The following is a 53,763-nucleotide window of genomic DNA, read 5'->3' as shown; positions in this document are numbered from 1 at the left end:
TTAGACAGTGTTTTATGCCAGCCAACATCATTATCAATCTTGGCGCGCAAGCCGAGGGCGCGGGCGGTTGCAAAGGCGGTAGCCTCGGCATTGGTTACGGTATCCCAGCTAAGGAAATCCGGCCAAATCACCATGGCCTCTCGCTGGTTGAAGTTATCGCGGTAGATAATGGCTTCTTCTTTGGTTTTACAACCATAAGCGCTGATGTAGGCAAAAGCGCGTAAATCTTGAGCGATAGAAAGCAGTTCAGTGGCTACCGCCTTAGTGTCATGCCCCGGCACACCCAAGATGCGCGGCTTAACGTCAAACTTACCTTGCGCGGCCAACAGTGCTTTCATGCCGGTATAACGGCCATCCGGTGTGGATCCACCAATGATGTTTGACGTGGTTTCGGCTTCGGTTTCACCCTGAGCGACACGGACAACGATAGTAACGGGTTTGGTTTGGTCACCGATGGCATCCAGTGAGTGGGCTAATGTGCCGGTTTCACCGGCCTTGCCACTGGCGGCCAGCACATCGGTGAGCAATACCGGGGTATTGAGTGGAAATAGGGTGGCGTCGGCATCATCGGAGGTACAGACCATCCCTACCACCGCCGTACTGACAGTGCGGATCGGGCGAGTGCCTTCGCTAATTTCAATGACGCGCACACCATGGTGGTAATCGGTTGCAGACATGCGGTTTTCTCCGGTTAAGCGTTCATTCGCTATGATGCCGGATTGCTACGCGCGGGGCAGGTTATGGGGATTGTGTGAGGGATGGCACAACGAAAAAGCCCCGTAATCGGGGCTAATAAGCTGGCTTATACCGTAGGCGGCCAGGTGGGAACAATATAACCTTGATTTACCGCTTCAATCAGCAACCATTGCGGGATCTCCGGCAATTCAATTAACGGCCAGTTTTCTTGTGTCGGCCATGCGCGACAGCTGGATCGGATGGCAAGCAACTCTGTCTGTTGTGCTGCGGTCAGCAAGGTATCACCAATGCAATAATCACTGAGCATCAGTGAGTCTGTCGCCATGATTAAGGCGTCACGGTATTTTCTGGCTATAGAGGCTACAGCATCAGCATCTGTGCCCCACCGCTTGCCATCCCATTTATCAAATGGGGTCGCGGGTGCTTTGTCAGTCGAATCGTCTGGATAATTGCCAATTTGGCTTACGGCAAATGCCCCCCCCGTTACTGTGCTATAGCGAATCTCTCCCCGGTGATCTGCCACATATTCCCACGCTGATTGGTCGGACATGCGGCAAATAACAAAGCCCTTTTTGGGGTTAGGTGGCGAGTCTAAATAAGCGTGGGCTGGCAAGCCTTGCCCTGTGTTTATAAGCTCATCACTTGAACCCATATATTCACGGGTATCCGGCATGGCATTATGCACAATGACGGTTCCGGTGCTTGTCGCATAGCCATCTTTATCAAATTGAATCGTCATTATGCTGCTCTCACAATGAAATTAAAGGCGATATTACGCGGACGAACATACCAACGGCTACGTGGGCCATTACTGGCATTGCCCGACATATTGGCCACCCCGCCGAAAACTCCCGAATTAAACTCACTTTCACCATTGCCTAATACAATGCCGGTAGACACTGTATTATTTTCAATATTGGGCTGTACCCACGTCGCGGTCTGCGTCGTCAATAATCCGCGGGCGCTATCAACCCCCCGCCCATCATCCCACCCCCTCATAAACTCACCGCGCAAATCTGGCAATACCCCTGTGGGATATTTAAGGGCCAGTTTTGGATAGGTCGTGGTACTGAAAGTGCCCCCGTTGAGTTTAAAGAATACAACCCCCATTGCTGTTTCAGGAATTGCGGCAAGAGGATATGGTATCGGCACACCAATAGGGAAAGCAGTGTCAATCAACTTGCGAACATCCGTCATATTCGCAAAGTCACTTAAACCAAGATTGGCAAGAGTGGCAGCAACAGCTGTTGCGCCAGCGGCGGCAATTTCAGAAAGGTTGCTAGCTATTTTTAGAGCATTATCACTTACAGTCTTGACCGCTTTCGGCGTAGCGGCTAACGCTTCGCTATCGCTGGTTGTGGCGCTACTTAATTTCACAAAGCCTTTTTCGGTCTTGCTGGCATCCGGGTGATTGCGCGATTTTTCATGCTCGGTTAGCAGATTGTCAGCATATTGCTTAACCTCAATTACCTTATCATCCACTTTTTTATCAACGTATTGGCGCGTTGCCAGCACCACCGAGGGATCAATTTTCAGCGTGACTGCATCGGTACTGCTGACAATCAATACCATGCGCACGGTTTGCGTACGGCCGCTACCTTCCTGCAATTGGGGTTTGTAGGTTTCGGGGCAGTTGGCAATGGCAATGAGTACGCCATCTTTATCAAATAGACCAACTTCACGTATCCACCAACCGCCGTCCGTTTCCGGAATAACCTGTTCCGCGATAATCTGGCTATTATTAGCCGCATCAATACTTAATGAATTCAATGCAGCGCGGCGTTTTTCACCGATAAGCTGTGTTTGTGCGGGGCTAGGTGTTGGCAACGCGCCGCCGCCGTCACCCACCGCCATATGCGTAATTTGTAATTGGGTACCGAGAGCAGCCGCATTTGCCAGCTTGGCCGCCCCCAAATTGGTCAGTAGCGCAAAATATTTCACTGTCATGGGTTCACTCTCATATCATCAATCAGATGCACCACGCCACCGCAATAGCCTTGGCCGGTGACGGTAATGGTTTCGGGTAAATAGGGATAAATAGTCATTTCGTCGCCGTCATAACTGGCGGCGCTAACAGGAAGGGTTCCGGTGACATCCAGATTGATAGACAGACCGATCAGATGGCGACTGCATGGTTTGGCATCCTCAATCAGTCGCTCTAATTCCTGATACATTTCCTCGGTAATACCGGTTTCCAGCACACCAACATCCAGGCGAAACGTGCCGGGAGCCTCGTTGGTTTTCCACCACTCAATTACGCGGATAAGGTAGCCGAGCGGCTCCACTACGCGGCGGATCGCGCCAATGGTGCCTTTGCGTTTATGCACGGCGTAAGAGGCTTTGACGACGGCGCGCTTTGTCGCTTCCGACCAATTCTCATCCCAGCGATCCACCGACCAGGCCCACGCCAGATAGGGCAGTAATTCCAGCGGGCAGGTCTCCGCGTTCCATAGCTGGCGTAATGGCACCTTAATATCCGCCATGCGCGCACAGGCTTGCGCGGCGGCGATTTCCAACGAGGTAGAGCCAACCGGCAGTAAGCGTTTATTCATCTGAGCCACCCGCCGTTAATGTATAGCCGGTGCAATAAGCCGCTTGTGTTTTATCCAACACCACATCAGTTACCGGCGCGGTCAACTCAACTCGCTGCACCCCCTCAACATGCAGCGCGGCATAAATCGCCGATTTACGAATATCGCGCCCTAATCGGCGCTGAGTACTGATATAGCTTTGCAATTGGGCTTCTGATGCCGCACGGATAGGCTCGGCTTCCGGCCCTGGGTAAAAATAGAGCGTGGCGTCAATCTGGTATTCCACGATATCAGCGGCGTTAACCGTCAATCGGTCGGCTACCGGCCGCACATTTTCATCATTCAGGGCGACAAACACTGTATCCAATAAATCCTGCGGTGCCGTGCCGTTCCCCTCACGGGATAGCACGGTGATGGTAACGCAAGCGGGGGACGGGCTAATTGCGGAGGCGTCAGCAATGCGGCCATCCGCACTGCGGGCGTGATACTCATACGCGCCGGTCGGCCCCGCCACACTTAGCCCCTCAAAGGCTTGCGGAATGCGTACCCGGAAATCGTCGTCAGATTCCATCACTGCCATAATCGGTGGGATAGCATCAGGATCAGCCAGTGTGATGGTTAATCGCTCAATACCACTATTCGCGCCGAGGTGATCTAAATCACTACCAATGGCATGAGCCACCATCACCGCCTGTGCGCCTTCATTGACGCGCTGGCGTAACAGCAATTCACGGTAAGCGTTTTCCTGCAACAGCTTCACGATGGGTTCAGACTCAAACGACAGCGTTAAGCGCACGGCGTCTTGCTGGTCTGCGGGGTATAAGGCAATAAACTCTTCTTTGCGCACCGCGAAAAGGGTTTCAAAATCCAGTGATTCAACCACCAGAGGGGCGGGCAACATACTTAGGTCAATGGTTGGCATTATTGGCCCCCTAGTGGCACGGTCAGACTTAACCGGTTATTGCTGTCTGTGCGACTGCCGGTTAAATCCACTATCATCTTGCCGTCAATTTGTGTGGTAATACTGATGGCGTTCAGGATTACGCGCGGCTCCCAGCGCATCACCGCACCATACACAGCGGCCATCATTTTTAGCCGTAAGGCGGGATTCTGAGGCTGGTCGATCAGAGTTGATATCAGCGAACCATAATCACGGCGCATGACCCGCGAGCCTTGCGGTGTGGTCAGGATGTCACTGATAGACTGGCGAATATGGTCAATATCCCCGATGGCTAAACCGCTATGGCGATCCATGCCGATATATTTGTAAGTTGTCATTTAATCCCCGTCGTATAATCCCCGCCACGCTGCACTTGACCGTGGTCATGCTCATCGACAACCACACCATTAGATGAAAACTTACCGCCGCTATGTTCAATGTTTCCGCTCATCTTGCCGCCTTGTTTAACGTTCAATGTGGCGGTGGTCAGGTTATTGGTGCACTCCACTTCGGGCGTATTCAGTAGGATTTTGACTGAGGCGGCGCAGGTAATATTAGGGGCAGTTACACTGACTGACTTGCTGGCATCAATCGCCGCCGAGGCAATTCCGGTTACCGCTAAATGGCTGGTTTCCGGCTCATACTCAAAACGCGCACCATCGGGAAAGGTGATCACGATGGCATCAGCCGATTGTGACGGGGCAGGATTGGCATCCGAAAAGATGGCGGGCAGCACAAAGCCGGTGGTGAGTTCACCGCCGATACTGAGCACCATGACTTGCTCACCCACTGAGGGCGCAGACCAAAAACACACCCGACCGGCGCGCAGGGTTAACCAATTGAGCCAGTCGGTTTCAAGGTTGCCGATTTTGACTCGGCATAATCCGCTAGCAAGATCGACGTCTGAGACGATGCCAATGCGGATAATGTTAGCCAATAGGCGTTTGAGGCCAGCAATAAGGATATTCATTCGGTCAGTCTGCCGTCTACGGGCGCGCGGGGCATGTGATGGGTTTTGTGTGAGGGATGGCACAAGAGAGAATGTATCGAGCACAGTCATGTCTATCTGCACTGCAGCGGTTGAGATGGGTCATTTTAAATGTGCATGACGGGAGCGGCCAACACAGATAAAAATGACTATTTGGCGATATGCTCTAACGCTAAATCGCCTATCCACTCGATATCGCTGTCAGTAAAACCAAGTAATTGGCGGCGCTCGTATTTCACTGTTGGCCCGTTCTTTGTGACTTTATCCCGCAAGCCGTAGTGGTGCACCCTAACCAAATTATTGACCGTACTGCTAAAGGTGACGGCGGCCTCATCGCTGTTGGATTCGCTTTTGATAAAACGGGCGGTGCGTAATTTGGTAAACATCTTGCGTTTGATGCGGCCTTGTTTATCTCGGCGTTTTTTCTTGCGGGCTACAAAGGGGGATCCGTCAGGATTTTGTTGTGCCTGGATATGCTTTTGCTGGCGCTGACGGAGTTCTTTAGATACCTGGCGCATAAACGCGCCGCGCGCCTGTGGGGATAATTGCGCCAGCAAGATTGATAATGTCTGGTCTAATTCGTGCAGGTCATTCACTCGGCCCACTCCGCTACGGTTTCGCCGTCAATATTCACCTTGTAACTTTTGACAAAGTATTCCGGTGGCACCGGCTCGTCCAAATGAGTCACGGTGAATACACCTTCTTTCTCTTTGACGATGGTTCGCTCGGTCAACTTGAGATCAATACTGATATCTCGCAGCTTGTTATCCAGATAATCCACCTCAAAAGTGAAACTATCTGGCCTTTTATCGGGGTTTGCCATGATATCCGGCTGGTTTGTGCGCAACCAATGCAGGATAGGGACAATGATCAAATCTAAATTATCGGCATAATCCGTAATCACCAGATTTAAGGTGTACTGATACTCAAACGATAATGACGGGGCGAGCGTGGCAATAATGGCCCCGTTGTCGATAAACACATGCAAGCAATCGGGGTTTTTCTTGATGTACGACACGGATTTCATGATATTGGCGCGCAAGGATTCAGGCTTTAGCATCGGGAGCGGCCTCTTGCTGGCAAATGAGTACCGTATCAACCTGCGCCGCGCAGGCGTGTAAAGCGGCTTCTAACTGGTCGATATCGTCGTTTAAATCGCCGTTAGTTTGCGGGCTGGCCGCTGGAAACAGGCAAGGCGTGACTGTCGGACAGCCATTGACGGTAATCTGCGGCCCCGGTGAGGGCGGGGCGTCTGCGCAGCCGGATAATATCATCAGGTAGGGGGGTATCAGCCCAATGGCGTAACGTTTCATTTTCACGGTATAACCTCTTAAGCTGGTTGTTGCGTTGCGCCAGCAACTGATCCGCATTAGCAACCTGTTGGCGTAACTGCGCCTGTGCCTGATTGTTGGCATTGGCGGTCAGTGCCAGGGCGATAAGCTGGCCGTTTTTACTGGCTGTTTCGGCTGCTTGCATATCAATCACTGCTTGCCGAGCCTCAGACAAACGGTAAGTTTGCACGCCACCGGCGACCAACAAGGCGGCGGCGACTGTCCAGGCGAGTGGGGCGGTATTGATAATTGACATGGATTAGCCCGGATATTGACGGGCGGGCAATTGAAAATGCGGGCCGTCTTTAAAGGTTGTCCAGTTACCGCCCCATTCCACGGCGATCCCCAGTTCGGCAGCGGCCTGTTTCATGGCGTCGGCCATCGGATAGAAATATTTCCATTCCCAACTGACCTTACCGTCCGGTAACGGCACGATATCCACCGCATGGCCGGTTAAATGGCGGCTGTTCAGGGTTTGGCTGGCACCGGCTTTGACTAATTCACGCTGACGTTCCACTGTGCGGCGGCCCTCAATCACTTTAAAATCAATCGGGGTGAGCTCCAGCGCCCGGCGTACCACCTTAACCAAATCAGGATGCACGCCGATCAAGTTGATTTCACTGGCCTTACCAAAAATGAATTTATTGTTTGGCATCGGTGGTTCCCGCCTTTTTGTTGATGACTTTGAATACCAGTTCACGAATGGCTTGTAAGCCAATCAGCCCGATTAGGCAGCTAATAAAGATTTCTACTTTCCCGGCGGCGACTTCGGTTAATGCGCCATTCAGCCAAGGAATGGCGTCAATCAAGTGAATGAGCATGGGTGATATCACTGGGCCGATATTGACGCCGACCAGCCCACACACCACGCCCTCGCCGATGCCTTCACGTAATTTACCGCCGCCCCAAACCACGCGACGAAACGCCACAATAAAGGCGACAAAAAAGCCATTTATCATGGTGGAATGGGCGGAATAAAAGGCCAGTGCCGCACCTATCCAACTTGGATCTTTTTCTGGCATCTTCATGTCCGTTACCCCCTTATGGGGAATTGTGCAATTAGTCCCAAAGTTGCAGGGTTTGCGTGGTGGTTGCGGTGCTCACTTCGGGCATTTCCACCGGATAACCGTGCGGTAAAAACGGCCCGATATCGGATAGCCCCGGATTAGCCGCCAACACTTTTTCTGTCACACCCTCAGTGCGGCCGTAGTAGCGCCAGCACATGGCATCAACGGTGTCGTACTGCTGCGCCAGAATGCGCATTAAATCAACTCCACCGTCATGCGGTTGATCGCCTGAATATCGTTAATCGCCCAGGCAGCATCGCGGCGCAGGTTATCAATGGTCGGCTCCAGTGAATCAGCCCTTTTGCCACCTGCGCCAGTGGTATCAAATCCGCGAAAACGATCAGTCAAACGGGCTTGCATCAGACAAAACACCGCGGTGCGATACAACTGGATATGAGTGCTTTCGTCGTCCAGTTTTTCCGCTGGTACATCAGCCGCCGACAGGTAGCCTTTCTTTTGCTGAGTTAAACGCCAAACAGACAAGCGACCATTCACTTCATTGATGGCAAACAGTGCCGCCTCAATCACGCGCGGCTGCGTGATAGTGCCATCTTGACGCGACTCTTCACGGTACTGATTCAGATCAATATCCGGCCAGAAACCGTCATTTTTGATAACGCCCTTTTCCGTTGTCTCTACCAGTTCCGGCGCTTCGGGTGTTTGATTGCTGTTAATGACGATTTCCATGCTGAGACTCTCAAAATAAGCGGGCGGTGGACGGCGGCCTTGTTAGGGTAAAAAATATCCTGACTTGGCTACCGTGCCGCCCTCGCCGGGGCGTAAGGTTATGAGGCTGCTTTAATCAGCTTCTCAAGATTCTTGATATCGGTTTTTACACCGCTGTTATCATCCAGTTGCAGCGCCGTTTTCAGGTTTGCCAGTGCGAGAACGTTATCGCCGTCCTGACGCAGGGCATAACCCACAAACTTATGCAGCCGAGCGCACACCATATCCGGCATATCCTGACCGGTGAGAATTTGTTGGGCGCGCAAAAGCTGCGGGGTATCCAATGGCTTTTTATCGGTCAAGGTACGCTGTGCAATGGCGGCGACTTCCTCGGCAATCAGGCATGCGGTGGTGCGCTTAAAGCTTTCTGGCGTGACCAAATCGTGCTTAATGGCGTACTCGGCAATATCCAAACCGCGAGTGATGTCGCCCACATCCAAATGCCAAATCAACATGCGCATAAGGATATCGTCCTGCTCACCGCTCCCTTTCGCCAGCACGCCCGCCACCCACGGTTGATAAGTGGGTAACATGCCTTGTTTAACTTCGGCCTTGCGGGCTATCGACTCAATACGGCCCAATTGGGCCATATCCTGTTGCAGCTTGAACAACAACAGTTCGTAGTTACTGGCGTGGCTCAGTGTGGCCGCCTCACTCAGTGAGTCCGAGTGTTGAGCCGCCACAAATAGCCGATGGCGGCGAACGGGGTTGCTCATAATGGATTAACCTTCTGCTGGGACGGAGAAATCACCGAATTCAATGTTTTCAATGAATGCCACGCAGCCAAAATCCTCAACCACATAGGCTTCATTGACCGACTCATAGTTTTCAATGCGATCCCGTTTTGGATTGTCGATGATTGAACGGCGGCGAGTACCGTCTTGCCAGTAGATAGACAGGTTATCCAGGCGAGTGATAAGAATGGCATTCGCTGGGAAAGAGGGCGCGCGCACCGCTGGCTGACCGCCAACACGCTTCTGGCTGATAATTAAATCTGCAGCCAGTGCTTCGGTGTTCGGTTGTTCTTTATTGACGATTGGGAAGTATTTATCTGCCAGTAACTGACGGCCCACAATGGCGACTAATTCGGTATCTTCCTGGAACCAAGGTTGGATCATCTCATCGGTGGCCGCCATCACCAGCGCATCCAGATTCTGGAAGTCGCCGCCTTTGCCGATGCGGATTTTTGGCGAAATCACGTTACCTTGCTCATCAACCACTTTATCCATCACCTGACCTGGCGCATTGTCTCGAATACTTTGCAGCCAACCGATATTGACGTCTTGCAAGAGCATATTAACCGTGTGGTCAGAGGTTTTCGCACGATGCGTGCCGTTAAAGCCGATCATGATGCGATCCAGCGCCTGGCGCTTCACAATGGCATCACGGATGCGCGTTTGAAAATCAGGGAATTTAGACCACATGTCCAACTTAGGATAAGGCAATGCGGTGTCAAAGTTGGTTTGGGTGCAATTGTAGCGAGTGCCGTCCAGACCACTTGGATCGGAGGCTTCACGCTCTTTCAAGCTGGTGTCGGTGGTGCTGGCAATCGGACGTTCGATACCCAAACCGACCTTTTCACCCTCTTTTTCATCCACCGGGTAAATGTTGATTTTTGACAGAAAAGCACTGCTTCCCTGCTGTTTGGTTTCCAGTTTTTGCGCAATGGACGGTTCAACGGTAAATTTCGCGCTGATATCCTCTTTGCTGTCCAAATTATTTAATCGGGCAACTTGCTGTAAAAACTGGTTGTACTGAAATCGGGTCGTTTTTTTCATGTGAAATTAAATCCTTAACGTAGCAAGCGGGCTGACTTAGCAATCCGTCAGAATGGCGCTGTCATTGCCGGTTGATGGTTCGCGCTGGGAGAAACTGCGATCTGTATTGCTGAGCGTGGTTTTTAACGTGGCAAGCTCTTGATTTGTCGCATCGCTGGCCGCTTTGAGGTCGGTAAATTTCTGTTCCAAAGCAGTAAGGGCGCTAAATTTCCCCTCAACCTGCTGCGCAACCAATTCAACCGCCTGATGCACATCGTTAAACTGCGCATCATCGCCAGTCTGTTTTTTGGTAAACATGGTCTTTATCGTGGTCAGTAAGTTAGTTTTGGGTTCTTGCTCGGCTTCGAATTCAAGATTGATTTCTGTGGCTTCGGTAAAAATGGCATCTGACTGGCTTTTGCGTGATGCCAGCGGGCTATGCTCGCTTTGGGCGCAAAACGTTAGCATTTCAGCACCTAATGAGGCGGGAACATCGGTAAAACCGATGCCGGTCAAATAAGCCTTGCCGGTATCAGCAAATTTCTCAATATATTCAATGCTGGAATAGACCTTTTGCCGCGCCTGGCGCAGTTTTACCAGATCGTCAGTGGCATCTACCTGGACAAGCAGCGCTAATTTACCTTTCAGTGGCCCGTCTGCGATTTCCTCATACTTGGCCGCCGTGATATCGCCATAAGCGCGGAACTGGCTATCAGGAAAAACACTCTTGATGTGTTCCAGATTGGCGCGTGAACCACGAAAAGCCGGGTTGTAGCTTTCGGCCATTTCAATAATGTGTGCGCGTGGCACATGGCGGCCATCACTGGTTGCCCCCTCAACGACGGCACGGAAAAACTTGGATATTGGCATGTGATTGATCCCGGTCTGATTCGATAGTAGTGACCTATGTTGGCGACCAGCGACCAACGGAACAATCAGGCGCTCTTGTGCTATAGCTGGCACAAGGTGTAATACGGGATGGAGGAGTTACGGATAGGTAGCCTTGCTGCAATTAAGCAATAAAACAGGCTATTTTTCATGGAAAGCGTTTATATCAATGCCGATTTAGATCCCCGCCGTCAAGCCATGTATCTGTATTGGCAAGGGCTGCGCATCGCCCGAATTGCGGAAATGATCGGTGAGAAAGCGGTCACGGTACACAGTTGGAAGCGCCGCGACAAGTGGGACGCTTACGGGCCGCTGGATCAGATGCAACTGACCACGGCGGCGGAATATTGCCGCCTGATAATGAAGCCTGTCAAGGAAGCCAAAGACTACAAAGAGATTGATTTGCTGGGCCGACAAGCCGAACGCCACGCCCGTATTGGTAAATACAATGATGGCGGTAATGAGGCCGATCTTAATCCCAATATTGAGAAGCGCAACAGCGGAATACGTAAGGCAGCGCAGAAAAATGTATTCAGTGAGACGCAGATTGCCAGGCTGAAAGATATTTTCAATGAATCCATGTTCGACTATCAACGTAACTGGTATGAAGCCGGTTTATCGCCTGATTTTCGTATCCGTAACTTTTTAAAATCACGCCAAGTTGGCGCAACCTATTTTTTCTCATGGGAAGCTCTACTGGACGCCCTCGATACCGGCCGCAATCAGATGTTTGTTTCGGCCTCCAAAGCACAGGCGCACCAGTTTAAAAACTACATTGTCGCGGCTGCGCGCCTTGTTGATGTTGATTTGCGCGGCGAGGTGATTATTTTACCCAATGGCGCGGAAATGCACTTTCTCGGCACTAATGCGAGTACCGCGCAGGGCCGCCCCGGTAATCTTTATCTGGATGAATACTTTTGGATCCCCGGCTTTCAGAAGCTGCGCCGCGCTGCATCGGGCATGGCCTCGCAAAAAAGATACCGCTCCACCTATTTCTCTACGCCGTCCAGCACGTCACATGAAGCTTATCCGTTCTGGGCTGGCACCTTGTTTAACAAGGGAAAGGCTAAAGATAAGCGCATTGAAATTGACGTCAGTTACCCACGGCTGGCCGCTGGTCGGTTGTGCGAGGACAAGCAGTACCGCCAGATTGTCACCATTGAGGACGCACTGAAAGGCGGCTGTAACCTGTTTGATATTGATGAATTACGCAATGAAAACAGTGATGAAGATTTTGAAAACCTGTTTATGTGCGGCTTTATTGACGATAACGCCTCCACGTTCAAATTGGCTGAAATGCAGCGCTGCATGGTGGATAGCTGGGAAAAATGGACAGACGTTAAATTGCTGGCGCTGCGCCCGTTTGGCGATCGTCCGGTGTGGATTGGCTACGACCCGGCCAGCACTGGCGATAGTGCCGGTTGTGCCGTCATTGCGCCGCCAGTGGTGGCGGGCGGTAAGTTCAGGGTGTTGGAGCGCCACCAATGGAAAGGTATGGATTTTGCCGATCAGGCCAGCAATATCAAAAAAATCACCGAGCGCTATAACGTCACTTACATCGGTATTGATGATACCGGTCTGGGCCGTTCCGTGACGCAATTAGTGCGGCAATTCTTCCCCGCAGTGAACGCCATTCACTACAGCTTAGAAATGAAAGCCGACCTGATTTATAAGGCAAAAAATATCATTCATGGCGGCCGCCTGGAGTTTGATGCGGGCTGCATTGATATCGCCACCGCGTTTATGTCGATCCGTAAAACCATGACCGCCACCGGCCGCAACGCCACCTTTGTCACTGACCGTTCCAAAGACGTCAGCCACGGCGATGTGGCCTGGGCCATTATGCACGCCTTATTCCACGAGCCTCTTGAGGGCATTAACAGCAATAACACCAGTGTGATGGAGATATATTAATGAAATATGCTTATTTTGATGAAACCAATATTGAGCACCTAAAATACTGGATGCATATGTGGGCTTTTAATCATCAGCGCGAATGGTATAAGGCTGGCATCGATAATCGCACACGGAATATCACTAAAACTCGGTTGGCGGGGGCGGATCAGTTCTTTGCTCTTGAGGGATTGATTGATGCCTTGGAGACCGGCCGTGACCAAATCTATTTTAGTGCTGGAGACGAGACTAGGGGTGCCGCGTGGCAATACATCCTTAGCTGGATGGGCGTAGGTAGACTTACCGTGACTGATTCTTGTATGGATAAGTTCAATAAAGTTAATTTCATACGCTTGAATAACGGTGCGCAGATTAGCTTTCTTAATGAAGAATCACTTGCTGCGGGATATTCCGGCAATGTTTATGTGAGTGAATACGCTTGGGCGAATAATCCAGACAGATTATTAAAAGTGGCCGATGGTATATCCATGCATAAGCGCCACCGCCGCACGTTCTATACGACGCCATCACCTAGCGTCGCTGCGTTTACATTTTGGCAGCAAGCCCTAGAGAATGATCGCCAATGGAGCCAAATCGTCACCATTGAAGATATCGCCGGTAGTGGATGCTTATATAGCTCGGAAGATATTATCAGACTCAGGGGAGAAATGAGCGAACTCGAATTTGCCATGCTTTACATGTGCCAATGGCCGATTCGGGCAGCTAATCAAGGGGCTGCACTATGAGTCGTAAACAGCGGAATAAACGTAATACCGCGGCAATGGTAAAAAGTACCGCACCACAAGCCGAAGCGTTTACTTTTGACGATCCGATCCCGATGATGGACAGGCGCGATATTCTGGATTATCTGGAATGTGCGGTCATGGATCGCTGGTACGAGCCGCCGGTGTCATTTAACGGGCTGGCGAAGTCATTTCGCGCGGCCGTGCATCACAGCTCACCTATCTATATGAAACGTAATGTACTGGTTAGTCTGTTTGAGCCGCACCGCCTACTGTCAAAGCAGGATTTTAGCCGCTATGCGCTGGATTTTTTAGTATTCGCCAACTCCTTTTTAGAGGCGCGATATAACCGTTTAGGGGGGCTAATGAAGTTAGTTCCCAGCCCGGCCAAATACACCCGCCGGGGGGTGGAAACGGACACATATTGGTATGTATCATCCTATGCGAACCCACACCCGTTTGAAGCCAATAGCGTTTTTCATCTGCTAGACCCGGATATTAATCAGGAGATCTACGGCGTTCCTGAATATCTCGCCTCGTTAAACTCGACCTGGCTCAATGAGGCCGCCACGCTGTTTCGGCGTAAATATTATCTGAATGGTAGTCACGCCGGATTTATTCTGTATATGAATGATGCCGCCCATAAACAGGAGGATATCGACGCCTTACGCAAGGCATTGAAAGAGTCCAAAGGGCCGGGCAATTTCCGCAATTTGTTTATGTATGCCCCAGCCGGTAAAAAGGACGGCATACAAGTGATCCCACTGGCAGAAGTGGCGGCCAAAGATGAATTTATGAACATTAAGAACACCACTCGCGACGATCAGCTTGCTATGCAGCGCGTACCGCCGCAACTGATGGGGATTTTACCTAATAATACCGGCGGTTTCGGTGATGTGGAGAAAGCTGCGCGGGTATTTGCCATCAATGAATTAGCACCATTACAGGAACGGCTAATGGAATTAAATAATTGGGTGGGAGAGGAAGTTATCAGATTTAAACCTTATGAGTTACTCGCCAAACAAGAATAAATCCACTTTATGCATATGCTAACCGCCTTTTTGGCGGTTTTTGCATTTATATGCACATGAAAAATTCAATTAGCGGCCTTTTTATTTCAGCAACGGCGAATTGTGTCAGTCACAATAACTAAAAACTAATTGCTTGTGACATGTCACAAGACTCTTGATTTTATTTCTGTGTCATGTCACGATTTTAAAAGAGCAAGCCGCAACGGCCACCGCAAAACTCAGTGATAATTGCTCAAATTGTTTAGTAAACTAACCTCAACATATCTGCAAGTTCAAAGCGCAACAATCCGCATTATTCTATTCACCCCCTAATCATTATCTAAGCCGCGCCAACACTGGGTTTCAATCCCCTTCCCAACTGCATAAAAAGTGAATATTTAGTCATTGCAGCGTGGGGGCGGGGGGGCTCGCGCAGCGGGGTGTGGTCGGTGGTGTCACGCATCCTCATATGTGGCATAAATCACCCTGTATACGCATGTGCTCAACCCTGCCTTTTCGACATAAAATGTGTATCATCGGAGGTGGAATAAAAAAGCACCTCCCTGTGTGGCGTGGAGGCGCTTTTGTGTAGGGTGATTTTGAGGGGAAATTGAGTGCTATTTTTATTTTATTCAAACTAACGCATATCTATTCATTTTTATATCTTATCTAATATTGTCGTGGTACACTATCAGCACCCGCGCTATAGGGTGTCTATCATCAGTTTCTTATACCCCTGCGTCTGCCAGCATTCCGCATCACCTTGTAAGCAACAACCGGTTTTATCGCCCGGCAATGTATCACCGCATCGCTTGCAACTGCCTTTTTTCAACTCATCAAGCTGCTTGTGTAGCAATTTATTGTCTTGGCGAAGCAAGCCGATCAAATACTCGGCCCGCTCATAAGGCCCGCGAGCAATGCGGCGCTGCTCGCACCCCTCCATAAGCATTGCCAGTTCTGCGGCGTTAATACGTAAAGTTAGTTCGGTAATGCCTAATTCTTTATCGCGCTGGCGCTGGGCGCGTTTACGTTCGCTTGCTGTTGTCATTATCCCCTCTCCAGAAAATATCAGATGTTACTTTTAGCCAAACTCAGGCCACCCTTTGCAGCGATTGCATATCCTATCCGTGCTGTAGTAAATCTCTTTGTGATCCAGCTCCTTACCGCATTTTCGGCAGTACTTAATTTTGTTGGACATGTAGTGGTTTGTCTCTTCATCAGACCTGTCTTTGTAGTCATTCATGTTGCTAGCCTCATCACTTTTTTCCAAAGAGTTGTAACCATGCATCAGGGTTTACAGATTTTAAAAATTCAGAGTAATAACCGATAGGGTCACGTCTAATTTCACCAGACTGCACCCCATGAGCATGATATAAATGCATCCATAGCTTATCAATTCTTTGGGTTGTGGTTGGCTTGCATTGATACAAACAACCATCCTCTCTTGCCTGTGAGTTTTGGCCGTCGATAGTCAACGTTGCGCCGCAAGCTAGTGATTGCGCCTGTTGCTTGCTAATGGGAAGCCCGATTGAATCCGCAAAATCACGGATTTTTGTTGCCACTGGTGCCAGTCGCACGGTTTTTTCTTGCCGCTGGGCGGCCTTTCCGGCTGATACCTGGCGTGATAATTCCTCGGCTGGTGTCAATGCGTTGGTTTTAATGACTGTCGGTCGCTCGTTTTTCACCCTGCGGAGCAAGGCTCGACGTTCTGCGTCGGTGATCGTGGTGAAATCTATTATTTTTTCTGCTGATGTTCTGTCTATAGCCTCATCCGGTTCGCGTGTTTTTTGCTCTACCGGAGAGTTATTGACAGAACTCCAAGGGACGGCGGGGCCGTCCTGAAAAACATCAACCCCCACGGCAACGGCGGGTTTCGTCTTTTGGCGCGCAACAATTTTCCAAGTTTTTAGGCGGGTACAGATGCGCGATGCCTCGCCCAAAAGCGGGGAATAGATGCCGAAAATCTTTTCGGTGGTTTCGCCGTAGGCATTGGGCTGTTCGTTGCCCTGGTAGGCAATGCGCACGGTGTAATCATCGCGAGGAATCAGTACGCCGCCTTGCTTCATGATATAGGTAGCAAAACAGCCAGCATCTGCGGCGGCGGTGACCGCATCCATTGCCGGATCAACCAGTAGTGGCTTGCCGCGCTGATAGGTGCCGGAAATTTTGAGCGTATTAACCAGTTGATTACTCAACTTACGCAGCTCGCGCCAGACGGTTACAGGTGGCGTGCCTATCGGCTGATATTGGCGGATACGGTGACGAGACGCCCAGGCCATAGCAAAGCGGGCCGTTTCTTTCAGAGGCTTGCCGGTTTCATGGTCTAGTTCGCCATCCAGCGCGTAACCATCAATGTTTTTACTGATGTATTTAGCGATGTAGGCAGTAGCGCTGCCTTTCTTCGGATCTAGCCGTTTGGCGGTAAACCTGGCGCTAGTGCGCTTGCCTAATTCGGCGCGATCAGTTTTAACCGCATAGGCGCGCATAATCTCAGTGATTGCGCGGCGCTCTCCCGGTTTCATGAATAATAACAAGTGCCAATGTGGCGTACCGTCATGATGCGGCTCGGCTACGCGAAAACCGTAAATGCGCAGATTTTCACGGCCCAACTTGGATCCTATGTTGGCCCATAATTTGGTGAGGTAGGATTGAGCTTGTGGTGGCGTGCTGTGGTTCCACTTTGGGTTAGCATGGCCGCTTTGGTTGTTGGCGTGATACTTAGACGGGCAAGTAATGGTGTAAAATACCCCAACATCACCACGCGCCTGTGCAACCAGCTCGATCCCTTTCATGCGGGCCATTAGCTCATGACGACGAATGGTGGGATTGCTAATGCTGGCGTCCACCATTGCTTCTAAAGAAACGGTGTTACCCTCATTATCAACCAATTCATGCCGCTTGAAGAATTCACGGTTGCGGCGCTTTTGCTCTATCCAGTCGGCCAATGCCTCTTTGCTGATATAAGGTGCAGCGCGTTTATGGATCAAGCCAGCGGCGCGCAACTGACTTTCTCGCCAGTCATTACGCAGCCGCCACAATTTACGCTCCCACCAATCCGCATTAATCAGCCGGGCAATAGCGGAATGAAAGATAGCGCGGTCAACTGGCTCATCTTGCTGGCCTGGCTTCGGCCCCAACTCGCGCCAGTGCGGCGGCTTGACCCGTAAAGACCACACTTCAAGTGCAATGTTGCGGTAAATAACCAATAGCTCCGCATCAGACAAAGCGCGGGTTTCTTCGGTGGGTGTTGATACCTCAGTGCAGAACATTTCATTAATACGGCCAGCAACATCATTCGCTAGCGACTTAACCCGGCGTTTAGTCAGTTCGGCAAGGTGGCTATAGATACCCTGAAAGTAAGCCATTAACTCGGAAATGTGGCCCTGGCTAACGCCTTGGTATTGGCGCACGGCATCCAGACGTAACAATGCATTCTTGCCGGTTCCGGTTAAGAATGCATTGGTATGTTTATCGCCATGATTTTCACGTAACCATCTAATTTTATTTTGAAAATGGGACTTAATAAAAATAGGCTGCTCGTCAATACGGGCCTCTATACCTTCCGCTGTATCCGCCCATTGTTGTTTGTCACGCAAGTAGATCTCGCGCTCAAGTTCGGCGCGCTCCCTGCGCATTTTAAGTAAGGTTTGATTAGGCTCCCGTAACTCGGTGTAGCCCAGTTTGTTCATGCGTTTTAAGTAACGGATAACCAGTGGGTGAGATGTTGGTTTTGCTATGACGGCGACCGGCGTTAAGGATTGATAACCACCAATTGCGGGACGTGGGGCATTCCATGGATAATCCCATTCAATAGAAACCCCACCGCTGCCCGGATAGGATAGCGATGGGGCTGGAATAATGCGGCCACGTGAATGCTCGGTCATTCGCATACACCGGCATAAACGGAATTGCAGACGGCATGGTCATTTGCTGATGCCAATAAATCAAACTGACTACCGCCGCGTGTGGTTAACGCCCAATCTCGGTAGGTTTCAATACCGTGTGATTCAACAGAAATACATTCGATCCGGCGCTCAGATTTGCGCGGATCCTGAGTCGATGGGAAAAAGGTTGAGTTTCCACGGCGTGAACATGATGCAACCAGTCTTTCCCAGCGGGCTACGCGGGCTATCTCTTCCGGCCAGCGGCTGAATATCTCTGCTAATTCGGATTTTCTGGCATGGATGCAAGGCATGCAGCCCACGCGACTACATCCTTGCTGATACAACGGGTTGGGTTTAATTCCGTGATATTTAGCTAGCGCAAAAACATCTTCATGTTTCCAGTCAAGGATCGGACGGTAAACATTTAAACCGGGTGTGTTATCTGCGTCCGTTTCCCATTCAGGCAGCAAAGCACGGTCTGGTGATTCTTGCGCACGCACGCCCTGCCAACTGATTACTTCGTCATATTCTTCCAACGCGGGAATGACAATTTGGTCACGGATTGGCGCATGTTTCAGCTCGAACGTACAAAAGCGCGCCTTGGTGGATGGAAAGCGGCCTTTCCACATGCAGAGATCTAGAAAAGGGTTACCGGTGGGGTGTAAAACCTCAAGCGCTTCAGCGACCCGTTCCGCTGCCTGATCAGGCGTCAGGCCGCATTCAGTGACTAAAGTGGTCGGCCACACTCGCGCTATGAAATCACGCTTACCATTAATCTGACGCACAAAGTCCGCTTTAACTCGGATAATTTCACCTAGTTGCTCTTCCAGATAATCCAGATATTCCATAGTTTGGGGGTGTTCATGCCCCGTATCAGCAAACACCCGGATGTGGTTTACACCAGCCTCGCGCGCTAAAAGTGATTGGGCCAACGAATCCTTGCCACCTGACATGCTAATAATGCTAATTGCATCACTGGCGAAATTTCGTTCATCAATAGGCACTAGTCCATGCGGGTATGAGAAAATTTTCATTTCTCACCTACCGTGTGGCGCAGAGCAGGCATCTCATAGATAACCGTTGAATCCGGCCCGCCAGCGGGATCAAACCCAACCCACAAAAGAGGGGGCATAACCGCGATAATCTCATTCACTGCCTTGCGGCCGTCAGCTTTACAACTGGCAGAGCGGGGGGTGGTAATACTGTGAATATCAAAGCTTTCATAAAGATACCGGCCGTGTGGGGTATCGCTGTTCGATGCAATAACGTGACAACCTTGACCCGCTGTTATCGTGAGTATTTCAGATAGCCAAAATTGCTCATTAGAGCTAAAGCCGTTGGTGTGGTAACCAGTGAAATCTGCGGTCGCAGATGTTGGAATGTACGGGGGATCGCAATAAACCACGTCACCGGGCTGTGTCATGGTCAATGCTTCGGAAAAGCCACAGCATATAAACGTGGCTTTTTTGGCCTTCTCTGCAAAATAGCGAATTTCGGACTCAGGGAAATAAGGTGCTTTATATCTTCCGTAGGGAACGTTGAATTCCCCCTTTTGGTTATAACGGCAAATACCACCGTGACAATGACGGTTTAAATATAAAAACATTGCAGCGTGTGATTCATTACTGGATTTACGCTCATTGAAATATTGACGATTTAAATAATAACTTTCTTCGCTGTTATCCAGCCTGAAAAGCTCTTTTGCGAGAACGATAATACTTTCGCAATCATTTTGTAATTGCTGATAGAAATTAATTAAATCCCCGTTAATATCAGCAATTAAATATTCGTCATAATCGGTATTCAGCATGACGGAGCAGGAACCGGCGAACGGCTCCACCAACCGTTTCCCAGCGGGCAGATGTTGGCGCAAGGTCGGCATAATGCGGCCTTTGGAACCGGCCCATTTCAGCGGGGAGAAAATGCGTTTCATGATTTTACCCCCGCCATAGCACGGATAACACCCAGCGTTGTTTTACAGTCAGATAGTGCGCGGTGCGGCGTACCCTCAATAACAACGCCTTGTTGTTTGGCTGCATTACTCAGACTTTGCCATTTGAATTTATTTCGCTTCTCATCCCATTGGCCGTAATACTCGGCATAATTGCGCATGGCGCACACAGTGTTAAGCTCAAGAAAACCAAAGCCGCATCCATTTATTCCCGCTGTTTGCAGAATTAGCCGGACATCAAAATCAACGTTGTAAATAACTAGTGTTCTGGTGTGGATTAGCGCCATGAGTTGCCAATGAATATCACGCCATGTTGGGGCGGCAGCGACCATTTCATTCGTAATTCCATGAATAGCGGTTGCCTCGTCTGGAATGAGGGCGCGAGGCTTAACCAACGTATTGAGCAATACTTTACCGGTGCAATCGATAATGCTGATTTCAATTATTTCAGCAATACCACTAAGCCCCGTTGTTTCTGTATCCAGAATAAGACAGTTATCTTTTAACCATTTTTTGGCTCGGCGCTTTGCAATTAACTTGCAACACAACTTTCCGGCCTTGTTAATGAGTCGGAAGAAAGAACAGATCAAAGGAGGAGGCGAATTATTAGTATTCAAAATAGGATACCTCCATCAAAACCACCAAGGCGACAAGCTATAGAATCAATTCCCTCAAATGAGAGCATGACGTAGTTGGGTATAGCGAAATCACATGGAGTGACGTCTGTAATTTCAACTACAATTCTTCGCCATGAATATCCGGAATTTAATTCCCATTCCTTTAAAATTAAATAATCGCCAACAGAAAAATCACGGTCATTTAGTCGAAACTCAGCTTTTTTACACCCGGTAAATACGGCGTCGAAATACTCCGGAAGTATTTTTAATGCATGAAACGCTGGTGACTCAATCGGTGAGGATGATACCTCCTGAGATTCTCCTTGCATGTCCAGTGCTTCTCTGTAGGCTGACTCAGTTTTATTAATGGCTGAAATAACGTTAGATACGGTTCTGCATACAGAATTAGTGGTGCAGTTCTTGCCGTGGGTTGTCGCTTCAATAGCTGTTACTATCGAATCCAGATAGGCCAATACTTCTGTTGCGGCACCGGAAGCTATTTCCGTCTGTTCCTTTAGGGCATTTATAGAAGTTGATTGTTTATTTAGTGTGTGTTCCAGATAGTCGAGATTTGCGAGTGCCTTAAGTTGCTCACCCAAAGCAAGGCCATACCCCGGATGTCCATTAATAAAATTTCGTAAATATATAATTGCTGGGATATTGGTAGTTTCTTGCTGCTTTTTCATATCACATCACCTTATTTTAGATAATAGAATGTCCGGCGCGATAAATACGCCATATTTAATAGCCCGCTGAAACGCTATTTATTTATAACAAGTCTTTTGGGATTGAATTTAAATCAACCCATAAATCCAATGCTGCTTTTCGTACCGCTTTTCTTTCGTGATATTCCAGTTCCCTAAACTTTCTGTCGTGGCTGTCTTTCTTTATCCCAGCCGCATAATAAATAATGCCTTTTGTCTTTCCTCTGCTTAATGACTCCAGATGCCGCTCAAACTCTTCATCTGGATCCTTTTTAAACATTTCCTTTATGCGGTCTAAATGCCGCAAGCCTACTTTCTGATTCCATTCCTGCATTGAAAGTGGCGATTCGTCTGTATTTGTTTGCTCCATCATTCACCTCGCGGTATGACAGTGACTTATCAGAAAGCACACTAAAAATAGGGCGTGCTTTCTGATAACGCCGGGTTTAGTCATACCCGGCATGTGATATTTACGCGCGTTTCTCTTGAATAAGTACCTCTTTGATTTCACTCTCAGCAAGCCAGCGGTCTACCGCCCGTCCATCACCGGCCTTCATGTGCAACAAATAGTGATTTTCACTTTTGGTATACTCCGCACGGGCTTTTACATGACCCATTTCGCCGCTTACGATTGCTTCTACTTTCTGGTTTAAGTTAAAGGTGAACATCTTATTACCTCTTGAGTTGAGCGCCCTGACTGATTGAACAGGGAATATTGTCGGGTTTTAGCCATGCCCGACGCATGGTCTTGTGATAACTTATCTACGCCTTAAATGTTCTCACCAGAGCGTTTGGCATAGTTAAGTCACCCAGAAAAGGAATTACCCAATGACAGAAACCGAAAAAACCCTCTACCTTTTCAATCAAACTTGTATCTTGCTGTCGAAAAGCGATAGTTCTAGTGCTATTCGTGAAAAAGCAGGGATATTCAGTCTGCCTCGCGATTTTGATTCAGCATATGCATGGCTTGAATCAAAGCTTGATGAAAAACTTAACGCCATTCAAAAGGTTCAATAGTTTTAGTATCCATTAATGAACTATTAATAATGGATAGTATTAGCGAAACCTCTATTTCAGAGGGGGCTGCGCCTGCCTCCTCTATTTTCTTGCAAATATAAGACCCTACGTCGTCAGCTATTTTCATTCGCATGGATGATGACAAGTACCATTTCAGTCCAGTGGCTTTATTCGTTGGTATTTCAATTTCCATTGTGCTCACCATTAATAGTGGATATTTACGCTGCAATTTCACCCAGAGAACAGAGCGGCTTAGGAATAAATCCGCCATTACACTGAGTAACCAGTAACTCTAATTCCTGAGCACTGTCCTGATCCCCGGATGCTTGCGCCGCACTTAACAAACCTTCCAAGCCAACACTTAAACGAAAGGCGTAATCATTTAACGAAAACGTTCGCACCTCGTCGGCAACAGCGGAGGCGATGCGCAGGTTTTCGGCCTTGAAGTGGTATTGCTGCAACAGGTCGTTAATTAATGTGGAATATGCTTGTTTCATCCCTTTACCCCTTAAAGTTACTAACGCGCTTTGCGTTCTACGTCTTTCTTGATGCTAGTGCGGCGGCGGTGATCGCGGATCACTTCTCGGACGGATAAAGCGGCGATCCAGAGCAATAGCGCCAACACAACTAATGCGCCGCCGGTCAATTCAATTAGTTGCCCTGGCATGTCGACACCTCTTCATTAAACGGAGGTGGAAGAACGCCTGATTCACGGAATTTCTGTGTTACTGCATTCAGTTGATGGAAAGTGGCTAATTCGTTTTCACGCAATTGCCACGCCAGGGCGGTAATCATGCTCAATCCTGCAAGGGTATTGCTGGCGATGGCTTTTTTTCTCGCGGGCATGGAGATTTGTTCTTAATGAATAAATCCCATCTTTCCCTACTGAGCGACTGGTTAACTCGGCTATATCAGCACGGTGCGTTTGCAGTATGGCGTTAGCTATTTGTAAACAAGGTGATTTCATGCTGCGACTCCCGTCTCGCGTTCTGCGTATAACTGATCGATAAAGCCGGTTGCGAGTGCTTGAGCATCAAACAGGCCGAAAGACTGTTCACCCAAGAAAACCTCATACCGGTTCAGCAAATTAACAGCCGTTCTACGACGAAAATTAATCACGAACCCGCGATAAATGGACGTGTTACGACTGACGGCAGTTAATGGGTGAATCATGCGGCAACACCTACCTTATGTTTGCGGCCTTTGCCAGGCTTGCTCACGTTAATGCGGTCTTTCCAGCCGTGCCATGCAGCGGGCGCGGTATCGACTAACTGTTTCGCGTGGTCGTCCCATTCCTTACGGTTGATCCATAACTCCGCTTGGCCGCCAGGCTTGAGAGGGTCAGCCATGTAAAAGGCGGGTAGTTTTCCGGCCTTCGCCATAGCTACCACGGCACCAACTGTCTTGCCGATGTGGAGGGCGAAACCCTCCTTTGATAGCAGGTCGGAAGGGTTTACAGATAAGCGGATTTCTTCTTTTACCGGCTTGCCGGTTCTGGTTTTCGCTTCGACAGTTTCATCTATCGTTTTAGCTTCATCAGACATTTGCTATTCTCCAATTTGCTATTTGGTATCGAGTTAGAACTAGTTGGAACCAGTTACAACGCAACATTCTATTCCAATTGGAATAGATACTATGGAGATGTTAGCACTATGTCAATTGGATTAGGTGAAAAAATAAAACTGATTAGGGAGTCCGAGAGGCTCAGTCAGAGAGAAATGTCTGATTTAACAGGGATTCCTTACGGAACATTCATTCACTACGAGCAAGGAAGATCAAAGCCGGGAGCTGATGCCATTATCAGAATGTTGAAAGTATCCAAATTTAGAAAATACAGGGATTGGTTTATGTTCGATGAAGTCAACCCAGCAGCCGGGCAAATAGCACCGGCCCTCTCTCTTGATGGGCCAGAAGTCATAATGTCACCCCCATCAGGGACGAAAATTGGTTAGATATTTATTACGAATACGCTGACGACCTTTGGTTACAGGCAGTTAGTTACGTCGGAGGGCTTACTTATGTCGATTAAGAAGCTCGATGATGGTCGTTATGAAGTGGACATTAGGCCGCAGGGTTCCGAGGGAAAGCGAATTCGGCGCAGATTTAATACGAAGGGCGAGGCTCAAGTTTTTGAGCGCCATATTCTTGTTAATTACCATGATAAAGATTGGCTTGAAAAACCAGCAGACCGCAGAAAACTCACTGAATTGCTGGGGTTGTGGTGGGTGTACCACGGCCAGAGCCATGTGCGGGGCGAAAAGGAGCGGGAACGACTGACTGCGATCATTAAGAATCTTAGTGAGCAGAATGTTATCAGGGCCGACCAACTGACCAGAAAGTCATTTATTGACTATCGCGTGCGCATGTTGAGCGCAGGGCTGAAACCGTCAAGTGTTAACCGGCATCAGGCCATTTTAAGGGGAATGTTTACCAAGTTAATTAATGCCGATGAATATCACAGCCCAAACCCATTCGAGGGCGTGAAGCCATTCAAAGAAGGTGAGACGGATATGTCCTTTTTATCGGATGAAGAGATAGAAAACCTCGTCGAACAATTGTCAGGGGATAACCGCAAAGCTGTGCTGCTGTGCCTTGCTACTGGCGGGCGATGGAGTGAAGTCGCGAATCTTAAATGTGAGCATATTATCGGTAATAAGGTAACATTCATGAAAACCAAAAATGGGAAGCGGCGAACGGTTCCAATATCAGATGAGTTAAAGTCATTTGTAAGGAATGGCAAGTCAGGCGCTCTGTTTTCTCCCAGTTATACAGCAGTCCGCTTTGCGCTAAAAACAGTGAAACCAGATTTACCGCCGGGTCAGGCAGTGCATGTTTTGCGGCATACGTTCGCGACGCATTTCATGATGAACGGAGGAAACATCATTACACTGCAACGGATTTTAGGGCATGCAACAATACAGCAAACAATGACCTATGCGCATTTTGCGCCGGACTTTTTACAGGACGCTGTGACGTACAATCCCATTGCGGGAATGTCCATAAAGTGTCCATAATTGTCCATTAACTGGCACTAATTAGGACTAGTTAGTGTGACTTTAAAAATATAACTCATTGTTTATTAATGACAACCCCTATCATTGCTGGGGTTGTCAAGATACTTGGTAGTCGCCTTTTTTTTACCCGCTAACCAAGAATTTATGCACAGATAGAAGCAGTGTATCAGGTTTGCGGTGTACCAAATTAATAAATACAGTGCTTAACGAAAGCGGTCACAATCTGGAGAGGAGAAGTACCAATGAAAGCCTATCAGCGCGAGTTTATCGAGTTTGCGCTTAACAAGCAGGTGTTGAAGTTTGGCGAATTTACCCTGAAGTCTGGGCGGATTAGCCCCTATTTCTTTAATGCAGGATTGTTTAATACCGGGCTTGATCTGGCAAAACTCGGGCGTTTTTATGCCGCGACATTAATGGATTGTGGCGTCGAGTTCGATCTCTTATTTGGGCCAGCATATAAAGGTATTCCTATTGCGACGACCACTGCTGTAGCGCTGGCTGAGCACCATAATCGTGATGTTCCTTATTGCTTCAATCGTAAAGAAGCAAAAGATCACGGTGAAGGCGGTAGCCTGGTAGGTAGCCCGTTACAAGGCCGAGTTATGCTGGTGGATGATGTGATAACCGCTGGTACTGCCATTCGTGAATCAATGGAGATTATTAATGCGCAGGGTGCGACTCTGGCTGGTGTGATGATTTCATTAGACCGTCAGGAACGTGGCCGTGGTGAGATATCTGCGATTCAGGAAGTGGAGCGTGATTATCAATGCAAAGTTATTGCGATTGTGACGCTCAATGATGTGATCAGTTATTTGCAAGAGAAACCAGAAATGGCCAATCATTTGGCAGCAGTTCGCCACTACCGCGAACAGTACGGCATTTAAGATTTCCTAAATCAAGAATACAAAAAAGGGCCATTTGGCCCTTTTTATATAATTCAAAAACTCAACTTAAATTGAATTTATTGGAGCTGAGCGACAATCAGAGGCCAGCGAGCATCAAATTCTTGCGTCGGTCGGTAGCGAAATTCCGAACGAACAAAACGTGAAAGCATCCCTTCACAAAACGCCAGCAGCTGCGTTGCCAGCAGGGCTTCATCATGGATAAAACCTTGCCCATCGCGCAGTTTTTTCTCACGCAGAACTTGGCGTAGCTGTACTTCAATTCGTTCAAACAACTGATTAATACGCCCTTGCAAGCGATCTTGCTCGAACATTAATGCATGCCCGGTCATAATGCGAGTCAGCCCAGGATTGCGTTCTGCAAACCCCAATATCAGTAGCAGGATCAGTCGGAGTCGGCTAAACGTCTCTTTTTCATCTTGCAGAATCAAATTGATGCGGGACATCAGACTGTCTTCAATAAACTCGATCAGGCTATCAAACATCCGCGTTTTACTAGGGAAATGACGATAAAGCGCTGCTTCCGAAACCCCTACATTTGCGGCGAGTTTGGCGGTAGTAATGCGTTGGCTGCCGTCGCTGGATTCCAGCATTTGCGCTAAAGCCTGCAAAATTTCCTCGCGCCTATTCCTTTTCGTATTTTCTTTTTCTGCCATGTCCGAGTAGACCCTTGCTAAAAATGACTTAATAACAAAAACCCAAATACCGGCCGCACTGAGGCTTGGCCCCGGCGGCTTATGTGATAGCTTTTTTACGGTATTGGGGTCTAGGGTAGGTTATTGGCGCCCAGAATGACCAAAACCACCGGTACCACGTTCACTAAGATCGAAATCTTCAACCAGATTGAATTCTGCTTGTACAACAGGAACAAACACCATTTGTGCGATACGCTCGCCAGGTTCGATAGTGAAAGGCTGTTGACCACGGTTCCAGACGGACACCATCAACTGGCCTTGATAATCAGAATCAATCAGCCCGACTAGATTACCTAATACCACACCGTGTTTATGCCCGAGCCCTGAACGCGGCAAAATAACAGCAGCCAGTGAGCTATCGCCGATATGTATCGCCAAGCCTGTCGGTAATAATGTTGTTTGCCCTGGAAGTAAATCCACGGATTCACTTAGACAGGCACGTAAATCCAGGCCGGCCGAGCCTTCTGTTGCATAAGTTGGTAAGGGAAATTCATTGCCAACACGTGGGTCCAGAATTTTAATGTCGATTTTTTTCATCATAACGGCTGACAATCTCGTCTATTAAATGCTGACTGAGGAGGTGCTTATCGCTAAGCGGTAAACGTTTCTCGCCAGTCGGCCAAAAAAGGTGCAAGGCATTAGTATCACTGTTAAAACCATGCTCTGCGAGCGATACATCATTAGCGCAAATAAGGTCTAGATTCTTCCGCGCTAGTTTTTGTCGCGCGTATTCTTCCACATTCTGGGTTTCGGCAGCAAATCCAACAACAAATGGACGTTTTTTAGCCATCGAAGCAACCCCAGCGACAATATCTGGATTTTTCACCAACTTAAGGGTGATCTCATCGCCCTGTTTTTTTATTTTCTCGTCAGAAACCTGCTCGGCACGGTAATCCGCTACCGCAGCACAAGAAATAAAAATATTCTGCTGTGCTGCTAAATTCTGAACTATTTGCTGCATTTCTAGCGCACTGACAACATCAATACGATCCACTCCGGCTGGCGTGGTGAGCGTCACTGGCCCAGCAACCAGAGTAACTTTTGCCCCTCTGGCAGCGGCCGCTTGAGCGATAGCGAAGCCCATTTTGCCCGAACTTTGATTGCTGATAAAGCGCACTGGGTCAAGTGCCTCACGCGTCGGCCCAGCGGTAATCATGACACTCAAATGTTGCAAGTCTTGTTTTGCAGAAAAATGATCATGTGCCAGCGCGACAATTTCCAGTGGGTCTAGCATTCTACCTGGTCCAACATCACCACAAGCCTGACTGCCGCTGTCTGGCCCCCACAACAGCATGCCACGACTGGCGAGCGTCTGTAGGTTTGCCTGGGTAGCTGGTGCACGATACATCTGCTGATTCATGGCGGGCACCGCTGCAATAGGAGCTGCAGTTGCCAGGCAAACGGTAGTCAGCAAATCATTTGCCATACCAGTGGCTACTCTGGCCAGTAAATCAGCGGTAGCCGGAGCCATGATGACTAAATCAGCCCATTTACCTAGCTCAATATGACCCATTGCCGCTTCTGCTGCGGGGTCGAGTAAATCATCAGAGACGGAGTAGCCCGAGACTGCTTGCAACGTGAGTGGCGTAATGAACGCTTTTGCCGCGTGAGTCATCACCACGCGCACCTCTGCGCCCCTGTCGCGCAAGCGGCGTACCAGCTCAGGAGATTTATACGCGGCGATACCTCCGCTAATCCCGAGCACAATATGTTTGCCGGAGAGTCCCGTCATCATGATTGTCCGAATGAAAGCTGTAAGAGGCAATATTTTAGCATAACCATTGAGTAGATTAGCTATCAGGACGTTCCCTGATGCCATCAATCGCTAATTTTGCGAGACGTTACGCATGTGGCTCACGGCGACTTAGTCGAGTAAAACATCTTATGGCATGCTGCCCACGCGGTTTAGGGATAACGGGGGGCCAGGTATGGAAGAGTGGTATGGGCAGGTTGCCCCAAGGGAGAAATTACTTAAATATGGTGCTGCGGTACTGACGGATGCCGAGTTACTCGCTATTTTTCTGCGTACAGGTATTCCGGGAATGCATGTCATGCAGATGGCTGAGTACTTGATTGAAGAATTCGGTTCACTTTATGGGCTGATATCTGCGGATTATCAGGCGTTATGTGCTAAAAAAGGGATTGGTGTTTCGAAATATAGCCAGATTCAGGCCATTGCAGAACTGGCTGGCCGCTGTTTTTCATCCCACTTGATGCAGGAAAGTGTCCTGCAAAATCCCGAGATAACCCAAAAGTTTCTACAAAATATTCTTTCCCATCGCGAACGAGAGATTTTTTTAGTGATGTTTTTGGATAACCAGCATCGTGTTATTCGCCATGAGGAGATGTTTACTGGTACCATCAGTAGCGTTGAGATTCATCCGAGGGAAATTGTGCGTGAAGCGCTTAAGGTTAATGCCGCCGCGCTGATTCTAGCGCATAATCACCCTTCGGGTAAGGCTGAACCGAGCCAAGCCGACCGTTTGATGACCACGCAGGTGATAAAAGCCTGTTCATTATTAGATATTCGAGTGCTCGATCATTTAGTGGTTGGCCGAGGTGAATGTGTCTCATTTGCTGAACGGGGATGGCTTTAGAGCAATAATAATTGATCCTTTCTGGATCTTTAGCTGTTCGGGACTTGAGCACTTACGCTTCAGAGCGTATACTACGCCACCTTTGAGAATCTTGGGTTTGGCGTGAAGAGCCTATCTCAGCAGGTTTATAACCTGGTGACAGGGGTTTCTGACCTGATGACAGTGAGTCTTCTCAGTGAATTTGCTGAGATGGGCTCTAAAGCCTGACGAGGCGGCCAAATCCTATACGAAGCTCGAGCTGATTTGATTTTTGGAGAATAGACATGTCCCGAGTCTGCCAAGTTACTGGCAAGCGCCCGGTGAGCGGTAACAACCGTTCCCACGCAATGAACGCGACCAAACGCCGTTTTCTGCCGAACCTTCACTCTCACCGTTTTTGGGTTGAGGGCGAGAAGCGCTTTGTAACTCTGCGTGTATCTGCTAAAGGTATGCGTGTTATTGATAAGAAGGGTATCGAAACGGTCTTGGCCGAAATTCGCGCCCGCGGTGAGAAGTATTAAGGAACTGAATCATGGCTAAAGGTGTTCGCGAGAAGATCAAGCTAGTTTCTTCTGCTGGTACTGGTCACTTCTATACCACTACGAAGAACAAGCGTACTAAGCCGGAAAAATTGGAACTGAAGAAATTCGATCCAGTTGTCCGTCAACACGTGATCTACAAAGAAGCTAAAATTAAATAATTTTAATTTTGGTGGATTAAGAAAACCCGGCCTCGGCCGGGTTTTTTATTATATAAAGTCCAGTGAGAGACGTTTAGGGAGGTTGCATGCCGGAATTACCAGAAGTTGAGACCAGCCGACGCGGGATCGAACCTTATCTTGTCGGTCAAACTATTCTTTACGCCGTGGTTAGAAATGCCCGCTTACGCTGGCCGGTTTCTGATGAAATCCTCGCACTCAGTGATCAGCCGGTGTTAAGTGTTCAACGTAGAGCGAAATATTTACTGATAGAGCTGAAGACTGGCTGGATTATCGTACATCTGGGGATGTCAGGTAGCCTGCGCATCTTGCCAGAAGAAACCGAAGCGGAAAAACACGATCACGTCGATTTGGTTATCAGTAATGGTAAAATACTGCGGTATACCGATCCGCGTCGCTTTGGTGCCTGGTTATGGGCAAAAGATCTTGAAACCAGCAATGTATTATCTCATTTAGGGCCAGAACCCTTAAGTGATGAGTTTACTGCTGAATATCTGTTTGAAATGTCACGCAATAAACGCACTGTAGTTAAGCAATGGCTAATGGATAACAAAGTCGTGGTCGGAGTTGGTAACATCTATGCCAGTGAGTCGCTATTCACGGCGGGTATTCTGCCGGAACGTGCAGCCGGGTCATTAACCGAAACCGAGATAACGCAGCTGGTGGCAACAATCAAAGCCGTGTTATTGCATTCCATTGAGCAGGGGGGCACCACATTGCGCGATTTTTTACAATCAGATGGCAAACCGGGTTATTTCGCGCAAGAATTACAGGTATACGGGCGGGCAGGCGAATTATGTCGACGCTGTGGCAATGTGATTGAAATTGCAAAACATGGACAGCGCAGCACCTTTTTTTGTCGCCACTGCCAGCATTAGTTCTATTTAGCTAGTTTTGTCATCAATGCTTTGGTGACCGGTGTAGGAAGAAATGGCGTGATGTCGCCACCGTGGCGCGCCACTTCTTTCACCAATGAAGAAGAGATAAACGACCATTTTTCTGATGGCATCAGGAAGACACTTTCCAGTTTTGGCATTAGGTGACGGTTCATATTTGCCAGTTGCCATTCATACTCGAAATCAGAGACCGAGCGTAAACCTCGCACTAAAATATTCGCATCATGTTTTTTGGCAAACTCAGCCATCAGCTCACTAAACCCCAGAACTTCCACATTCTTCAGTGATGCCGTGACTTGCTTTGCTAATGCGACCCGCTCGGCCAAAGTAAACATCGGTTTCTTGCTGGAGCTATCTGCAATTGCCAGGATCACATGGCTAAACATTTTTGAGGCGCGGGTGAGCAAGTCCAAATGCCCATTGGTAATAGGATCAAATGTCCCCGGATAGATGGCTTTAGTGATCATGAATTCTCACTTTTCTGATATTGATGGCTCAGTGCCCACAGAGCTGCATATTTATTAAAGGTATATTGCGCGTTGACTACCGCTAGCAATAGCCCTTGTTTCCCATCGAGGAAGCCGGCACGTAATAGCCATGTCTTACAGAATGCCCCGAGAGTATGGCTGATAATCGCAAAATAACTGCAACTTTTACCTTGTTGATAACGTTGATTTGCCCAAGCCTGAGCATAGTTGAGTTGTTTTCGTTGAAAGGCAAAAAAGTCACGACAGGTGAGATGCAGCAAATCACCCGCGAGTGGAATGACTTTTGCAGAACCGCTATCAAGTGATTCATGGACTAAATCATCGTTGTAACGGTATTTCTCACGTGGATATAGCCGAGTGACTTTGTCGGGATACCAGCCGCTATGTCGCATAAAACGGCCTAAAAACAGGTTGCGCCTGGCGCAGCTATAAACCGCACCTTCTTCTGGTGCCAATAACACAGTTTCGATCGCACTTTTAAGCTCTGGCGTTACACGCTCATCAGCATCCAGCATCAAAATATAATCGCCAGTCGCATATTGCTGGGCTAATTGCCGTTGCTTACCGTAACCGGGCCATTCTGTGTTGCTGTAAACTTTTGCACCATATTGTTCAGCCAGTGCGACGGTTTCATCTTTACTTCCTGAATCCAATACCACTATTTCATCAGCCCAAGTAACTGATGCCAAGCAATCTGCCAGCAGTGAGGCTTCATTTTTAACAATCATCACCACCGACAGGCGTTTTTTGGCACTCATTTAGTGGCTCCGTTGCGGTAGATAAGGCTCCAGCAAGTGCAATAATCGTTGCAGCGCGCCCTGGTTTTCATGCAATACATCAACTGCATGGCGACCATAGTAGAGGCGACAATCTTCATCCGTGAGTAACAGAGAGATTTCTTTCACCAGCGACAGGGTATCGGTTACCGTAATCAACCCTTCAGCTTGTTCCAGCTTGGCACAGATATCTTTAAAGTTAAACGTATGTGGCCCCATCAATACTGGGATGGCATGCGCCGCCGCTTCCAATGGATTATGGCCGCCACGCTCAACCAAGCTGCCGCCAACAAAAGCTAAATCAGCAATACCGTATAGCAGCATTAGCTCGCCCATAGTATCGCCTATTACCACTTGTGTGCTGCTTGAAGGCACTTCGCCTTTGCTGCGTAATGTGTAACTCAGCCCTGCTTTTTGTGTTAATTCAATCGCTTTTGGGAAGCGTTCTGGGTGACGTGGCACCAGAATAAGCAGCAATGTCGGGAACTGCTGTAATAATTGGCGATGGGCTTCCAGCAAGATAGTTTCTTCGCCGTCGTGGGTACTGGTCGCGATCCAAACCGGGCGATGTGGGGCCCACTGGCGGCGTAATGTGACGGCCCTGGCGGCTAACTCAGGTGTTACAGAGATATCGAACTTCAGACTACCGGTCACCGTCAGTTGTGAACGCCTTAGGCCCAATTCAATGAAACGGTCGCCATCTTCTTGATTTTGTGCGGCAATCAGCGTGATCCGTTGCAGCATATTACGGATGAAGCTACCGATCTTTTTATAGCCAGCAGCGGAGCGGGCAGAAAGGCGTGCATTGGCAATCACTAAAGGTATTTTGCGACGGTGCAGTGCATTAATAAGGTTTGGCCACAATTCAGTTTCCATGATGATGACCAGTTTAGGATTAACCTGATCAAGAAAACGGTTCACGGAGCCAGGAAGGTCGTAGGGTAGATAAACGTGGTGAACATCTTTGCCAAAAGCGGACTGAACACGCTCAGAACCGGTGGGGGTCATGGTAGTCACGGTAATGGGCAAGTATGGATAGCGATGGCGTAATGCTCTGACTAATGGGATAGCAGCCAGTGTTTCACCAACTGAAACTGAATGCAGCATGATACCGCCAGCAACAACTTTACCGGCACAAAAACCATAACGTTCCCCCCAGCGCTTGCGATAAGCGGGAGCTTTACGGCTACGTAATAGTAATCGCAGCCAAATCAGAGGTTGAATAAGGTAGAGTAGTACCTGATATAAACGCAGCAACATTCTATCAATTTCATTTATATGGATTATTAAGAATAATACCATATTTGAGCAAGAAAGGCTCTTTTCCACTGGGGCTGCTCGATAACCAGAGCAGGGTAAGGGTATTTATAAAAAAGAATATAAAATTTCAACGAATGACGGGGATAGAATTGATTTTTCTTGTCTAAAGATGAGAATAGTTTTCATTATCCACATAAAACGATAATTGTGCAGCTGTACATATCTTCAACTTATTCAATAGTGATATTTTTAGCGGGTAATTATTTTTTAATCAGCGGTTTATCGCGTGTTCATAAAGTTTAAGTTTTATCGGGTTGTATTGAGTAATTAATTAAATACGTAGAGAAAATTATGAGGTGTTATTAGCCAAAAGTGGCTTAATAGACTCGCTTAATAGCTAATGTAATATATTAGCGTTACTTAACCATTTGAATACCGAGACCAATCGGCTTAGATAATTATCAGAGCCGATTGTTATTATACAATTAATGTTTATTAACGGACTTTCTAAGCAGCCATAATTTGGCGAGAAATAATAATCGCTTATGAAATCAATGTTTCCAATTGTGCCATAATGGTTTGAGCGGTAATGGTATCCATGCTTTTTTGCTCGGAAATCACCGCAATCTGATTTTTCCCGTAGCCGCCAATCAAACCAGGATCTGTTGGGCCGAACAGGGTAATGTTGGGGCGATCCAGTGCGGCGGTCAGATGGCTAAGACCGGTATCAACGGAAACCACCGCTTTTGCACCCGCAAGAACCTCTGCCACCTGCTGGAGACTGAGTTTAGGCAATACCTCAACATGAGGGAAATTCTCTGCCAGCCGCAAAGCGCGTTGATGCTCATGCTCTGCACCCCAGGGTAATTTAATTTTTAAACCTGTCGGTGCAACCAGCTCAATCAGTTTCCGCCAATGGCTCTCAGGCCAATGTTTACTGTCGCGAGTGGTCGCATGCAGGAAGACCAGATACTGACCAGCATCGTTGGGCAATTCGTTTAAAAAGCGTTGCGCAATAGCATAATCGCCAACACTTTCTGGTTTGTCATAGCTAAGACTTTTAGCAAACAATTGGCGTATGCGCTCAACGGCATGTTGTTTCGTATCAATATCATGGCGGCAGTTATAAAACCAACTGGCAAAGGGTTCACGGGCACTTTTGCAATCTGGGCCATGTCGAACCCCTTTGGCGATGCGGGTAATCAGTGCGGCACTCTTAATTAGCCCCTGAGCATCAATCACCACATCATAACTGCGCAGCTGCACAACACGTTTAAAATCACAGCGCTCTTGCCGGGTATCACTACCAAACCAATTTTTACGCCAACGGCGGATAGCTACCGGGATCACTTTATCCACCGCAGGATGCCAACCAGGGATTTGGCTGAAACCCTCTTCTACCACCCAATCAAAGCGAATACCGGGAATGGCATTCATGGCATCAGTCAGCGCGGGTAATGTATGTAAAACATCGCCCATTGATGAGGTTTTAACGATCAATACATGCATTAATCGCCCTCTTTCACAGAGCTAGATTGTGCTGAGAGTTGTTTCTCAAGGGCAGTCATCACTTGTTCGGGTTGGATATCAATCAAACTCTGATGATAACCTTGCGCGCTGTCGCCTTTGCGCACTTTGTGATAGCCGGTAATCAGGCGAATAACCGTGGCTTTGTCAGACAGAGGTGGCGTGAAATCTGGGCTGCTTGGGCCATATAAAGCCACTAATGGCTTATTTAATGCCGCTGCCACATGCATCAAACCTGAGTCATTACTGACCACAGCGTTACAGGCAGCAATCATTACCACGGCTTGATCCAATGATGTTTGGCCAGCGAAGTTGAGGCAATACTCGCGAGCGCTTTCATCCAGCGCCTGACGAATTTCTTCACCGGCTTCATTATCTTTGGCTGAGCCTAACAAGATAACTTGGTAGCCAGTATCAATCAGTTTCTGGGCCAACGCGGCATAGTGATAATGTGGCCAGCGTTTTGCCGGGCCAAACTCTGCTCCAGGGCAGAAACCAATAATTGGGCCGTTATCTGTCAGGTTGAATGACGCAGTAATTTCTGCAATTTCTTCATCCTGAACCTGCAATTGTGGCCATAGCAAAGGCTGAGGCAAATCATTGGCTGAGTGAATGCGCTCTTTATCATAGGCCAATGCAACATAGCGCTGAACCATCATCGGAAACGCTTGTTTATCCAGAATGCGCATGTCATTGAGCAAGAAGTAGCGCATCTCGCCACGCCAGCCAGTGCGCTGTTTAATCCCTGAAAAATAAGGTATCAAGGCAGATTTAAACGAGTTTGGTAACACGTAAGCGCGATCATAGCCTGTTTCGCGCAGGGCCAACCCTAAGCGGCGACGCTCCTCAAAAGCAAAAACCCCATGACCTAACGGCATCGGGACGGCATGGCGAACTTCCGGCATTCTGGCCAAAAGCGGACGGCACCACGCGGGTGCCATCACATCAATATCTGCTGCCGGATATTCGGCCTTCAGGGTGCGGTAAAGACTTTGCGACATCATCATATCGCCAACCCAAGAAGGGCCGATGACCAGTATTTTCATACCGTTTATCAATTCCTTGCAGCAAGTTATTTAGACTGAGCGATTGAGCCAGGTCAGGTATTCTTTGACGCCTTCGGCGACGGTTTTGAACGGCTTGTCGTAGCCGGCAGCACGCAAATTAGTGAGATCAGCTTGCGTGTATGCCTGATAGCGGCCTTTCAGTTTTTCAGGGAATTCAATGTATTCCACTGGCCCGCTTTGGTGGAAATCCACCACTGCATCGGCAACTGCCTGGAAAGATTCCGCACGACCTGTACCGCAGTTGAAAATACCGGATACACCGTTTTGCCAGAACCACAGATTCACGTCAGCAACATCGCCAACATAAATGAAGTCGCGTTTGAAGTTTTCACTGCCGGAGAATAATTTAGGGTTTTCGCCAGCATTGATCTGGTTATTCAGATGGAAAGCAACGCTCGCCATGCTGCCTTTATGGCCTTCACGTGGGCCATAAACGTTAAAATAACGGAACCCGCAAATCTGTGAATCAGCTTGTGGCAGAATTTCGCGCACATATTGATCGAACAGGAATTTGGAATAGCCATAAACATTAAGAGGTTGCTCGTACTGACGGTCTTCAATGAAGTTATCAGTTCGCCCGCCGTAGGTGGCAGCGGAAGAGGCATACAGGAATGGGATTCCACGATCGAGACAGAAATGCAGGATATCTTTAGAATACTGATAGTTGTTATCCATCATGTATTTGCCATCCCACTCAGTGGTGGAAGAACAGGCACCCTCGTGGAAAATCGCGTCGATATCACCCATATCATCACCTGCAACAATGCTGGCAACAAAATCTTCTTTATCCATGTAATCAGCGATATCCAGATCAACCAGATTGACGAATTTGGTGCCGTCTTTCAGGTTATCCACAACCAGAATATCTTTATAGCCGATATTATTCAGTGCCTTAACGATGTTGCTGCCAATGAAACCGGCGCCGCCAGTGACGATAATCATCAGGTTCACCCTTGCTAATCTTCTTGGTCGGGCACAATGCCCCACGCTCTATTTGCCGTTATCATAACATTTCATAGGATAGCGCACAGCCGGAAGGGGCTAATCTCTCTGTTTCTCTGCCGCATTCGGAATGTTCACCGTGATATGTGCTGCATTTTTTATAATATAAGATAAGGTTTCTCGTCAGTTCACCCTTCAGGCAGTAAAATGTACGGTGAAACTGCCCATTCTGGAGATAACCGCATGTCCCTGCCTTTTGATAGAAACGCCTTTTATCAGCAATTAGAACAACAACTCAAAACGACCCGTGCTGAAGGGCTGTATAAAAATGAGCGGATCATCACTTCCGCTCAGCAAGCAGATATTGCTGTGGCGGATGGTCGCCATGTCATTAATTTCTGTGCCAACAACTATTTAGGTTTGGCAAACCATCCTCGCCTGATCGCAGCGGCCAAAAAAGGCATGGACACTCATGGCTTTGGTATGGCCTCGGTGCGGTTTATCTGTGGTACTCAAGATACTCATAAAGAGCTGGAACAGAAGCTGGCCAGTTTCCTGGGAATGGATGACGCAATCCTTTATTCATCTTGTTTTGATGCTAACGGCGGTTTGTTTGAAACCCTGCTTGGGCCAGAGGATGCGATTATTTCTGATGCGCTAAATCATGCTTCAATCATTGATGGAGTGCGGCTATGTAAAGCCAAGCGTTATCGCTATGCCAATAATGATATGAGCGAATTGAAAGCACAGCTGGAACAAGCCAAAGCAGATGGCGCACGCCATATTATGATTGCAACTGACGGTGTGTTTTCTATGGATGGTGTGATTGCCAACCTGAAAGGTGTTTGTGATCTGGCTGATGAGTATCAGGCATTAGTGATGGTCGATGACTCTCATGCCGTTGGCTTTGTTGGTGCGAATGGTCGTGGTACTCATGAATACTGCGAAGTGATGGATCGCGTTGATATTATCACTGGCACCTTGGGCAAAGCGCTGGGTGGGGCATCAGGTGGTTATACTGCCGGTCGCAAAGAAGTGGTTGAGTGGTTGCGCCAGCGTTCACGACCGTATTTGTTCTCAAACTCATTAGCACCAGCAATTGTAGCGGCTTCTATTGAAGTGTTATCGCTTTTGGAAGACGGTGCTGAACTGCGCGATCGCTTGTGGTCAAATGCGCGTTTATTCCGCGAGAAAATGAGTGCCGCCGGTTTCACCTTAGCTGGTGCCGATCACGCCATTATTCCCGTCATGCTCGGTGACGCGACATTGGCGCAAGAATTTGCCAATGCATTGCTGAAAGAGGGTATTTACGTTACAGGCTTCTTCTATCCGGTGGTGCCGAAAGGTCAGGCGCGGATCCGTACCCAGATGTCAGCAGACCATACGCCAGAGCAGGTTGAGCGGGCTGTTGAAGCCTTCATCCGTATTGGCAAACAGCTTAACGTTATTGCGTAAGGAATACTCATGAAAGCATCATCTATGAAAGCGTTGGCTAAACTGAAGGCAGAAGAAGGTATTTGGATGACCAACGTGCCGCAGCCGGAGCTGGGCCACAACGACATCATGATCAAAATTCGCAAAACTGCTATTTGTGGTACTGATGTGCATATTTATAACTGGGATGAATGGTCACAAAAAACTATTCCTGTTCCGATGGTCGTCGGTCACGAATATGTCGGTGAAGTTGTGGCTATCGGTCAGGAAGTTAAAGGTTTTAATATTGGTGACCGGGTGTCTGGCGAAGGTCATATTACCTGTGGGCATTGCCGTAACTGTCGCGGCGGCCGTACCCATCTCTGCCGCAATACCGTGGGTGTCGGTGTGAATCGTCCGGGTTCTTTTGCAGAATATCTGGTGATTCCGGCCTTTAATGCCTTCAAAATTCCTGACAATATTTCTGATGAACTCGCTGCCATTTTTGATCCCTTCGGTAATGCAGTACACACCGCGTTATCCTTTGATTTAGTTGGGGAAGATGTGCTTGTTTCCGGCGCAGGCCCGATTGGTATCATGGCTGCTGCGGTGTGTAAGCATGTCGGCGCTCGCCATGTTGTCATCACTGATGTGAATGAGTACCGTCTGGATCTGGCGCGGAAAATGGGTGTGACTCGCGCGGTTAACGTCAACAAAGAAAACCTGAATGATGTGATGGCAGAACTGGGGATGACTGAAGGGTTTGATGTCGGTTTGGAAATGTCTGGTGCGCCGCCAGCATTCCGTGCATTGCTTAATTCAATGAATCACGGTGGCCGTATTGCAATGCTGGGGATACCGCCATCTGATATGTCTATCGACTGGAATCAGGTGATTTTTAAGGGGCTGTTTATCAAAGGAATTTATGGCCGAGAGATGTTTGAAACCTGGTACAAAATGGCCGCATTGATTCAATCTGGTTTGGATTTAACCCCGATTATCACCCATCGTTTCTCCATCGATGAGTTCCAGCAGGGCTTTGACGCCATGCGTTCGGGTAAGTCAGGTAAGGTAATATTAAACTGGGATTAAAATACCCTTCGGCCTTGAAGTTGCTGGGGTGTTGGCTGTGCGCACTCACCCGAATCACTTACTGATTTTGACCTTAAAATAAGTAAGCTCATCGGGATGAGTTTGCTGGCCGCCTACCTGCAACTCCAATGACTTTGGGTATTGCCTTTTCTCCCTTGAAGTTGCAAGGATGAAAGCGGGGCAGTCAGGTGATGACTGCCCCATTTTACTGATTGTTAGCTTTAGATTCATCGACTGTCGATTTCTCAACCGGAGTCACGGGTACCGCTGGCGGGAAATATTGCTGCCAATGTTTCTGCACAAATGTCACTGCCGGGCTTTGCATCAAGCTCTCACCTAAAACAATAAACATCTTATCGGCGTAGATTTTCTCTGGAGCATAGCTAGCTTTCGCGTTGCATTGCTTGATAGCTTTCAAACGCTGGCCTTTGGCCGGGTCGCGTGGTTTTGATTTGTCCGGAGAAACAGTGCTGCTGCCACTTTTATTATGTTCAGTAATATTGTGTACCGGTTCATTTAGCAGAGCACTTGCTTTAACCAATACAATATCCGCAGGTAATTGAGGCAACATCTGTTGCAGCACTTTAATGGTGGCCGGATGCGGGTGTCCAATCGCAATAGCTGAGCCATTTCGGCGCGCCAGTTCTACTGCGCGGTTAAATTGTTGGCGGATCGCGGCTTCATTTTGTGAGTCATCCAAAAAGACTTTGCGCTTAATCACTTTGACACCAGTGCCTTCTGCAGCGCGGCTGGCTTGACTATTGCCTATGGTCACACTGTCGAGGAAATAGAGTTGATAGTGCTCCAGTGCCTGCATGACTTTCTGCATGCCCGGTAAGCTGGAGGTCATAGCGCTGCCCATGTGGTTATTCATGCCGGTAGCGTAAGGGACGTTATTAACCGCTTGGCGAATGATACGCTGGATCTCTTCGGTACTCATTGATGGCTGTAATGTATCGCGTTCTAGCGGTTGTTTACTCAGCGGTGCCATCGGCAGGTGGATCAGGATTTCTCGCCCTTGATTATGGGCTTTGATAGCCATCTCTTTGGCATAGGGGGCATTAGGTAATATAGCCACCGAAATAGGCAGTGGCATCTGTAACACCTTGTTTTCGTTCTGCGGGCGATAACCAAAGTCATCAATAACAATGGAAAGTTTACCTGCCAGTGAGGTGTTAGCGATGAGTAGTGTGCTTACGATGATTAACCGGTGTGTATTGAAATGGCGCAATAGGTGTTCCCTAATGTTGTTCTCTATCTTCCTAACCAAGGTTGTGGGTTAACAGCTTGCCCCTGACGGCGAATTTCGAAATAGAGTGATGGCTCACCCTGACCGCCACTGGTGCCGACCAGTGCTATCGGCTGGCCTGCTTTCACCTGAGCGCCAACATTCACCAGCGCGCTTTGGTTATAACCATATAAACTCATATCACCTTTGCCGTGCTCAACCACTACGACCAGGCCATACCCCTGCAACCAGTCTGCCAGTAGCACCCGGCCATCCGCAATCGCTTTGACTTCGCTTCCTTCCGGCGCGGAAATGACCATACCTTTCCAGCGGAGTTCACCTTGCAAGGCTTCGCCGAAGCGATGGGTTACGTTACCCCTAACGGGCCAGACAGCTTGACCACCTGGACGCCCCAAGCCACCGGTTCGCGCCATTAATGAGCGCTCACTTTCACTAGGTTTGTAACTGGAACCGGTTTTCTTGGCTTGCTGCTCTTTGGCTTTAACTTGTTCGCGAACACGGGCCGCTTCTTTCGCTTCCCGCTCTGCACGTGCTTTGGCTTCACGTTCGGCTTTGGCTATTTGATCGCGCAAACGTGATTCGTTCAGTTTCAGCTCCGCCAGACCTTGTTGATCTTTTTCCAGCGAGGCTTCCAACGAAGTGAGGGTTTTCTTGCGTGCAGTTCGAGCTTCTTCCAACTTTTGCTGCTGAGCTTTCTGCTCATCCAATAAAACTTTTTGCTGGTTTTTCTTTTGCTCTAGCGTTTTTTTCTCAACAGATAAATCGGTACGGGTTTGTTTCAATTCCTCAATAGATTTTTGTCGAGCTTCATTGAGATAACTGAAATAGGCCAAAATACGCTCACTGCGTTGGCTCTCTTCACCACTTAAAATGAGTTGTAAACCGCTGTGCTGGCCTTGCTTGAAGGCTGCATCAAGTTGTTTTGATAGCAAGTTTTGCTGCTGAGATTGCTGCCTTTGCAGCTTACCAATTGAGGCGGTAAGGCTGGCAATATCTTTGTCTAGTTCAGTCAGGGTACCTTGGGTTTCGCGCAAGCTGCGACTGGCCTGAGCAATGGTGTTTTCCTGTTGTTTCAACTGATCGAGCAAGGCACTACGTTGCTGTTTTTGTTGCTGAACGCTTTTTTCTTTTTCAGCGATATCTTGCTGAATAGTTTTCAACTGGGTTTTGTTATCTGCTGTTTTTGCAGCAGGGGCATCAGCAGCATGGCTGGATAATGGCAACAACAATACGCCAGCGCAAAAAACGCTGGCGTACAGTGCTGACCACGGACGACGCATCAACTTATTCGGTAACGCAGACAAGTGCTCTGTATTGCCGGTGAGGGTATCTTCCGTAACCATTGATATTGCAAATGACGCCTTTTCCTTCATAACGAAGGATTATTCCACGATGAACAGCGGCTTACCAGTCATCTCTTGCGGGATTTCCATTTCCATCAGTGACAGCATGGTTGGAGCGATATCAGAAAGTTTGCCACCTTCGACTGCTTTCACTTCTTTATTACCGACATAAATCAGCGGAACAGGCAGGCTGGTATGGGCGGTGTGCGCCTGGCCGGTCGCCGGGTCACGCATTTGTTCAGCGTTGCCGTGGTCTGCGGTGATCAGTAATTGACCATCCACTGCTTTCACGGCAGCAACCACTTGTTCAATGCAATTATCCAGAGTTTCTACTGCTTTTACTGCGGCATCATAATCACCGGTATGGCCGACCATATCGCCATTCGGGTAGTTACAAATGATCACATCATATTTACCGCTGGCGATAGCCCCGACCAATTTCTCAGTCAGTTCTGCTGAACTCATTTCTGGTTGCAGGTCATAGGTTGCCACTTTCGGTGAGTTAATCAGAATGCGATCTTCACCTTTAAACGGCTCTTCAACGCCGCCGTTATAGAAGAAAGTGACGTGAGCATATTTTTCGGTTTCAGAAATGCGCAACTGTGTTTTGTCATGCTTCATCAGCCACTCACCAAAGGTATTCTCCAGTGAAGCTGGTGGATAGGCACAGGCAACTTTAATATCAGCAGCATACTCGGTCAGCATAATAAAATCGCCGAAGTTAACCACTTTATCGCGTTTGAAACCGTCAAAGTCCGCATTCACAAAGGTACGCGTGATTTGGCGGGCACGGTCAGCACGGAAGTTCATGAAAATCAACGCGTCACCATCGTTCATGGCTGCATCGGGTTCGCCTGCGGCCTGAATAACGGTTGGTTTGACGAATTCATCATTTTCATTGCGTGCATAGGCTGCTTGCAGGCCGACAACCGCGTTATCTGCGGTGAATTCGCCTTTTGCCTGAGTCAGCAAGTCGTAGGCCAGCTGTACACGATCCCAGCGGTTATCGCGATCCATGGCATAGTAGCGACCAATGATAGAAGCAATGCGGCCTTTACCCAGCGCTGCAAACTTTTCAGTGAATCGTTTCAGTGAAGGCTCAGCACTGCGCGGCGGGGTGTCACGGCCATCGAGGAATGCATGTAAGTAAATTGCTGTAGCACCACGTTTAGCCGCTAGTTCAACCATCGCTAAAATGTGGTCTTCATGACTATGCACACCACCGGCAGATAGCAGGCCCATGATATGGATAGCTTTGCCTGCTTTAACCGCTTTATCAACGGCGGCAGTCAGGGTTAGATTAGTGAAAAAATCACCATCTTTGATTTCTTTGTCGAGGCGGGTCAAATCCTGGTAAACAATACGACCCGCGCCCAGATTGACGTGACCCACTTCGGAGTTACCCATTTGCCCATCCGGCAAACCAACATCCAGACCTGAAGCGGCAATCAAGGTATGAGGCTGTTGCTGCCATAACTTGTCCATAACCGGTGTTTTAGCATTCAGAATAGCATTATCTTGCTGTTCTTCGCGGTGGCCATAGCCATCCAGAATTGTCAGAACCAGCGGTTTTTTAGTGCTCGACATTGCATAACCTCTTTCTTATTAGAAAGGCGGTAATTTACTACAAAACAGGTTAAAAATAGCCCAAAGAGATCAACATTGGTGTGGGGTTTTGCGTAAAAATCATCAAAGGGACAACAAAACTTCCCGAGATTGCTCGCAGTTTCTGCAATAGCACTTGCATATTGGCTGTATTTGCCGCAACGCGCAGGTATACTCTGTGACCTTGAATATTATCCCCTAACTAACGGGAGTTTTTACCCCCATGTTGCAAGAAATTATGCAATTCATTAGCCAGCATCCGGTGTTGAGCTTGGCTTGGGTGGCGTTGTTCGTCGCCGTCATTTTCACCAGCTTTAAAACGACGCTGTCAAAAGTCAAAGAGATTACTCGTGGTGAAGCGACGCGCCTGATTAATAAAGAAGATGCGGTTGTGGTTGATATCCGCACTCGTGATGATTACCGCAAGGGTCATATCGCCAGCTCAATTAATTTGCTGCCAAGTGATATTAAAAACGGCAATCTGGCTGAGTTGGAAAAGCACAAAGCACAGCCCGTCATTGTGGTTTGTGCCACAGGGACAACCTCCCGTGCTTCAGCTGAGCTGCTGAACAAAGCTGGTTTTGAACGGGTCTTTACCTTGAAAGAAGGTATCTCCGGCTGGAGTGGCGAGAATCTGCCACTGGCTCGCGGTAAGTAATATTTATATTCGCTATATCAATAAATTGTAACTTTAACTGAGGTATACCATGGCGAAAATTGAGATTTATACCAAAGCAACATGCCCATTCTGTCATCGTGCTAAGGCGCTACTGAACAGTAAAGGTGCCGCTTTTCATGAAATCGCAATTGATAACGACCTAGCCAAACGTGAAGAGATGATTGCTCGTAGCGGGCGGACGACGGTACCTCAGGTATTTATTGATGGGCAGCATATCGGAGGCTGTGATGATTTACATGCCCTGGATGCGCGCGGCGGGCTTGACCCACTGCTTTAACTCGTCAGTGGGTCCCATTAATTTAATGGAAAGAGCTCACGGCGAAAGTGCTGTTTAATTAAGGACGTCTAACTTTAGGGTATCTATACACATGTCAGAACAAAACAACACCGAGATGGCTTTCCAGATCCAACGTATCTACACCAAAGATATCTCCTTCGAAGCACCCAATGCTCCGCAGGTTTTCCAGCAGGATTGGCAGCCAGAAGTTAAACTTGATCTTGATACTGCTTCCAGTCAGCTGGCTGAAGATGTGTATGAAGTGGTACTGCGTGTGACTGTTACTGCCTCTTTAGGCGAAGAAACGGCCTTCCTGTGTGAAGTACAGCAGGGGGGCATCTTCTCCATCGCAGGTATCGACGGCACCCAACTGGCCCATTGCTTAGGTGCATACTGCCCGAACATTCTGTTCCCGTATGCGCGCGAATGCATCACTAGCTTGGTTTCTCGCGGTACTTTCCCACAGCTGAATCTGGCACCGGTTAACTTTGATGCCCTGTTCATGAACTATCTGCAACAGCAGGCTGAAGGCGAAGGTGCTGAACAACGTCAGGATGCCTGATGAACACCACCCATGCTTCAATGACTGTCATCGGTGCCGGATCTTACGGCACCGCATTAGCCATTACGCTGGCGCGTAATGGCCATCAAGTCGTGTTATGGGGTCACGACCCTAAACATATTCAAACCCTGCAACAAGACCGTTGTAACCAGGCTTTCCTGCCCGATGTCCCTTTCCCCGATACATTGTTATTGGAAACTGACCTGGCACGTGCGCTGGCAGCCAGTCGCGATGTGCTGGTAGTCGTCCCCAGCCATGTCTTCGGGGCGGTATTGAACCAGCTCAAACCACACTTACGCCCAGATGCGCGTATTGTTTGGGCAACCAAAGGGCTTGAGGCAGAAACCGGCCGCTTGCTGGCAGATGTCGCGCGCGAAGTGCTGGGAGAGAGTATCCCGCTGGCTGTGGTTTCTGGGCCGACCTTTGCCAAAGAGCTGGCCGCTGGTTTACCTACTGCCATTGCACTGGCATCGACTGATGTGCAGTTTAGTGAGGATCTGCAACAGCTGTTGCACTGTGGCAAAAGTTTCCGTGTTTACAGCAATCCTGACTTTATCGGGGTGCAACTGGGTGGCGCGGTTAAAAACGTGATTGCGATTGGGGCTGGGATGTCCGATGGTATTGGTTTTGGCGCAAATGCGCGAACCGCATTGATAACCCGTGGCTTGGCAGAAATGACGCGTCTTGGTTCTGCATTAGGTGCTGATCCCTCTACCTTTATGGGCATGGCAGGGCTAGGTGATTTGGTGCTAACCTGCACAGATAACCAATCCCGTAACCGTCGGTTTGGCATCATGCTTGGGCAGGGGTTAGGTGTACAAGAAGCGCAGGATAAAATTGGTCAAGTGGTTGAAGGTTACCGCAATACCAAGGAAGTTCTGGCGCTGGCTCAGCGTAATGGTGTAGAGATGCCAATCACTGAACAAATTTATCAGGTGCTGTACAGCCACAAAAATGCGCGTGAAGCGGCACTGACCTTATTGGGTCGGACCAAAAAAGATGAGAAAAGCGGCATTTAGTTGTTCAGCGGTAATAAAATAATAAATATATAGCCACAATCCTTGATGTTGCCGCTTCAAGGTACAAAGGCGTTAGTCGCTTCGGTCGTTCCCCGAAGTCGCTTGTTTATGGGTAGGAGTCTGCAATGTCGTCAGAAGAGTTAGAGCTGGTTTGGAGTAGCATTAAATCAGAAGCGCGAGCATTGGCCGAGTGTGAACCCATGCTGGCAAGTTTTTTTCATGCGACATTATTGAAGCATGAGAATTTAGGCAGCGCACTGAGCTATATTCTGGCGAATAAACTGGCAAATCCTATCATGCCCGCGATTGCCATCCGCGAAGTGGTCGAAGATGCCTATCGTGCTGATGCGCAAATGATTGTATCTGCAGCCCGCGATATTTTGGCGGTGCGATTGCGCGACCCAGCGGTTGATAAATACTCTACGCCATTGTTATACCTGAAAGGTTTCCATGCTCTACAGGCCTATCGTATCGGCCACTGGTTGTGGGCGCAGGATCGTAAAGCACTGGCAATTTATCTGCAAAATCAAGTTTCTGTCGCTTTTGGTGTGGATATCCACCCCGCAGCAACTATTGGTTGCGGCATTATGTTGGACCACGCGACTGGTATTGTGATTGGTGAAACCGCCGTGGTCGAGAATGATGTTTCTATTCTCCAATCCGTCACTTTAGGGGGTACCGGTAAAACCAGTGGCGACCGTCATCCGAAGATCCGCGAAGGTGTAATGATTGGCGCGGGTGCAAAAATTTTGGGAAATATCGAAGTTGGGCGCGGTGCCAAAATTGGTGCGGGGTCAGTGGTATTACAGGCTGTACCTCCCCATACTACAGCCGCCGGTGTGCCGGCTCGCATTGTCGGTAAGCCAGAGAGTGATAAACCATCGTTGGATATGGATCAGCATTTCAATGGGGTCAACAATGGGTTTGAGTACGGCGACGGCATCTGATCCCCTTCGTCCTTGAAGCTGCAGGGGTGTTGGCTACGTTCGCTCACCCGAATCACTTACGTGTGTAAGCTCATCGGGACTCGTTCACTTGCCGCCTACCTGCAACTCCAATGCCTTTGGGATCTGTTCTATATAGGCATACCCCAATCCCAGGCTACTATCTTGCTATTCTTTCAGTAACGCACCCGGATAACCTAATTGCCGCCAGGCTTCGTACACCACAACAGATACGGCATTTGATAGGTTCATGCTGCGGCTGGCGGCAAGCATTGGAATTCTGATTTTCTGTTGAGCAGGCAATGCATCCAGAACATGGAGTGGTAAGCCGCGGGTTTCTGGGCCAAACAGCAGATAATCATTCACCTGATAACTCACCGCACTGTGGGCCGGTGTGCCTTTGGTCGTCAGGGCAAATAAGCGAGCCGGATTTGTGCCAGCAGATTGTGCGCCGTCGAGGTTTTCACTGTCTAAAAAGGCTTGGTAGTCATGGTGGTGCTTAATATTAGCAAACTCATGATAATCAAGACCCGCGCGGCGTAAGCGTTTGTCATCCCAGGTGAAACCTAAAGGTTTAATCAGATGGAGCTGGCAGCCAGTATTCGCACATAACCGGATAATATTGCCGGTATTCGGCGGGATTTCGGGTTCAAATAAAACGATATTAAGCATATGTCCCCCAATAATGAGGGGCGTAGGGTACCAGAAACCCCCTCCCTGTGCAGCGGTTGCCTATTCTTGATGGAAGCCATAAAACAAAAATTTGAAAGCAAGGAGCGGAGTGCGCCAACCGTGGTGTTTTTATAAGCTGATTACCATAGTCAGTATCAATGGGGTATTCATCATGACATCAGTTAGGGGAATTATTGACAATGCACCAGACCCACGTTGGGTTACCATTGTTAACCGTGATAAAACCGCCGATGGTCAGTTTGTTTATGCGGTGAAAACTACTGGTGTATATTGCCGGCCCTCATGCTCGTCTCGTCAGGCTAAAGTAGAAAACATTGAATTCTATACTGATAATGATGCGGCAGAACTTGCCGGGTATCGGCCATGTAAACGTTGCCGACCCACTCAGTTATCTCAAGCGCAACAGCACGCAGAGAAAATCAGCCATGCATGTCGTTTAATTGAGCAAGCTGAAACGCCCTTTACACTTGATGCATTGGCGGCTGAATTGAATCTCAGTACTTTTCATTTCCACCGGTTATTTAAATCCATTACCGGGCTAACACCCAAGGCTTATGCTACCGCGACTCGCAGTGCGCGCATTCGTCAACAATTGGTAGAACAGGGCTCGGTGACGGATGCAATTTTTGAAGCTGGTTATAACTCTAATGGTCGTTTTTACGAGCAATCTAATCAGTTATTGGGCATGACGCCAACCCGCTACCGCCAGGGTGGCCGCGATACCACACTGCATTTTGCTGTTGGGGAAAGCTCTCTCGGTGCAATCCTGATGGCAAAAAGTGAACTGGGGATATGCGCAATTCTGTTAGGTGATGACCCAGCCCTGCTGGTGCAGCAATTGCAGGATAAGTTTCCTCTGGCGGAGCTTATTGGTAAGGATGCCGAGTTTGAGCAATGGTTCGCGCTGGTGGTGGGGTTGGTCGAGGCTCCGCAGCTTGGGCTAGATTTACCACTGGATATTCGCGGCACGGCATTCCAACAGCGGGTTTGGCAAGCATTGCGAGAAATACCGGCCGGAGATATAGCCAGCTATGCTGATATCGCCGCTAAAATTGGTGCACCGAAAGCGGTACGAGCGGTCGCGGGTGCTTGTGCTGCCAACATGTTAGCTGTTGCCATTCCTTGTCACCGGGTCATTCGCCAGGATGGCGCATTATCAGGGTATCGCTGGGGGATTGATCGCAAGAAGCGGTTGCTGGAAAAAGAGCAGCAGGAAGCGGGGGCCAGGGATCAGCCCGATCCGGCATGATCGGGTTGTCGAGATGATACCTTGCGCACTTGGCGGTGCAGCAAATAAGCCAAGTGCGCAAGAAGCGTATTAAACTTTAAGTGGATGCAGTGGTAGCCAGAGTATCAGGCGTAGCCCTCCTAATGGGCTGTCTTCGGCTCGCACCCAACCGCGATGCTGATTAATCGCCGTCTCCACAATAGCCAATCCTAAACCTGTCCCGCCAGACTCACGATCTCGCGCTTCATCAGTGCGGTAGAATGGTCGGAATATCTGTTCACGGTCTTCTGGGCTGACACCTGGCCCATCATCATCGACAGTGATGGTTATCCCTTGATTATCCGAACTGAAAGCCACAGCAATGTGATGGTGGGAGTAACGCAGCGCATTACGCACGATATTCTCTAGCGCGCTGTCAAGGGCCGCAGGATTGCCAAATAAGGTCCAAGGCCCCGGTGGGGCTGTCACTTCCAGTGTTTTGCCCATTTGGTCAGCTTCGAACTGCGCGTTTTCCAGCATATCAGACCAAAGTTCATTGGCCTTAATCGGCTCGCGATGTAGCTCGATTTTATGCTGACTACGAGATAGCACCAGTAAATCGTTGATCATGCTATCTAACCGTTGCGCTTCCATTTCGATACGCTCCAGTTCTTTACCTTCACCATGACGGCGTCGCATCAGCGCAGTCGCCAGTTGCAGGCGGGTTAGTGGAGTACGCAATTCATGGGAGATATCAGAAATCAGCCGTTGCTGGGCCACCACCATCCTGTCGAGCGCACTGATCATCTGGTTAAAACTGGCACCAGTGGCCAAAAACTCTTGTGGCCCGGACTCAAGCTCAGGGTGCTGTTTCAGGTTACCTCGTGCTACATCATCAGCGGCATTTTTCAACTTACGGGCCGGTTTTGCCAGACTCCATGCCAGCCATAGCAGCAGTGGCGCACTGATGAGCATGGTGGCAATCAATAACAACAACGGCCGATCAAACATCAAATTAATGAAATCTGATTGTGGGCTGCTGGCAGGACGCAGCAGATAGAGTTGATAGTAATCCTCTCCATCGCGAATAGAGAATGGCCCGACCATCTCAACGCGGCCGTATTTTTTCTTTTTCGGCTGATCTGAGTTATCTGACTGCCCGATAAAGTTACGAACGATTTGCATTTCGTGACGCTGAGCCCCGATGACACGGCCCTCGGTGGTCACTAATACTAAATGTTGGCCCGGTGGCGCCCACTTTTCTATGGCACGATAAAGCCTGCGCCACCACATAAGATCGTTAGCCGGGTCGCTGGCCAGTTCAGCCTCAATGTGTTGCTCCAGCATCGTTCCCTGACGCTGTTCGCTATCGAGCAAGGTGGTCATTTGACGTGAATCGAGCTTTGGCAACATCAACACCAGCATCAATACCAGCGCTAAGGTAAACCAGAAAATCGCAAAAATTCGCGTCGTTAAACTGTTAATCATGTTTCAGAGACCATCAGATATCCGCGCCCGCGCAGGGTTTTAAACCAAGGTAGCCCGTCTTTACGATCCGGCAACTTACGGCGTAGGTTTGAAATATGCATATCAATAGCACGGTCAAAAGGTGTCAATCGTTTACCCAGCACTTCCTGGCTGAGATGTTCGCGTGAGACCACTTGGCCGAGGTGCTGAGCCAACAGGTAGAGTAAGGTAAATTCAGTTCCGGTCAGTTCCAGAGACTGCCCTTCAAAGCTGGCTTCTTGACGGCCCGGATTCAATTGCAGGCAATCAACCTCGAGGGTCGGCGCGCCTTGATCGACATTTTGCTGCTGCTCACTCCAGTTCGAACGGCGCAAGATAGCCCGAATGCGTGCCACCAGTTCACGGTCATTAAACGGTTTTGCGAGATAATCATCCGCTCCGAGCTCCAGACCCAGTACCCTATCCAGATCACTGCCTCGAGCCGTCAGCATAATTACCGGGGTCTGGTGGTGCTGACGTAACTCTTTCAAGGTTTCGATGCCGTTTTTGCGTGGCATCATAATATCAAGTAATAACAAGTCGATAGAACTGTCCAATAGGTTTAATGCTTGTTCACCATCGTGAGCAACAACAACATTGAAACCTTCCATTTCCAATAATTCTTTCAATAGTGACGTCAGTTCACGATCATCATCAACTAATAGGATTTTATGCATGATTGTTTCTCCTCTTGACGCAAAATACGTTATCAATTGCCGGTATTCCATGACTTTACTTAGCTTTACATGCACTGACTCCAGTTTTACATGCCCTGACGCTAGTTTGCAGCCGGGGCGGTAGACTGCTCCTTATTGAATCGCAGAGCAGTAAATCGCTTAGCAGACAGAACCCAGGAGTTAAATGATGCGCAAAGTAACTAAAGTAGCAACGTTAATCATGGCGTCAATGCTAGTTCTCGGCTCCCAAACCGCCTTCGCCGTTGATAAGGCTGGGGCCACTGATGGTTGGTGCCACGGTGACGGTGCGATGATGAACAATAAAGACGGTCGCGGTCACCATAACATGTTTGATGGCGTCAATCTGACCGAACAGCAACGCCAGCAAATGCGTGACCTGATGCGCCAGTCCCGCCAAGACCAACCTCGAGTTGATCTCGCCGACCGCGAAGCAATGCACAAGCTGATTACCGCAGACAAATTCGACGAAGCTGCTGTAAGAGCGCAGGCTGAGAAAATGTCTAAAGACCAAATTGACCGTCAGGTCGAAATGGCCAAGGTACGTAACCAAATGTTTAACTTGCTCACACCAGAGCAAAAAGCTGCCCTTAACCAAAAGCACCAGCAGCGCATTGAGAAAATGCAGCAGGCGCCAGCAGCACAACCCTCTTCTGCCCAGAAGTAAGTAGTACCCAGTAATACCCTGTTTTCCTTGCCATAGACACCATCCCTGTCTTTCGCCCTCCATGATGGAGGGCTTTTTTTTGTCCCAATTCCGTTATACTAATAACCCCTGAATATTATTCGGAATAAGTTATGGATCCGCAATATGGGCGCCTAGTTAAAGCTGCTGCGCTCAGTGCCACTGTGCTGGCATCAATCTTACTGATAATTAAAATTTTTGCTTGGTGGCATACCGGGTCAGTGAGTTTGTTGGCCGCGTTAGTTGACTCACTGGTGGATCTAGCCGCCTCCTTGACCAACCTTTTTGTAGTACGTTATTCGCTGCAACCGGCTGATGAAGAACACACTTTTGGGCATGGTAAGGCCGAATCACTGGCCGCGCTGGCGCAAAGTATGTTTATTTCCGGTTCGGCATTATTCCTGTTCCTGACGGGTTTCCAACATTTGGCATCACCGACACCATTGCAAGATCCGGGTATAGGTATCTGGGTAACGTTAATTGCATTATTCAGTACAATGATATTAGTCACATTTCAGCGCTGGGTGGTACGAAAAACGCAGAGTCAGGCCATTCGTGCCGATATGTTGCACTATCAATCTGACGTCATGATGAATGGTGCTATTCTTATTGCATTAGCATTGAGTTGGTATGGGTTTCATCGGGCGGATGCGTTGTTTGCATTGGGGATTGGGGTTTATATTCTCTATAGCGCACTGCGTATGGGTTATGAGGCGGTCCAAGCCTTGCTGGATCGCGCATTACCCGATGATGAACGGCAGGAAATTATCAATATTGTGACGTCATGGCCGGGTGTTATTGGTGCTCATGACTTGCGTACTCGTCAGTCGGGGCCGACACGTTTTATCCAGCTCCATCTCGAAATGGAAGATATGTTGCCGTTGATGGAAGCGCATGTTCTGGCAGATCAAGTGGAACGGGCATTATTACATCGGTTCCCAGGAGCCGATATCCTTATCCATCAAGATCCCACTGCTGTGGTGCCAAAAGAACGTCATGCGCATTGGGAGTTATAATTTATTCATCAGTTATTGCTAGATTAACTATTACTAGATTAACTACAGGTAAACTGTGGTTACATAACGGTTCAATCATGAAGAAAATACCGCCAAATGGCATGACTTGAATCAATTCAGCTTGGTGTTTTTGCTATAATATTCAATATTAAGCTCATCATGCTGATTTTCTGT

General features: G+C 48.6%; 67 protein-coding genes (1 of these 67 cut by a window edge). 21 read left to right on the top strand and 46 right to left on the bottom strand.

Features of this window, described 5'->3' with window-relative positions; genetic code table 11:
• The 18 genes from ACF3VQ_RS20960 to ACF3VQ_RS20875 all read right to left on the bottom strand — a co-directional run.
• Positions 1–677: the 5' portion of a phage tail sheath protein gene (locus ACF3VQ_RS20960; RefSeq protein ID WP_392432822.1), read on the bottom strand. The gene continues 499 nt to the left of window position 1, outside the view; only the first 677 of its 1,176 coding nucleotides appear in the window; it begins with the start codon at positions 675–677; its stop codon lies off the left edge, out of view.
• A 125-nt stretch (positions 678–802) separates the two neighbouring features.
• Positions 803–1,435 carry a phage tail protein gene (locus ACF3VQ_RS20955; RefSeq protein ID WP_392432821.1) on the bottom strand — a complete coding sequence of 211 codons (633 nt, stop codon included), beginning with the start codon at positions 1,433–1,435 and terminating at the stop codon, positions 803–805.
• Positions 1,435–2,643: a phage tail protein gene (locus tag ACF3VQ_RS20950; RefSeq protein WP_392432820.1), complete on the bottom strand. Its 1,209-nt coding sequence runs from the start codon at positions 2,641–2,643 to the stop codon at positions 1,435–1,437. The genes ACF3VQ_RS20955 and ACF3VQ_RS20950 overlap by 1 nt, the downstream gene beginning before the upstream one ends.
• Entirely contained in the window at positions 2,640–3,248 is a 609-nt protein-coding gene (locus tag ACF3VQ_RS20945; protein WP_392432819.1) for a phage tail protein I, read from the bottom strand. Before ACF3VQ_RS20945 ends, ACF3VQ_RS20950 begins: the two co-directional genes overlap by 4 nt.
• The gene (locus ACF3VQ_RS20940) at positions 3,241–4,149 is read right to left on the bottom strand and encodes a baseplate assembly protein (protein ID WP_392432818.1); all 909 of its coding nucleotides are present in this window, start codon (positions 4,147–4,149) and stop codon (positions 3,241–3,243) included. The genes ACF3VQ_RS20945 and ACF3VQ_RS20940 overlap by 8 nt, the downstream gene beginning before the upstream one ends.
• On the bottom strand, positions 4,149–4,505 hold the full coding sequence (locus ACF3VQ_RS20935; RefSeq protein WP_392432817.1) for a GPW/gp25 family protein: 357 nt from the start codon (positions 4,503–4,505) through the stop codon (positions 4,149–4,151). The genes ACF3VQ_RS20940 and ACF3VQ_RS20935 overlap by 1 nt, the downstream gene beginning before the upstream one ends.
• Positions 4,502–5,137, bottom strand: a complete 636-nt coding sequence (locus tag ACF3VQ_RS20930; protein WP_392432816.1) for a phage baseplate assembly protein V — start codon at positions 5,135–5,137, stop codon at positions 4,502–4,504. Before ACF3VQ_RS20930 ends, ACF3VQ_RS20935 begins: the two co-directional genes overlap by 4 nt.
• A 167-nt stretch (positions 5,138–5,304) precedes the next feature.
• A complete protein-coding gene (locus tag ACF3VQ_RS20925) occupies positions 5,305–5,751 on the bottom strand; it encodes a phage virion morphogenesis protein (protein ID WP_392432815.1) in 447 nt (148 codons plus the stop codon).
• Complete coding sequence (locus ACF3VQ_RS20920; protein ID WP_392432814.1) at positions 5,748–6,215, bottom strand: phage tail protein; 468 nt, start codon at positions 6,213–6,215, stop codon at positions 5,748–5,750. The genes ACF3VQ_RS20925 and ACF3VQ_RS20920 overlap by 4 nt, the downstream gene beginning before the upstream one ends.
• A complete protein-coding gene (lysC, locus tag ACF3VQ_RS20915; RefSeq protein ID WP_392435749.1) occupies positions 6,202–6,426 on the bottom strand; it encodes an Rz1-like lysis system protein LysC in 225 nt (74 codons plus the stop codon). The genes ACF3VQ_RS20920 and lysC overlap by 14 nt, the downstream gene beginning before the upstream one ends.
• Complete coding sequence (gene lysB / locus ACF3VQ_RS20910) at positions 6,317–6,742, bottom strand: Rz-like lysis system protein LysB (protein WP_392432813.1); 426 nt, start codon at positions 6,740–6,742, stop codon at positions 6,317–6,319. The genes lysC and lysB overlap by 110 nt, the downstream gene beginning before the upstream one ends.
• 3 nt (positions 6,743–6,745) lie before the next feature.
• Positions 6,746–7,141: a M15 family metallopeptidase gene (locus ACF3VQ_RS20905; protein WP_145538878.1), complete on the bottom strand. Its 396-nt coding sequence runs from the start codon at positions 7,139–7,141 to the stop codon at positions 6,746–6,748.
• On the bottom strand, positions 7,128–7,514 hold the full coding sequence (locus tag ACF3VQ_RS20900) for a phage holin family protein (RefSeq protein ID WP_221865623.1): 387 nt from the start codon (positions 7,512–7,514) through the stop codon (positions 7,128–7,130). Before ACF3VQ_RS20900 ends, ACF3VQ_RS20905 begins: the two co-directional genes overlap by 14 nt.
• A gap of 31 nt (positions 7,515–7,545) precedes the next feature.
• Positions 7,546–7,749, bottom strand: a complete 204-nt coding sequence (locus ACF3VQ_RS20895; protein ID WP_032910092.1) for a tail protein X — start codon at positions 7,747–7,749, stop codon at positions 7,546–7,548.
• Positions 7,749–8,240 carry a head completion/stabilization protein gene (locus tag ACF3VQ_RS20890; RefSeq protein ID WP_392432812.1) on the bottom strand — a complete coding sequence of 164 codons (492 nt, stop codon included), beginning with the start codon at positions 8,238–8,240 and terminating at the stop codon, positions 7,749–7,751. Before ACF3VQ_RS20890 ends, ACF3VQ_RS20895 begins: the two co-directional genes overlap by 1 nt.
• A 98-nt stretch (positions 8,241–8,338) precedes the next feature.
• Positions 8,339–8,995 carry a phage terminase small subunit gene (gene gpM, locus ACF3VQ_RS20885; RefSeq protein ID WP_392432811.1) on the bottom strand — a complete coding sequence of 219 codons (657 nt, stop codon included), beginning with the start codon at positions 8,993–8,995 and terminating at the stop codon, positions 8,339–8,341.
• Between the two features lie 6 nt (positions 8,996–9,001).
• Positions 9,002–10,057, bottom strand: a complete 1,056-nt coding sequence (locus ACF3VQ_RS20880; protein WP_392432810.1) for a phage major capsid protein, P2 family — start codon at positions 10,055–10,057, stop codon at positions 9,002–9,004.
• 36 nt (positions 10,058–10,093) lie between these two features.
• Positions 10,094–10,906 carry a GPO family capsid scaffolding protein gene (locus ACF3VQ_RS20875; RefSeq protein ID WP_392432809.1) on the bottom strand — a complete coding sequence of 271 codons (813 nt, stop codon included), beginning with the start codon at positions 10,904–10,906 and terminating at the stop codon, positions 10,094–10,096.
• A 168-nt stretch (positions 10,907–11,074) separates the two neighbouring features.
• On the opposite strand from ACF3VQ_RS20875, the gene ACF3VQ_RS20870 reads away from it, so the two are divergent.
• Genes ACF3VQ_RS20870 through ACF3VQ_RS20860 form a run of 3 tightly spaced genes read left to right on the top strand, consistent with a single transcriptional unit; the run spans position 11,075 to position 14,591 of the window.
• Complete coding sequence (locus ACF3VQ_RS20870) at positions 11,075–12,838, top strand: terminase large subunit domain-containing protein (protein ID WP_392432808.1); 1,764 nt, start codon at positions 11,075–11,077, stop codon at positions 12,836–12,838.
• On the top strand, positions 12,838–13,563 hold the full coding sequence (locus ACF3VQ_RS20865) for a terminase large subunit domain-containing protein (protein ID WP_392432807.1): 726 nt from the start codon (positions 12,838–12,840) through the stop codon (positions 13,561–13,563). Before ACF3VQ_RS20870 ends, ACF3VQ_RS20865 begins: the two co-directional genes overlap by 1 nt.
• Entirely contained in the window at positions 13,560–14,591 is a 1,032-nt protein-coding gene (locus tag ACF3VQ_RS20860; RefSeq protein WP_392432806.1) for a phage portal protein, read from the top strand. Before ACF3VQ_RS20865 ends, ACF3VQ_RS20860 begins: the two co-directional genes overlap by 4 nt.
• Positions 14,592–15,273: 682 nt before the next feature.
• On the opposite strand, the gene ACF3VQ_RS20855 is transcribed toward ACF3VQ_RS20860, so the two are convergent.
• From ACF3VQ_RS20855 to ACF3VQ_RS20820, 8 genes are all read right to left on the bottom strand, one after another.
• A complete protein-coding gene (locus tag ACF3VQ_RS20855; protein WP_392432805.1) occupies positions 15,274–15,618 on the bottom strand; it encodes a hypothetical protein in 345 nt (114 codons plus the stop codon).
• Positions 15,619–15,826: 208 nt separating this feature from the next.
• Positions 15,827–18,454, bottom strand: coding sequence for a replication endonuclease (locus ACF3VQ_RS20850; protein WP_392432804.1), 2,628 nt, complete (start codon positions 18,452–18,454; stop codon positions 15,827–15,829).
• On the bottom strand, positions 18,451–19,488 hold the full coding sequence (locus ACF3VQ_RS20845; RefSeq protein WP_392432803.1) for a phosphoadenosine phosphosulfate reductase family protein: 1,038 nt from the start codon (positions 19,486–19,488) through the stop codon (positions 18,451–18,453). The genes ACF3VQ_RS20850 and ACF3VQ_RS20845 overlap by 4 nt, the downstream gene beginning before the upstream one ends.
• Positions 19,485–20,387, bottom strand: a complete 903-nt coding sequence (locus tag ACF3VQ_RS20840; RefSeq protein ID WP_392432802.1) for a DNA adenine methylase — start codon at positions 20,385–20,387, stop codon at positions 19,485–19,487. Before ACF3VQ_RS20840 ends, ACF3VQ_RS20845 begins: the two co-directional genes overlap by 4 nt.
• Positions 20,384–20,953: a 3'-5' exonuclease gene (locus tag ACF3VQ_RS20835; RefSeq protein ID WP_392432801.1), complete on the bottom strand. Its 570-nt coding sequence runs from the start codon at positions 20,951–20,953 to the stop codon at positions 20,384–20,386. Before ACF3VQ_RS20835 ends, ACF3VQ_RS20840 begins: the two co-directional genes overlap by 4 nt.
• A gap of 65 nt (positions 20,954–21,018) precedes the next feature.
• On the bottom strand, positions 21,019–21,708 hold the full coding sequence (locus tag ACF3VQ_RS20830) for a DUF3850 domain-containing protein (protein ID WP_392432800.1): 690 nt from the start codon (positions 21,706–21,708) through the stop codon (positions 21,019–21,021).
• Positions 21,709–21,790: 82 nt separating this feature from the next.
• A complete protein-coding gene (locus ACF3VQ_RS20825) occupies positions 21,791–22,099 on the bottom strand; it encodes a hypothetical protein (RefSeq protein ID WP_392432799.1) in 309 nt (102 codons plus the stop codon).
• A gap of 97 nt (positions 22,100–22,196) precedes the next feature.
• The gene (locus tag ACF3VQ_RS20820) at positions 22,197–22,394 is read right to left on the bottom strand and encodes a hypothetical protein (protein ID WP_392432798.1); all 198 of its coding nucleotides are present in this window, start codon (positions 22,392–22,394) and stop codon (positions 22,197–22,199) included.
• 160 nt (positions 22,395–22,554) lie between these two features.
• Between ACF3VQ_RS20820 and ACF3VQ_RS20815 the strand changes: the two genes are divergently transcribed.
• Positions 22,555–22,743 (top strand): hypothetical protein, encoded by a 189-nt coding sequence (locus ACF3VQ_RS20815; RefSeq protein WP_392432797.1) that lies wholly within the window; start codon positions 22,555–22,557, stop codon positions 22,741–22,743.
• Positions 22,744–22,961: 218 nt separating this feature from the next.
• On the opposite strand, the gene ACF3VQ_RS20810 is transcribed toward ACF3VQ_RS20815, so the two are convergent.
• The 5 genes from ACF3VQ_RS20810 to ACF3VQ_RS20790 form a co-directional block, all read right to left on the bottom strand.
• Positions 22,962–23,240: a hypothetical protein gene (locus ACF3VQ_RS20810; protein ID WP_392432796.1), complete on the bottom strand. Its 279-nt coding sequence runs from the start codon at positions 23,238–23,240 to the stop codon at positions 22,962–22,964.
• Between the two features lie 20 nt (positions 23,241–23,260).
• A complete protein-coding gene (locus ACF3VQ_RS20805) occupies positions 23,261–23,410 on the bottom strand; it encodes a hypothetical protein (RefSeq protein WP_392432795.1) in 150 nt (49 codons plus the stop codon).
• Between the two features lie 96 nt (positions 23,411–23,506).
• Positions 23,507–23,710 (bottom strand): hypothetical protein, encoded by a 204-nt coding sequence (locus tag ACF3VQ_RS20800; protein WP_392432794.1) that lies wholly within the window; start codon positions 23,708–23,710, stop codon positions 23,507–23,509.
• Entirely contained in the window at positions 23,707–23,916 is a 210-nt protein-coding gene (locus tag ACF3VQ_RS20795; RefSeq protein ID WP_392432793.1) for a hypothetical protein, read from the bottom strand. The genes ACF3VQ_RS20800 and ACF3VQ_RS20795 overlap by 4 nt, the downstream gene beginning before the upstream one ends.
• On the bottom strand, positions 23,913–24,287 hold the full coding sequence (locus ACF3VQ_RS20790) for a Cox family DNA-binding protein (protein WP_392432792.1): 375 nt from the start codon (positions 24,285–24,287) through the stop codon (positions 23,913–23,915). The genes ACF3VQ_RS20795 and ACF3VQ_RS20790 overlap by 4 nt, the downstream gene beginning before the upstream one ends.
• Positions 24,288–24,395: 108 nt before the next feature.
• Between ACF3VQ_RS20790 and ACF3VQ_RS20785 the strand changes: the two genes are divergently transcribed.
• The 3 genes from ACF3VQ_RS20785 to pyrE all read left to right on the top strand — a co-directional run bounded on the left by ACF3VQ_RS20785 (position 24,396) and on the right by pyrE (position 26,641).
• Positions 24,396–24,695, top strand: a complete 300-nt coding sequence (locus ACF3VQ_RS20785; RefSeq protein ID WP_392432791.1) for a helix-turn-helix domain-containing protein — start codon at positions 24,396–24,398, stop codon at positions 24,693–24,695.
• A 66-nt stretch (positions 24,696–24,761) separates the two neighbouring features.
• On the top strand, positions 24,762–25,757 hold the full coding sequence (locus ACF3VQ_RS20780; RefSeq protein ID WP_392432790.1) for a tyrosine-type recombinase/integrase: 996 nt from the start codon (positions 24,762–24,764) through the stop codon (positions 25,755–25,757).
• Positions 25,758–25,999: 242 nt separating this feature from the next.
• The gene (gene pyrE / locus ACF3VQ_RS20775) at positions 26,000–26,641 is read left to right on the top strand and encodes an orotate phosphoribosyltransferase (protein ID WP_392432789.1); all 642 of its coding nucleotides are present in this window, start codon (positions 26,000–26,002) and stop codon (positions 26,639–26,641) included.
• A 77-nt stretch (positions 26,642–26,718) separates the two neighbouring features.
• On the opposite strand, the gene slmA is transcribed toward pyrE, so the two are convergent.
• The 3 genes from slmA to coaBC form a co-directional block, all read right to left on the bottom strand.
• Entirely contained in the window at positions 26,719–27,315 is a 597-nt protein-coding gene (gene slmA, locus ACF3VQ_RS20770) for a nucleoid occlusion factor SlmA (protein WP_392432788.1), read from the bottom strand.
• Between the two features lie 120 nt (positions 27,316–27,435).
• Positions 27,436–27,894: a dUTP diphosphatase gene (gene dut / locus ACF3VQ_RS20765; protein WP_392432787.1), complete on the bottom strand. Its 459-nt coding sequence runs from the start codon at positions 27,892–27,894 to the stop codon at positions 27,436–27,438.
• Positions 27,872–29,089: a bifunctional phosphopantothenoylcysteine decarboxylase/phosphopantothenate--cysteine ligase CoaBC gene (gene coaBC / locus ACF3VQ_RS20760; protein WP_392432786.1), complete on the bottom strand. Its 1,218-nt coding sequence runs from the start codon at positions 29,087–29,089 to the stop codon at positions 27,872–27,874. Before coaBC ends, dut begins: the two co-directional genes overlap by 23 nt.
• Before the next feature lie 193 nt (positions 29,090–29,282).
• Here coaBC and radC point away from each other — a divergent pair, with 193 nt between their 5' ends.
• The 4 genes from radC to mutM all read left to right on the top strand — a co-directional run bounded on the left by radC (position 29,283) and on the right by mutM (position 31,526).
• Complete coding sequence (gene radC / locus ACF3VQ_RS20755; RefSeq protein ID WP_019080310.1) at positions 29,283–29,951, top strand: DNA repair protein RadC; 669 nt, start codon at positions 29,283–29,285, stop codon at positions 29,949–29,951.
• Positions 29,952–30,214: 263 nt separating this feature from the next.
• Positions 30,215–30,451, top strand: coding sequence for a 50S ribosomal protein L28 (rpmB, locus tag ACF3VQ_RS20750; RefSeq protein ID WP_005164747.1), 237 nt, complete (start codon positions 30,215–30,217; stop codon positions 30,449–30,451).
• 11 nt (positions 30,452–30,462) lie between these two features.
• Positions 30,463–30,630, top strand: a complete 168-nt coding sequence (gene rpmG, locus ACF3VQ_RS20745; protein ID WP_004392084.1) for a 50S ribosomal protein L33 — start codon at positions 30,463–30,465, stop codon at positions 30,628–30,630.
• Between the two features lie 86 nt (positions 30,631–30,716).
• Complete coding sequence (gene mutM / locus ACF3VQ_RS20740; protein ID WP_392432785.1) at positions 30,717–31,526, top strand: bifunctional DNA-formamidopyrimidine glycosylase/DNA-(apurinic or apyrimidinic site) lyase; 810 nt, start codon at positions 30,717–30,719, stop codon at positions 31,524–31,526.
• A 2-nt stretch (positions 31,527–31,528) separates the two neighbouring features.
• Here the strand turns inward: mutM and coaD are convergent, their stop codons facing one another.
• The 6 genes from coaD to rfaD form a co-directional block, all read right to left on the bottom strand.
• Entirely contained in the window at positions 31,529–32,011 is a 483-nt protein-coding gene (gene coaD, locus ACF3VQ_RS20735; RefSeq protein ID WP_392432784.1) for a pantetheine-phosphate adenylyltransferase, read from the bottom strand.
• The gene (locus ACF3VQ_RS20730; RefSeq protein ID WP_392432783.1) at positions 32,008–32,790 is read right to left on the bottom strand and encodes a glycosyltransferase family 2 protein; all 783 of its coding nucleotides are present in this window, start codon (positions 32,788–32,790) and stop codon (positions 32,008–32,010) included. The genes coaD and ACF3VQ_RS20730 overlap by 4 nt, the downstream gene beginning before the upstream one ends.
• Complete coding sequence (gene waaA / locus ACF3VQ_RS20725) at positions 32,791–34,068, bottom strand: lipid IV(A) 3-deoxy-D-manno-octulosonic acid transferase (protein WP_392432782.1); 1,278 nt, start codon at positions 34,066–34,068, stop codon at positions 32,791–32,793.
• A 543-nt stretch (positions 34,069–34,611) separates the two neighbouring features.
• Positions 34,612–35,577 (bottom strand): lipopolysaccharide heptosyltransferase RfaC, encoded by a 966-nt coding sequence (rfaC, locus tag ACF3VQ_RS20720; protein WP_392432781.1) that lies wholly within the window; start codon positions 35,575–35,577, stop codon positions 34,612–34,614.
• Positions 35,577–36,641 (bottom strand): ADP-heptose--LPS heptosyltransferase RfaF, encoded by a 1,065-nt coding sequence (gene rfaF, locus ACF3VQ_RS20715; protein ID WP_392432780.1) that lies wholly within the window; start codon positions 36,639–36,641, stop codon positions 35,577–35,579. The genes rfaC and rfaF overlap by 1 nt, the downstream gene beginning before the upstream one ends.
• A gap of 30 nt (positions 36,642–36,671) precedes the next feature.
• On the bottom strand, positions 36,672–37,604 hold the full coding sequence (gene rfaD, locus ACF3VQ_RS20710) for an ADP-glyceromanno-heptose 6-epimerase (protein WP_011815275.1): 933 nt from the start codon (positions 37,602–37,604) through the stop codon (positions 36,672–36,674).
• Between the two features lie 207 nt (positions 37,605–37,811).
• Between rfaD and kbl the strand changes: the two genes are divergently transcribed.
• Positions 37,812–39,059 carry a glycine C-acetyltransferase gene (gene kbl, locus ACF3VQ_RS20705; RefSeq protein WP_392432779.1) on the top strand — a complete coding sequence of 416 codons (1,248 nt, stop codon included), beginning with the start codon at positions 37,812–37,814 and terminating at the stop codon, positions 39,057–39,059.
• A 24-nt stretch (positions 39,060–39,083) separates the two neighbouring features.
• Positions 39,084–40,109 carry an L-threonine 3-dehydrogenase gene (tdh, locus tag ACF3VQ_RS20700; RefSeq protein WP_005175928.1) on the top strand — a complete coding sequence of 342 codons (1,026 nt, stop codon included), beginning with the start codon at positions 39,084–39,086 and terminating at the stop codon, positions 40,107–40,109.
• Positions 40,110–40,314: 205 nt separating this feature from the next.
• Here the strand turns inward: tdh and ACF3VQ_RS20695 are convergent, their stop codons facing one another.
• The 3 genes from ACF3VQ_RS20695 to gpmM are packed head-to-tail and all read right to left on the bottom strand — an operon-like array spanning position 40,315 to position 44,288.
• Positions 40,315–41,340: a divergent polysaccharide deacetylase family protein gene (locus ACF3VQ_RS20695; RefSeq protein WP_392432778.1), complete on the bottom strand. Its 1,026-nt coding sequence runs from the start codon at positions 41,338–41,340 to the stop codon at positions 40,315–40,317.
• 23 nt (positions 41,341–41,363) lie between these two features.
• Positions 41,364–42,731, bottom strand: a complete 1,368-nt coding sequence (gene envC, locus ACF3VQ_RS20690; RefSeq protein ID WP_392432777.1) for a murein hydrolase activator EnvC — start codon at positions 42,729–42,731, stop codon at positions 41,364–41,366.
• 9 nt (positions 42,732–42,740) lie between these two features.
• On the bottom strand, positions 42,741–44,288 hold the full coding sequence (gene gpmM / locus ACF3VQ_RS20685; protein WP_392432776.1) for a 2,3-bisphosphoglycerate-independent phosphoglycerate mutase: 1,548 nt from the start codon (positions 44,286–44,288) through the stop codon (positions 42,741–42,743).
• Between the two features lie 241 nt (positions 44,289–44,529).
• Here gpmM and ACF3VQ_RS20680 point away from each other — a divergent pair, with 241 nt between their 5' ends.
• The 5 genes from ACF3VQ_RS20680 to cysE all read left to right on the top strand — a co-directional run bounded on the left by ACF3VQ_RS20680 (position 44,530) and on the right by cysE (position 47,790).
• Positions 44,530–44,964 carry a rhodanese-like domain-containing protein gene (locus tag ACF3VQ_RS20680; RefSeq protein WP_011815278.1) on the top strand — a complete coding sequence of 145 codons (435 nt, stop codon included), beginning with the start codon at positions 44,530–44,532 and terminating at the stop codon, positions 44,962–44,964.
• 49 nt (positions 44,965–45,013) lie between these two features.
• The gene (gene grxC / locus ACF3VQ_RS20675) at positions 45,014–45,262 is read left to right on the top strand and encodes a glutaredoxin 3 (RefSeq protein WP_392432775.1); all 249 of its coding nucleotides are present in this window, start codon (positions 45,014–45,016) and stop codon (positions 45,260–45,262) included.
• 91 nt (positions 45,263–45,353) lie between these two features.
• On the top strand, positions 45,354–45,824 hold the full coding sequence (gene secB / locus ACF3VQ_RS20670; protein WP_005164715.1) for a protein-export chaperone SecB: 471 nt from the start codon (positions 45,354–45,356) through the stop codon (positions 45,822–45,824).
• Positions 45,824–46,843, top strand: coding sequence for an NAD(P)H-dependent glycerol-3-phosphate dehydrogenase (gene gpsA / locus ACF3VQ_RS20665; protein WP_011815279.1), 1,020 nt, complete (start codon positions 45,824–45,826; stop codon positions 46,841–46,843). The genes secB and gpsA overlap by 1 nt, the downstream gene beginning before the upstream one ends.
• 125 nt (positions 46,844–46,968) lie before the next feature.
• On the top strand, positions 46,969–47,790 hold the full coding sequence (cysE, locus tag ACF3VQ_RS20660) for a serine O-acetyltransferase (RefSeq protein ID WP_392432774.1): 822 nt from the start codon (positions 46,969–46,971) through the stop codon (positions 47,788–47,790).
• A 165-nt stretch (positions 47,791–47,955) separates the two neighbouring features.
• Here cysE and trmL read toward each other — a convergent pair whose 3' ends face one another.
• Positions 47,956–48,459: a tRNA (uridine(34)/cytosine(34)/5-carboxymethylaminomethyluridine(34)-2'-O)-methyltransferase TrmL gene (gene trmL, locus ACF3VQ_RS20655; RefSeq protein ID WP_392432773.1), complete on the bottom strand. Its 504-nt coding sequence runs from the start codon at positions 48,457–48,459 to the stop codon at positions 47,956–47,958.
• A gap of 193 nt (positions 48,460–48,652) precedes the next feature.
• Between trmL and ada the strand changes: the two genes are divergently transcribed.
• Positions 48,653–49,729 carry a bifunctional DNA-binding transcriptional regulator/O6-methylguanine-DNA methyltransferase Ada gene (gene ada / locus ACF3VQ_RS20650; RefSeq protein WP_392435746.1) on the top strand — a complete coding sequence of 359 codons (1,077 nt, stop codon included), beginning with the start codon at positions 48,653–48,655 and terminating at the stop codon, positions 49,727–49,729.
• Positions 49,730–49,798: 69 nt separating this feature from the next.
• On the opposite strand, the gene cpxA is transcribed toward ada, so the two are convergent.
• Positions 49,799–51,175: an envelope stress sensor histidine kinase CpxA gene (gene cpxA / locus ACF3VQ_RS20645; RefSeq protein WP_392432772.1), complete on the bottom strand. Its 1,377-nt coding sequence runs from the start codon at positions 51,173–51,175 to the stop codon at positions 49,799–49,801.
• Positions 51,172–51,870, bottom strand: a complete 699-nt coding sequence (gene cpxR, locus ACF3VQ_RS20640; RefSeq protein ID WP_005164706.1) for an envelope stress response regulator transcription factor CpxR — start codon at positions 51,868–51,870, stop codon at positions 51,172–51,174. The genes cpxA and cpxR overlap by 4 nt, the downstream gene beginning before the upstream one ends.
• Positions 51,871–52,057: 187 nt before the next feature.
• On the opposite strand from cpxR, the gene cpxP reads away from it, so the two are divergent.
• The gene (cpxP, locus tag ACF3VQ_RS20635) at positions 52,058–52,555 is read left to right on the top strand and encodes a cell-envelope stress modulator CpxP (RefSeq protein WP_392435744.1); all 498 of its coding nucleotides are present in this window, start codon (positions 52,058–52,060) and stop codon (positions 52,553–52,555) included.
• 131 nt (positions 52,556–52,686) lie between these two features.
• Positions 52,687–53,589 (top strand): CDF family cation-efflux transporter FieF, encoded by a 903-nt coding sequence (fieF, locus tag ACF3VQ_RS20630; RefSeq protein ID WP_392432771.1) that lies wholly within the window; start codon positions 52,687–52,689, stop codon positions 53,587–53,589.
• Positions 53,590–53,763: the final 174 nt, after the last annotated feature.

Origin of the sequence: Yersinia fenwicki (assembly GCF_043099325.1) — a bacterium.
GTDB lineage: Bacteria > Pseudomonadota > Gammaproteobacteria > Enterobacterales > Enterobacteriaceae > Yersinia.
Note: the sequence above shows the minus strand (reverse complement) of the source record. Positions and strands in the feature narration are given on the sequence as shown.

What these genes read in the sequence shown, in the direction of transcription:
- kbl (WP_392432779.1), top strand. Translation starts at nt 37,812, where the DNA reads ATGTACGGTGAAACTGCCCATTCTGGAGATAACCGCATGTCCCTGCCT.
- rfaF (WP_392432780.1), bottom strand. Translation starts at nt 36,641, where the DNA reads ATGAAAATACTGGTCATCGGCCCTTCTTGGGTTGGCGATATGATGATG.
- ACF3VQ_RS20830 (WP_392432800.1), bottom strand. Translation starts at nt 21,708, where the DNA reads ATGAAAAAGCAGCAAGAAACTACCAATATCCCAGCAATTATATATTTA.
- tdh (WP_005175928.1), top strand. Translation starts at nt 39,084, where the DNA reads ATGAAAGCGTTGGCTAAACTGAAGGCAGAAGAAGGTATTTGGATGACC.
- ACF3VQ_RS20865 (WP_392432807.1), top strand. Translation starts at nt 12,838, where the DNA reads ATGAAATATGCTTATTTTGATGAAACCAATATTGAGCACCTAAAATAC.
- ACF3VQ_RS20795 (WP_392432793.1), bottom strand. Translation starts at nt 23,916, where the DNA reads ATGATTCACCCATTAACTGCCGTCAGTCGTAACACGTCCATTTATCGC.
- ACF3VQ_RS20785 (WP_392432791.1), top strand. Translation starts at nt 24,396, where the DNA reads ATGTCAATTGGATTAGGTGAAAAAATAAAACTGATTAGGGAGTCCGAG.
- ACF3VQ_RS20815 (WP_392432797.1), top strand. Translation starts at nt 22,555, where the DNA reads ATGACAGAAACCGAAAAAACCCTCTACCTTTTCAATCAAACTTGTATC.
- ACF3VQ_RS20790 (WP_392432792.1), bottom strand. Translation starts at nt 24,287, where the DNA reads ATGTCTGATGAAGCTAAAACGATAGATGAAACTGTCGAAGCGAAAACC.
- envC (WP_392432777.1), bottom strand. Translation starts at nt 42,731, where the DNA reads ATGAAGGAAAAGGCGTCATTTGCAATATCAATGGTTACGGAAGATACC.
- dut (WP_392432787.1), bottom strand. Translation starts at nt 27,894, where the DNA reads ATGATGAAAAAAATCGACATTAAAATTCTGGACCCACGTGTTGGCAAT.
- secB (WP_005164715.1), top strand. Translation starts at nt 45,354, where the DNA reads ATGTCAGAACAAAACAACACCGAGATGGCTTTCCAGATCCAACGTATC.
- ACF3VQ_RS20870 (WP_392432808.1), top strand. Translation starts at nt 11,075, where the DNA reads ATGGAAAGCGTTTATATCAATGCCGATTTAGATCCCCGCCGTCAAGCC.
- ACF3VQ_RS20810 (WP_392432796.1), bottom strand. Translation starts at nt 23,240, where the DNA reads ATGAAACAAGCATATTCCACATTAATTAACGACCTGTTGCAGCAATAC.
- gpM (WP_392432811.1), bottom strand. Translation starts at nt 8,995, where the DNA reads ATGAGCAACCCCGTTCGCCGCCATCGGCTATTTGTGGCGGCTCAACAC.
- pyrE (WP_392432789.1), top strand. Translation starts at nt 26,000, where the DNA reads ATGAAAGCCTATCAGCGCGAGTTTATCGAGTTTGCGCTTAACAAGCAG.
- lysB (WP_392432813.1), bottom strand. Translation starts at nt 6,742, where the DNA reads ATGTCAATTATCAATACCGCCCCACTCGCCTGGACAGTCGCCGCCGCC.
- ACF3VQ_RS20860 (WP_392432806.1), top strand. Translation starts at nt 13,560, where the DNA reads ATGAGTCGTAAACAGCGGAATAAACGTAATACCGCGGCAATGGTAAAA.
- trmL (WP_392432773.1), bottom strand. Translation starts at nt 48,459, where the DNA reads ATGCTTAATATCGTTTTATTTGAACCCGAAATCCCGCCGAATACCGGC.
- gpmM (WP_392432776.1), bottom strand. Translation starts at nt 44,288, where the DNA reads ATGTCGAGCACTAAAAAACCGCTGGTTCTGACAATTCTGGATGGCTAT.
- ACF3VQ_RS20780 (WP_392432790.1), top strand. Translation starts at nt 24,762, where the DNA reads ATGTCGATTAAGAAGCTCGATGATGGTCGTTATGAAGTGGACATTAGG.
- coaD (WP_392432784.1), bottom strand. Translation starts at nt 32,011, where the DNA reads ATGATCACTAAAGCCATCTATCCGGGGACATTTGATCCTATTACCAAT.
- rfaD (WP_011815275.1), bottom strand. Translation starts at nt 37,604, where the DNA reads ATGATTATCGTCACTGGCGGCGCCGGTTTCATTGGCAGCAACATCGTT.
- ACF3VQ_RS20900 (WP_221865623.1), bottom strand. Translation starts at nt 7,514, where the DNA reads ATGAAGATGCCAGAAAAAGATCCAAGTTGGATAGGTGCGGCACTGGCC.
- fieF (WP_392432771.1), top strand. Translation starts at nt 52,687, where the DNA reads ATGGATCCGCAATATGGGCGCCTAGTTAAAGCTGCTGCGCTCAGTGCC.
- waaA (WP_392432782.1), bottom strand. Translation starts at nt 34,068, where the DNA reads ATGTTGCTGCGTTTATATCAGGTACTACTCTACCTTATTCAACCTCTG.
- rpmG (WP_004392084.1), top strand. Translation starts at nt 30,463, where the DNA reads ATGGCTAAAGGTGTTCGCGAGAAGATCAAGCTAGTTTCTTCTGCTGGT.
- rfaC (WP_392432781.1), bottom strand. Translation starts at nt 35,577, where the DNA reads ATGCATGTATTGATCGTTAAAACCTCATCAATGGGCGATGTTTTACAT.
- ACF3VQ_RS20895 (WP_032910092.1), bottom strand. Translation starts at nt 7,749, where the DNA reads ATGCGCATTCTGGCGCAGCAGTACGACACCGTTGATGCCATGTGCTGG.
- rpmB (WP_005164747.1), top strand. Translation starts at nt 30,215, where the DNA reads ATGTCCCGAGTCTGCCAAGTTACTGGCAAGCGCCCGGTGAGCGGTAAC.
- ACF3VQ_RS20805 (WP_392432795.1), bottom strand. Translation starts at nt 23,410, where the DNA reads ATGCCAGGGCAACTAATTGAATTGACCGGCGGCGCATTAGTTGTGTTG.
- ACF3VQ_RS20955 (WP_392432821.1), bottom strand. Translation starts at nt 1,435, where the DNA reads ATGACGATTCAATTTGATAAAGATGGCTATGCGACAAGCACCGGAACC.
- cpxA (WP_392432772.1), bottom strand. Translation starts at nt 51,175, where the DNA reads ATGATTAACAGTTTAACGACGCGAATTTTTGCGATTTTCTGGTTTACC.
- ACF3VQ_RS20940 (WP_392432818.1), bottom strand. Translation starts at nt 4,149, where the DNA reads ATGCCAACCATTGACCTAAGTATGTTGCCCGCCCCTCTGGTGGTTGAA.
- ACF3VQ_RS20875 (WP_392432809.1), bottom strand. Translation starts at nt 10,906, where the DNA reads ATGCCAATATCCAAGTTTTTCCGTGCCGTCGTTGAGGGGGCAACCAGT.
- ACF3VQ_RS20800 (WP_392432794.1), bottom strand. Translation starts at nt 23,710, where the DNA reads ATGAAATCACCTTGTTTACAAATAGCTAACGCCATACTGCAAACGCAC.
- ACF3VQ_RS20850 (WP_392432804.1), bottom strand. Translation starts at nt 18,454, where the DNA reads ATGACCGAGCATTCACGTGGCCGCATTATTCCAGCCCCATCGCTATCC.
- gpsA (WP_011815279.1), top strand. Translation starts at nt 45,824, where the DNA reads ATGAACACCACCCATGCTTCAATGACTGTCATCGGTGCCGGATCTTAC.
- ACF3VQ_RS20840 (WP_392432802.1), bottom strand. Translation starts at nt 20,387, where the DNA reads ATGAAACGCATTTTCTCCCCGCTGAAATGGGCCGGTTCCAAAGGCCGC.
- ACF3VQ_RS20935 (WP_392432817.1), bottom strand. Translation starts at nt 4,505, where the DNA reads ATGACAACTTACAAATATATCGGCATGGATCGCCATAGCGGTTTAGCC.
- ACF3VQ_RS20680 (WP_011815278.1), top strand. Translation starts at nt 44,530, where the DNA reads ATGTTGCAAGAAATTATGCAATTCATTAGCCAGCATCCGGTGTTGAGC.
- cpxP (WP_392435744.1), top strand. Translation starts at nt 52,058, where the DNA reads ATGCGCAAAGTAACTAAAGTAGCAACGTTAATCATGGCGTCAATGCTA.
- mutM (WP_392432785.1), top strand. Translation starts at nt 30,717, where the DNA reads ATGCCGGAATTACCAGAAGTTGAGACCAGCCGACGCGGGATCGAACCT.
- ACF3VQ_RS20825 (WP_392432799.1), bottom strand. Translation starts at nt 22,099, where the DNA reads ATGATGGAGCAAACAAATACAGACGAATCGCCACTTTCAATGCAGGAA.
- slmA (WP_392432788.1), bottom strand. Translation starts at nt 27,315, where the DNA reads ATGGCAGAAAAAGAAAATACGAAAAGGAATAGGCGCGAGGAAATTTTG.
- ACF3VQ_RS20855 (WP_392432805.1), bottom strand. Translation starts at nt 15,618, where the DNA reads ATGACAACAGCAAGCGAACGTAAACGCGCCCAGCGCCAGCGCGATAAA.
- ACF3VQ_RS20945 (WP_392432819.1), bottom strand. Translation starts at nt 3,248, where the DNA reads ATGAATAAACGCTTACTGCCGGTTGGCTCTACCTCGTTGGAAATCGCC.
- ACF3VQ_RS20845 (WP_392432803.1), bottom strand. Translation starts at nt 19,488, where the DNA reads ATGAAAATTTTCTCATACCCGCATGGACTAGTGCCTATTGATGAACGA.
- ACF3VQ_RS20950 (WP_392432820.1), bottom strand. Translation starts at nt 2,643, where the DNA reads ATGACAGTGAAATATTTTGCGCTACTGACCAATTTGGGGGCGGCCAAG.
- cpxR (WP_005164706.1), bottom strand. Translation starts at nt 51,870, where the DNA reads ATGCATAAAATCCTATTAGTTGATGATGATCGTGAACTGACGTCACTA.
- cysE (WP_392432774.1), top strand. Translation starts at nt 46,969, where the DNA reads ATGTCGTCAGAAGAGTTAGAGCTGGTTTGGAGTAGCATTAAATCAGAA.
- ACF3VQ_RS20820 (WP_392432798.1), bottom strand. Translation starts at nt 22,394, where the DNA reads ATGTTCACCTTTAACTTAAACCAGAAAGTAGAAGCAATCGTAAGCGGC.
- radC (WP_019080310.1), top strand. Translation starts at nt 29,283, where the DNA reads ATGGAAGAGTGGTATGGGCAGGTTGCCCCAAGGGAGAAATTACTTAAA.
- coaBC (WP_392432786.1), bottom strand. Translation starts at nt 29,089, where the DNA reads ATGATGACGGGACTCTCCGGCAAACATATTGTGCTCGGGATTAGCGGA.
- ACF3VQ_RS20880 (WP_392432810.1), bottom strand. Translation starts at nt 10,057, where the DNA reads ATGAAAAAAACGACCCGATTTCAGTACAACCAGTTTTTACAGCAAGTT.
- ACF3VQ_RS20905 (WP_145538878.1), bottom strand. Translation starts at nt 7,141, where the DNA reads ATGCCAAACAATAAATTCATTTTTGGTAAGGCCAGTGAAATCAACTTG.
- ACF3VQ_RS20920 (WP_392432814.1), bottom strand. Translation starts at nt 6,215, where the DNA reads ATGCTAAAGCCTGAATCCTTGCGCGCCAATATCATGAAATCCGTGTCG.
- ACF3VQ_RS20730 (WP_392432783.1), bottom strand. Translation starts at nt 32,790, where the DNA reads ATGAGTGCCAAAAAACGCCTGTCGGTGGTGATGATTGTTAAAAATGAA.
- grxC (WP_392432775.1), top strand. Translation starts at nt 45,014, where the DNA reads ATGGCGAAAATTGAGATTTATACCAAAGCAACATGCCCATTCTGTCAT.
- ACF3VQ_RS20930 (WP_392432816.1), bottom strand. Translation starts at nt 5,137, where the DNA reads ATGAATATCCTTATTGCTGGCCTCAAACGCCTATTGGCTAACATTATC.
- ACF3VQ_RS20890 (WP_392432812.1), bottom strand. Translation starts at nt 8,240, where the DNA reads ATGGAAATCGTCATTAACAGCAATCAAACACCCGAAGCGCCGGAACTG.